The 57,232-nt window shown below is 45.4% G+C and carries 57 protein-coding genes and 1 tRNA gene (1 of these 58 cut by a window edge); 33 read left to right on the top strand and 25 right to left on the bottom strand.

The genetic code is table 11. The annotated features are described in order from the left end of the window. Both DQX04_RS09785 and DQX04_RS09780 read left to right on the top strand, forming a co-directional pair. Positions 1–647 carry the 3' portion of an aspartyl/asparaginyl beta-hydroxylase domain-containing protein gene (locus tag DQX04_RS09785; RefSeq protein WP_111915747.1) on the top strand. 331 nt of this gene lie to the left of the window's left edge, so 647 of the gene's 978 nt are visible here — the last part of the coding sequence; its start codon lies off the left edge, out of view; its stop codon occupies positions 645–647. Between the two features lie 73 nt (positions 648–720). Further along, entirely contained in the window at positions 721–1,041 is a 321-nt protein-coding gene (locus DQX04_RS09780; RefSeq protein WP_111915746.1) for a hypothetical protein, read from the top strand. A gap of 60 nt (positions 1,042–1,101) precedes the next feature. On the opposite strand, the gene DQX04_RS09775 is transcribed toward DQX04_RS09780, so the two are convergent. Then, positions 1,102–1,818 (bottom strand): YebC/PmpR family DNA-binding transcriptional regulator, encoded by a 717-nt coding sequence (locus tag DQX04_RS09775; RefSeq protein ID WP_111915745.1) that lies wholly within the window; start codon positions 1,816–1,818, stop codon positions 1,102–1,104. Positions 1,819–2,071: 253 nt separating this feature from the next. On the opposite strand from DQX04_RS09775, the gene DQX04_RS09770 reads away from it, so the two are divergent. Next, positions 2,072–4,075 (top strand): tetratricopeptide repeat-containing diguanylate cyclase, encoded by a 2,004-nt coding sequence (locus DQX04_RS09770; protein ID WP_165831979.1) that lies wholly within the window; start codon positions 2,072–2,074, stop codon positions 4,073–4,075. A 12-nt stretch (positions 4,076–4,087) separates the two neighbouring features. On the opposite strand, the gene DQX04_RS09765 is transcribed toward DQX04_RS09770, so the two are convergent. Beyond that, positions 4,088–6,376 (bottom strand): S9 family peptidase, encoded by a 2,289-nt coding sequence (locus tag DQX04_RS09765; protein ID WP_111915743.1) that lies wholly within the window; start codon positions 6,374–6,376, stop codon positions 4,088–4,090. Between the two features lie 137 nt (positions 6,377–6,513). Between DQX04_RS09765 and prlC the strand changes: the two genes are divergently transcribed. Then, a complete protein-coding gene (gene prlC, locus DQX04_RS09760) occupies positions 6,514–8,583 on the top strand; it encodes an oligopeptidase A (RefSeq protein WP_111915742.1) in 2,070 nt (689 codons plus the stop codon). On the opposite strand, the gene DQX04_RS09755 is transcribed toward prlC, so the two are convergent. Both DQX04_RS09755 and DQX04_RS09750 read right to left on the bottom strand, forming a co-directional pair. Next, positions 8,584–8,793 (bottom strand): DUF2970 domain-containing protein, encoded by a 210-nt coding sequence (locus DQX04_RS09755; RefSeq protein WP_111915741.1) that lies wholly within the window; start codon positions 8,791–8,793, stop codon positions 8,584–8,586. 8 nt (positions 8,794–8,801) lie between these two features. Continuing rightward, positions 8,802–9,104 carry a hypothetical protein gene (locus DQX04_RS09750; protein WP_111915740.1) on the bottom strand — a complete coding sequence of 101 codons (303 nt, stop codon included), beginning with the start codon at positions 9,102–9,104 and terminating at the stop codon, positions 8,802–8,804. Between the two features lie 139 nt (positions 9,105–9,243). Here DQX04_RS09750 and rpe point away from each other — a divergent pair, with 139 nt between their 5' ends. The 10 genes from rpe (at position 9,244) to DQX04_RS12500 (ending at position 21,546) form a co-directional block, all read left to right on the top strand. Continuing rightward, positions 9,244–9,924: a ribulose-phosphate 3-epimerase gene (gene rpe, locus DQX04_RS09745; protein WP_111915739.1), complete on the top strand. Its 681-nt coding sequence runs from the start codon at positions 9,244–9,246 to the stop codon at positions 9,922–9,924. A 23-nt stretch (positions 9,925–9,947) separates the two neighbouring features. After that, positions 9,948–10,952 carry a tryptophan--tRNA ligase gene (gene trpS, locus DQX04_RS09740; protein ID WP_111915738.1) on the top strand — a complete coding sequence of 335 codons (1,005 nt, stop codon included), beginning with the start codon at positions 9,948–9,950 and terminating at the stop codon, positions 10,950–10,952. Positions 10,953–11,243: 291 nt separating this feature from the next. Continuing rightward, positions 11,244–14,870, top strand: coding sequence for a S8 family serine peptidase (locus tag DQX04_RS09735; protein ID WP_111915737.1), 3,627 nt, complete (start codon positions 11,244–11,246; stop codon positions 14,868–14,870). A gap of 113 nt (positions 14,871–14,983) precedes the next feature. Beyond that, the gene (locus tag DQX04_RS09730; RefSeq protein ID WP_111915736.1) at positions 14,984–15,622 is read left to right on the top strand and encodes an aminodeoxychorismate/anthranilate synthase component II; all 639 of its coding nucleotides are present in this window, start codon (positions 14,984–14,986) and stop codon (positions 15,620–15,622) included. A gap of 46 nt (positions 15,623–15,668) precedes the next feature. After that, the gene (locus DQX04_RS09725) at positions 15,669–16,853 is read left to right on the top strand and encodes an HDOD domain-containing protein (protein ID WP_111915735.1); all 1,185 of its coding nucleotides are present in this window, start codon (positions 15,669–15,671) and stop codon (positions 16,851–16,853) included. 173 nt (positions 16,854–17,026) lie between these two features. Next, positions 17,027–18,238, top strand: a complete 1,212-nt coding sequence (locus DQX04_RS09720; protein ID WP_111915991.1) for an aspartate aminotransferase family protein — start codon at positions 17,027–17,029, stop codon at positions 18,236–18,238. A 4-nt stretch (positions 18,239–18,242) separates the two neighbouring features. Beyond that, positions 18,243–19,262: an arginine N-succinyltransferase gene (gene astA / locus DQX04_RS09715; RefSeq protein WP_111915734.1), complete on the top strand. Its 1,020-nt coding sequence runs from the start codon at positions 18,243–18,245 to the stop codon at positions 19,260–19,262. 28 nt (positions 19,263–19,290) lie between these two features. Beyond that, positions 19,291–20,760: a succinylglutamate-semialdehyde dehydrogenase gene (astD, locus tag DQX04_RS09710; RefSeq protein ID WP_111915990.1), complete on the top strand. Its 1,470-nt coding sequence runs from the start codon at positions 19,291–19,293 to the stop codon at positions 20,758–20,760. 27 nt (positions 20,761–20,787) lie between these two features. After that, positions 20,788–21,132: a DUF3802 family protein gene (locus tag DQX04_RS12505; RefSeq protein ID WP_132327487.1), complete on the top strand. Its 345-nt coding sequence runs from the start codon at positions 20,788–20,790 to the stop codon at positions 21,130–21,132. A gap of 9 nt (positions 21,133–21,141) precedes the next feature. Beyond that, positions 21,142–21,546, top strand: coding sequence for an OsmC family protein (locus DQX04_RS12500; RefSeq protein ID WP_132327488.1), 405 nt, complete (start codon positions 21,142–21,144; stop codon positions 21,544–21,546). On the opposite strand, the gene DQX04_RS09700 is transcribed toward DQX04_RS12500, so the two are convergent. From DQX04_RS09700 to DQX04_RS09690, 3 genes are read right to left on the bottom strand one after another with little or no spacing between them, the layout of a single operon-like run. Next, positions 21,533–22,414, bottom strand: coding sequence for a phosphoribulokinase (locus DQX04_RS09700; protein WP_111915733.1), 882 nt, complete (start codon positions 22,412–22,414; stop codon positions 21,533–21,535). The two genes, DQX04_RS12500 and DQX04_RS09700, sit on opposite strands and share 14 nt — an antisense overlap. 30 nt (positions 22,415–22,444) lie before the next feature. Then, on the bottom strand, positions 22,445–22,681 hold the full coding sequence (locus DQX04_RS09695) for a SlyX family protein (protein WP_111915732.1): 237 nt from the start codon (positions 22,679–22,681) through the stop codon (positions 22,445–22,447). A gap of 1 nt (position 22,682) precedes the next feature. Beyond that, on the bottom strand, positions 22,683–23,684 hold the full coding sequence (locus DQX04_RS09690) for a WD40 repeat domain-containing protein (RefSeq protein ID WP_111915731.1): 1,002 nt from the start codon (positions 23,682–23,684) through the stop codon (positions 22,683–22,685). A 113-nt stretch (positions 23,685–23,797) separates the two neighbouring features. Between DQX04_RS09690 and fkpA the strand changes: the two genes are divergently transcribed. Continuing rightward, entirely contained in the window at positions 23,798–24,556 is a 759-nt protein-coding gene (fkpA, locus tag DQX04_RS09685) for an FKBP-type peptidyl-prolyl cis-trans isomerase (RefSeq protein WP_111915730.1), read from the top strand. A 69-nt stretch (positions 24,557–24,625) separates the two neighbouring features. Here fkpA and rsd read toward each other — a convergent pair whose 3' ends face one another. Further along, positions 24,626–25,111 carry a sigma D regulator gene (gene rsd / locus DQX04_RS09680; protein WP_111915729.1) on the bottom strand — a complete coding sequence of 162 codons (486 nt, stop codon included), beginning with the start codon at positions 25,109–25,111 and terminating at the stop codon, positions 24,626–24,628. A gap of 95 nt (positions 25,112–25,206) precedes the next feature. Between rsd and nudC the strand changes: the two genes are divergently transcribed. The 4 genes from nudC to DQX04_RS09660 all read left to right on the top strand — a co-directional run bounded on the left by nudC (position 25,207) and on the right by DQX04_RS09660 (position 31,469). Next, on the top strand, positions 25,207–26,028 hold the full coding sequence (nudC, locus tag DQX04_RS09675; protein WP_111915728.1) for an NAD(+) diphosphatase: 822 nt from the start codon (positions 25,207–25,209) through the stop codon (positions 26,026–26,028). Positions 26,029–26,086: 58 nt separating this feature from the next. Continuing rightward, on the top strand, positions 26,087–27,157 hold the full coding sequence (hemE, locus tag DQX04_RS09670) for a uroporphyrinogen decarboxylase (protein WP_111915727.1): 1,071 nt from the start codon (positions 26,087–26,089) through the stop codon (positions 27,155–27,157). A 106-nt stretch (positions 27,158–27,263) separates the two neighbouring features. Then, entirely contained in the window at positions 27,264–28,319 is a 1,056-nt protein-coding gene (locus DQX04_RS09665; RefSeq protein ID WP_111915726.1) for an efflux RND transporter periplasmic adaptor subunit, read from the top strand. 3 nt (positions 28,320–28,322) lie between these two features. Continuing rightward, positions 28,323–31,469 (top strand): efflux RND transporter permease subunit, encoded by a 3,147-nt coding sequence (locus DQX04_RS09660; RefSeq protein ID WP_111915725.1) that lies wholly within the window; start codon positions 28,323–28,325, stop codon positions 31,467–31,469. A gap of 6 nt (positions 31,470–31,475) precedes the next feature. Here the strand turns inward: DQX04_RS09660 and DQX04_RS09655 are convergent, their stop codons facing one another. From DQX04_RS09655 to rsgA, 3 genes are read right to left on the bottom strand one after another with little or no spacing between them, the layout of a single operon-like run. Further along, positions 31,476–32,210: a glycerophosphodiester phosphodiesterase gene (locus tag DQX04_RS09655; RefSeq protein ID WP_111915724.1), complete on the bottom strand. Its 735-nt coding sequence runs from the start codon at positions 32,208–32,210 to the stop codon at positions 31,476–31,478. Then, positions 32,211–33,086, bottom strand: coding sequence for an archaetidylserine decarboxylase (gene asd, locus DQX04_RS09650; protein ID WP_111915723.1), 876 nt, complete (start codon positions 33,084–33,086; stop codon positions 32,211–32,213). A 9-nt stretch (positions 33,087–33,095) separates the two neighbouring features. Next, entirely contained in the window at positions 33,096–34,109 is a 1,014-nt protein-coding gene (gene rsgA, locus DQX04_RS09645; RefSeq protein WP_111915989.1) for a small ribosomal subunit biogenesis GTPase RsgA, read from the bottom strand. Positions 34,110–34,212: 103 nt separating this feature from the next. Here rsgA and orn point away from each other — a divergent pair, with 103 nt between their 5' ends. The 4 genes from orn to maoP all read left to right on the top strand — a co-directional run bounded on the left by orn (position 34,213) and on the right by maoP (position 36,108). Beyond that, entirely contained in the window at positions 34,213–34,761 is a 549-nt protein-coding gene (orn, locus tag DQX04_RS09640) for an oligoribonuclease (RefSeq protein WP_111915722.1), read from the top strand. 80 nt (positions 34,762–34,841) lie between these two features. Next, positions 34,842–34,917: transfer RNA gene (locus tag DQX04_RS09635), tRNA-Gly, on the top strand. 133 nt (positions 34,918–35,050) lie between these two features. Beyond that, a complete protein-coding gene (locus DQX04_RS09630; RefSeq protein WP_111915721.1) occupies positions 35,051–35,632 on the top strand; it encodes a glutathione peroxidase in 582 nt (193 codons plus the stop codon). A gap of 104 nt (positions 35,633–35,736) precedes the next feature. Further along, the gene (gene maoP, locus DQX04_RS09625; protein ID WP_111915720.1) at positions 35,737–36,108 is read left to right on the top strand and encodes a DUF413 domain-containing protein; all 372 of its coding nucleotides are present in this window, start codon (positions 35,737–35,739) and stop codon (positions 36,106–36,108) included. A gap of 30 nt (positions 36,109–36,138) precedes the next feature. Here maoP and purD read toward each other — a convergent pair whose 3' ends face one another. The 11 genes from purD to cutA form a co-directional block, all read right to left on the bottom strand. Next, on the bottom strand, positions 36,139–37,431 hold the full coding sequence (gene purD, locus DQX04_RS09620; protein WP_111915719.1) for a phosphoribosylamine--glycine ligase: 1,293 nt from the start codon (positions 37,429–37,431) through the stop codon (positions 36,139–36,141). 7 nt (positions 37,432–37,438) lie between these two features. Further along, entirely contained in the window at positions 37,439–38,278 is an 840-nt protein-coding gene (locus DQX04_RS09615; protein WP_111915718.1) for a class I SAM-dependent methyltransferase, read from the bottom strand. 46 nt (positions 38,279–38,324) lie between these two features. Continuing rightward, positions 38,325–39,890, bottom strand: a complete 1,566-nt coding sequence (purH, locus tag DQX04_RS09610) for a bifunctional phosphoribosylaminoimidazolecarboxamide formyltransferase/IMP cyclohydrolase (RefSeq protein WP_111915717.1) — start codon at positions 39,888–39,890, stop codon at positions 38,325–38,327. A gap of 189 nt (positions 39,891–40,079) precedes the next feature. Further along, a complete protein-coding gene (gene fis, locus DQX04_RS09605; RefSeq protein ID WP_111915716.1) occupies positions 40,080–40,376 on the bottom strand; it encodes a DNA-binding transcriptional regulator Fis in 297 nt (98 codons plus the stop codon). Positions 40,377–40,397: 21 nt separating this feature from the next. Then, the gene (gene dusB, locus DQX04_RS09600; protein ID WP_111915715.1) at positions 40,398–41,357 is read right to left on the bottom strand and encodes a tRNA dihydrouridine synthase DusB; all 960 of its coding nucleotides are present in this window, start codon (positions 41,355–41,357) and stop codon (positions 40,398–40,400) included. A gap of 156 nt (positions 41,358–41,513) precedes the next feature. Next, a complete protein-coding gene (gene prmA / locus DQX04_RS09595; protein ID WP_111915714.1) occupies positions 41,514–42,398 on the bottom strand; it encodes a 50S ribosomal protein L11 methyltransferase in 885 nt (294 codons plus the stop codon). Positions 42,399–42,478: 80 nt separating this feature from the next. After that, positions 42,479–43,822 carry an acetyl-CoA carboxylase biotin carboxylase subunit gene (gene accC, locus DQX04_RS09590; protein ID WP_111915713.1) on the bottom strand — a complete coding sequence of 448 codons (1,344 nt, stop codon included), beginning with the start codon at positions 43,820–43,822 and terminating at the stop codon, positions 42,479–42,481. Positions 43,823–43,843: 21 nt separating this feature from the next. Continuing rightward, a complete protein-coding gene (gene accB / locus DQX04_RS09585) occupies positions 43,844–44,311 on the bottom strand; it encodes an acetyl-CoA carboxylase biotin carboxyl carrier protein (RefSeq protein ID WP_111915712.1) in 468 nt (155 codons plus the stop codon). Between the two features lie 46 nt (positions 44,312–44,357). Next, positions 44,358–44,801, bottom strand: a complete 444-nt coding sequence (gene aroQ, locus DQX04_RS09580) for a type II 3-dehydroquinate dehydratase (protein WP_111915711.1) — start codon at positions 44,799–44,801, stop codon at positions 44,358–44,360. 150 nt (positions 44,802–44,951) lie between these two features. Next, a complete protein-coding gene (locus tag DQX04_RS09575; protein ID WP_111915710.1) occupies positions 44,952–45,536 on the bottom strand; it encodes a protein-disulfide reductase DsbD domain-containing protein in 585 nt (194 codons plus the stop codon). After that, the gene (cutA, locus tag DQX04_RS09570) at positions 45,533–45,850 is read right to left on the bottom strand and encodes a divalent-cation tolerance protein CutA (protein ID WP_111915709.1); all 318 of its coding nucleotides are present in this window, start codon (positions 45,848–45,850) and stop codon (positions 45,533–45,535) included. The genes DQX04_RS09575 and cutA overlap by 4 nt, the downstream gene beginning before the upstream one ends. A gap of 81 nt (positions 45,851–45,931) precedes the next feature. Between cutA and DQX04_RS09565 the strand changes: the two genes are divergently transcribed. The 6 genes from DQX04_RS09565 to DQX04_RS09540 all read left to right on the top strand — a co-directional run bounded on the left by DQX04_RS09565 (position 45,932) and on the right by DQX04_RS09540 (position 50,084). Then, the gene (locus DQX04_RS09565) at positions 45,932–46,441 is read left to right on the top strand and encodes an FxsA family protein (protein ID WP_111915708.1); all 510 of its coding nucleotides are present in this window, start codon (positions 45,932–45,934) and stop codon (positions 46,439–46,441) included. Between the two features lie 124 nt (positions 46,442–46,565). Continuing rightward, on the top strand, positions 46,566–46,856 hold the full coding sequence (locus DQX04_RS09560) for a co-chaperone GroES (RefSeq protein WP_111915707.1): 291 nt from the start codon (positions 46,566–46,568) through the stop codon (positions 46,854–46,856). Positions 46,857–46,904: 48 nt separating this feature from the next. Beyond that, a complete protein-coding gene (groL, locus tag DQX04_RS09555) occupies positions 46,905–48,536 on the top strand; it encodes a chaperonin GroEL (protein ID WP_111915706.1) in 1,632 nt (543 codons plus the stop codon). Positions 48,537–48,695: 159 nt separating this feature from the next. Then, a complete protein-coding gene (locus DQX04_RS09550) occupies positions 48,696–49,199 on the top strand; it encodes a DUF3016 domain-containing protein (RefSeq protein ID WP_111915705.1) in 504 nt (167 codons plus the stop codon). Between the two features lie 86 nt (positions 49,200–49,285). Further along, a complete protein-coding gene (locus DQX04_RS09545) occupies positions 49,286–49,468 on the top strand; it encodes a hypothetical protein (RefSeq protein WP_111915704.1) in 183 nt (60 codons plus the stop codon). A gap of 88 nt (positions 49,469–49,556) precedes the next feature. After that, positions 49,557–50,084, top strand: a complete 528-nt coding sequence (locus tag DQX04_RS09540; RefSeq protein WP_111915703.1) for a DUF3016 domain-containing protein — start codon at positions 49,557–49,559, stop codon at positions 50,082–50,084. Positions 50,085–50,089: 5 nt separating this feature from the next. On the opposite strand, the gene epmB is transcribed toward DQX04_RS09540, so the two are convergent. After that, positions 50,090–51,094, bottom strand: a complete 1,005-nt coding sequence (gene epmB, locus DQX04_RS09535; RefSeq protein ID WP_111915702.1) for an EF-P beta-lysylation protein EpmB — start codon at positions 51,092–51,094, stop codon at positions 50,090–50,092. 101 nt (positions 51,095–51,195) lie between these two features. Between epmB and efp the strand changes: the two genes are divergently transcribed. The 3 genes from efp (at position 51,196) to DQX04_RS09520 (ending at position 53,242) form a co-directional block, all read left to right on the top strand. Continuing rightward, positions 51,196–51,765, top strand: coding sequence for an elongation factor P (efp, locus tag DQX04_RS09530; protein ID WP_111915701.1), 570 nt, complete (start codon positions 51,196–51,198; stop codon positions 51,763–51,765). Beyond that, entirely contained in the window at positions 51,762–52,736 is a 975-nt protein-coding gene (epmA, locus tag DQX04_RS09525) for an EF-P lysine aminoacylase EpmA (RefSeq protein ID WP_111915700.1), read from the top strand. The genes efp and epmA overlap by 4 nt, the downstream gene beginning before the upstream one ends. Positions 52,737–52,804: 68 nt before the next feature. Next, the gene (locus DQX04_RS09520; protein ID WP_111915699.1) at positions 52,805–53,242 is read left to right on the top strand and encodes a MerC domain-containing protein; all 438 of its coding nucleotides are present in this window, start codon (positions 52,805–52,807) and stop codon (positions 53,240–53,242) included. On the opposite strand, the gene trmA is transcribed toward DQX04_RS09520, so the two are convergent. Next, positions 53,243–54,325 (bottom strand): tRNA (uridine(54)-C5)-methyltransferase TrmA, encoded by a 1,083-nt coding sequence (gene trmA / locus DQX04_RS09515; RefSeq protein WP_111915698.1) that lies wholly within the window; start codon positions 54,323–54,325, stop codon positions 53,243–53,245. A gap of 240 nt (positions 54,326–54,565) precedes the next feature. Between trmA and DQX04_RS09510 the strand changes: the two genes are divergently transcribed. Next, complete coding sequence (locus DQX04_RS09510; protein ID WP_111915697.1) at positions 54,566–56,365, top strand: S8 family serine peptidase; 1,800 nt, start codon at positions 54,566–54,568, stop codon at positions 56,363–56,365. Between the two features lie 65 nt (positions 56,366–56,430). On the opposite strand, the gene DQX04_RS09505 is transcribed toward DQX04_RS09510, so the two are convergent. Continuing rightward, complete coding sequence (locus DQX04_RS09505) at positions 56,431–56,904, bottom strand: RNA-binding protein (protein WP_111915696.1); 474 nt, start codon at positions 56,902–56,904, stop codon at positions 56,431–56,433. Between the last annotated feature and the right edge of the window lie 328 nt (positions 56,905–57,232).

Raw genomic sequence — 57,232 nt, 5'->3', positions numbered from 1 at the left:
GTTTCAGAACCTTTTTTAAATACGGATGGAGTAAATTCTACCTTAAGTGGTATGGGTATACGCATGACTCTGCGAAAAGAATGTGTCCTGAAACGGTAAAACTCATTGAACAAATTCCTCAGGTTAAAGGCGCAATGTTTACGTTGTTGCCACCTGGAGGGAAGCTAACACCTCATTCTGACCCATTCGCATGCTCTTTGCGTTACCACCTAGGGTTGGAAACACCGAACGACGACAATTGTTGGATTAACGTCGATAACCAAGAGTACAGCTGGCGTGACGGGGAAGCTCTATTGTTCGACGAGACCTACGTTCACCATGTAGCAAACAACACCGGCAAGCCTCGTCTTATATTGATGCTAGACGTGGAAAGACCTATGGGTGTGGTTGGTAAAGTTGTCAATTTTTTCTATCGTCAGCTCATGCGCATGACCATTGTTCCGAATGATGAGTCAGATAAAAAAGGACTAGCCAATGCTGTGTTTTCCAGCGTTTCACCTTTACTAGCGCGTTCTAAAGAACTGAAAGAGACAAATAAGCCGTTATATAAAACGCTTAAGTTTGTTGTGAATTCGATTCTCGCTATAGTGCTGCTAGGACTTTTGGCACTCATTATTTATATTCCTTATTCGCTTATTAGTGGGTAGAGCATAAATTGCCTGAATTTTAATCAAGTGCTAATCTTTATGTTAGGTGAAATAACATAAGAGGGCGGTTGACATGATTACTGATTCGGCATCATTAACCGTCAGTGCGTTTGGTGACTATCAGCAACAACAGGCTAAACGCACCGCAGAATTAGCTAAGCAGCAAGCAACAAGGCTAGAAGAGCAGGCGGAAGAAAAACGTCAAGAAGCTCAGGAACTAGAGTCTGAGGCTGACCGCTTAAGTAGAGATGCAGACCGGCAAGATAACCGTGCTGAGATTGCACAACGTGCGGTTCGCCAAGAAGAAACGATAAGCACTCTAGACAGGCAAATTAAGACAGTTACGGGAAGTTTACAGAGACAGACCGGAACGCAAATTGATACACAGGTCTGACGAATTAGAAGGAAAAAAGGGCGGTTTTACCGCCCTCTTTTGTTTTTAAAAGCGGGGTTTTTAATAGCTAGCGCTATGATACACCTGCTGCACATCATCACAGTCGTTTAGCATATCCATGAGCTTATCCATAACTTCAATGTCCTCACCAGCTAGCTCGGTAGTGAGTTGTGGGACAAATTGAATTTCATCAGTTTCAAACTCAATATCTGTATTAAAACTTTGCAACGCTTCGCGAGTTTTCGCATATTCAGTGTTTGGCGCGAATACAGTGATGAAACCATCGTTACTCTCAACATCGGTAACATCTACGTCAGCTTCCATTAATGCTTCTAGTACAGCGTCCTCGTCGTCACCCGCAAAGCTGAAAATAGCGCAGTGGTCGAACATATGAGCTACCGAACCTGGCGCACCAATTTTGCATTTTGTTTTGGTGAAGCAGTTACGAACTTCGGTGAAGGTACGATTTGGATTGTCTGTTAAGCATTCCACGATAAGCATACAGTTTGCTGGTCCAAAGCCTTCGTATCTTGCTGCTTCGTAGTTTTCGCCACCACTGCCAGAAGCCTTGTCTAGCGCGTTAGAAATTACGTGAGCAGGAACCTGGTCTTTTCTTGCACGCTCGATCAAGCTTCTTAATGCTAGGTTACCGTCAGGGTCAGTGCCACCTGACTTTGCCACAACATAGATTTCACGCCCGTAGCGGCTATAAACTTTACTTTTAGCTGCAGCTGTTTTTGCTATCGAATCTTTTCTATTTTGGTACGCGCGACCCATATAAATACTCTCGAATTCTCAATATTGACGGCACATATTACTGCTAACGGTTGATGAATTCGAGTGATTTTCTCACCCCGGTGGAAATCGGAGGCCTAGCTTCTTCCGGATAATTTATTATGCTTTGCTTCTGTTTTAACCAAAAATTTGATAAAAACGGGGTATAACTCTCTCATATAACTTTGATGCCATGCACCTAGCCACGCGAATAGCTTTATTTTTAACTTTTGCGCTACTGTGTTGCAGTTTCGGCTTGTTCGCTCAAGACGAGTACAGCTTCCGTGTGCATGAAGATCCTACGATAGAATCTGAGTTAGACGACTACCTTCGCGCTCCTCGCAATCCAGAAGCTGAAAATCCTCATGAGTTAATAGAGAGTATTGTCGCAAAAGTAGACGAGCAAACGCCGATTATGAGCTGGGTTCGCGCTCGCGGTTATTACGCCATTGACCTGTTGGTGGACGAGCAAGATGAGAAAGCTTGGGAAATCACCGAGGATATGGTCACGGTGGCTGAGTTCACAGGGGTGGCAGATGCCATAGTTGAAGCCCGTGCAGTTGAAATTACGCTTCATTACTTTTCAGACCAAACCCAAGACGCGCTAGTAGCAATAGAGCGTGTGCTTCCTTTAATGACAGACATACAGTCACCTCGTGTAAGGTACTTTGCTCACAACTTAGTGGGTCGAGTATTTCATGATGTGGGTGATTACGAGGGGGCGCTTGAGCATTACTTATCTGCATATGAAGCTGTGCGAGAAACTGATGACGAGAGAACAGTTCTACGTCGTCAGTTCCTCAATACCAGCATCGCTTACTTGCAATCAGATTTGAGAGATTATGAGAGTGCGTTAGAAACGAGCCAACGTGCTATCGATACAGCGAAAACTGAAGGTTTTGAACGGGACCTACCCGATCTTTATTTGCTTAAAGGGTATCTAGAGGGGCAAATGGGGCAGTCTGCAGCATCCATTGCCTCCCACGAAGAAGCGATTGTTTGGGCAAGGCAGTTTGATATACCTGAAATTGTGTTGCTGTCGATGAACAATATCGGCTCTTCTTGGTTAGACGAAAAAGAATTTGAGCAGGCTCGGGAAGTCTTTCAGGAAGCTTTGGCTGAGGCAGAAGCCCTTGACGATCAGGCCACGAAAGCCTTGCTTCTGTTTAATTTAGGTTACGTTGAAGTGATGACAGGGAATGCAGAGGTTGGTATTCCCATGATGGAAACTAATGCGGAGATTATGAAAGAAGACTCCACTGATGCCGACCATGCCGATACCTTGAATTCATTGATAGAAGCTTATGTGGAAGCTGGGCTGTTTGAGAATGCTACAAACGCACTCATTGAGCAAAGAGATTTAAATAAAACACTGCACGAAAGAGAAAGAGAAGAAACACTGTCTGAGCTTCAAACGCGTTATGAAGCGAATGAGCAAGCTACGCAAATTGATTTATTGGAACAACGTAATGAGCTACAACAACGAGCTATTGAAAATGCAGAGCTACAAAAGAAACTCTTCATTTTGTTCGCGATAGTTGTTGTTTTAGGGTCGGTACTATTGTTCCAGCTCTACCGCGCAGCAAGACGTGCAAACCGAAAGTTAAAAGACACCAACCGTCAGTTGGAGTATCAGTCGACCCACGACGCGCTTACAGCGTTGTTAAATCGACGTTCGTTCCAGGAAGCAATGAAAAAGCGGGAACGACAAGCGCGCTATTCGGATCAGCATGAGTACCCAGATGCATTACTATTATTGGACGTGGACTTCTTTAAGAAAATTAATGACAACCGAGGTCATATGGCGGGAGATCAGGTTCTAGTCGAACTTGGAAAGCGTTTGAAAAAAGTCTCTCGAGCAACAGACATGGTTGTGCGTTGGGGTGGCGAGGAGTTTTTACTCTACCTCAAAGAGATGAATCCGGAGCGCCTTCCTGAATTTACTCAGCGTGTGTTGCAAGTTATTGGTGAAAAGCCTGTGCAAACGAAGGATGAGGCGATTCAAGTAACAGCTACAGCGGGTTTCATTCCGCTGCCGTTTGGTAATGTTTCAGAGTCTCAGTTGAACTGGGAGAAGTGCTTACAAATAGCAGATATGGCGCTTTACATAGGCAAAGTGCATGGTCGCAATCGTGGACTTGGTGTTATGGGTCTTAATGTGCCTTTCGAGGAAACCAAAGAGGCCTTAGAGAAAGACCTAGCAGGTGCTATTGAGAAAGGATGGGTCCACTCTGTTGATGTGAGCGGACCCGAAGTATAATAACCCGTTGGGTTACGGTGCGCCACTAACCGGCAAGTTCTCTAGGAAGAAGTCGGTTTTCAATTGAAGGTAGTGTAAAACAGTACCTTCTCCCTCACGAATACTATGAGAGCGATTTGGGTAAGCCATAAACTCAAATTGCTTCTGGTGCCTTATGAGTTCGTTGATCAAAGCCTCAGAGCCTTGATAGTGAACATTGTCGTCACCTGTACCGTGAATGAGTAACAATTCACCTTCTAAGTTTGCCGCATGAGTAATGGCTGAAGTAGCTTCGTACTGTTCAGCAGACTCTGGTAACAGTCCCGAGTAACGTTCTTGATAAATGGTATCGTACAAGCGTAAGTCCGGTACTGGTGCAGAGGCGATGCCAGCGTGAAATAGCTCAGGATATCTAAACAATGCGTTAAGCGTTTGCGAACCACCGCCACTGTGACCCCAAATACCCACACGTTCTCCGTCTAACCAAGACCAGCGCTCGAGCATCGCTTGTAAGGCGTCGGCTTGGTCACGCACAGTAACAATACCGAGTTGCTTGTATATCGAGTGGCGCCATTCTCGCCCTCTTGGCGACTTTGTACCACGGTTATCTATTGACGCGACTACATAACCTTGCTGGGTCATGTATTCGTGCCACAGCCAGCGGTTGCCAAGCCACTTGTTGGCAACAGTTTGGCCCCATGGCTCCCCGTACACATACATAATGAGCGGGTAAGATTGAGTTGGGTCGAAGTTACGCGGTTTCATAATGAAACCGTCGAGTACCAAGCCATCTCTTGCTTCTACTTGGAAAAACTCAGTGGTACTGGTAATGCGCTCGTCAATAACTTCTTGCACTGCACTGTTGTCTTCAATCACTTGAATAATTTCGTGGCTCGGTAGCGCAACTAAGTTTGTTTGTGTGGCTACACCTACTTCACTAAAGCTGTGAATAGCGAACTCACCATTCTGAGCGATCTGATAACCATGAGTACCGTCCCACTCTTCAGGAGTCAGGCGAACGGGGTCGCTTTCACCAGAGAGGTCGACACTGAACAAGTAGCGCTCTAAATGGTTTTGTGGAGAAGCAATATAGTAAGCTTTACCTTCGCCTTGTTCGTTTGCCACGATTTCGAGTAGCTGGACAACATCAAAATTGCCTCGCGTAAGCTGTGTTAGCTTATCTCCCTCAGCATCCGCGTCGTAACGATATAAGTGACGAAATCCACTGCGCTCACTTTGCCAAGTGAAGCTCTGACCGTTTCTAAAGAAGCGAACGTCATCTACCTGCTCAACCCAAGCGTTCGACTGTTCGGTAATCAACTGTTCTACATCACCGCTTTCTCGGTCTCCAAGCCAGAAATGCATGGTGTTTTGCGCTCTGTTCATTTGTTGCAGCATGAGCTTGTTATTATTACCAGCCCATTCCATACGAACAATGTAGTGCGCGCGAGGGTCGCCAGGAAGGTTCATCCAAGTGGTTTCGCCGCCGTCTGCCGGAATAACACCAACACGAAGTGAAGAGTTTGTTTCACCCACTTTCGGATAAGGGAATGTAGTAAGCTGCGGATAGTTGTCACTGGTGTTGTCGATCATGGTAAACGACTCAACACCACTGGTGTCCACTTGCCAATAAGCAATAGCATCACCCGACGGAGACCAGCGGAAACCGTCTCTAAGCCCAAACTCTTCCTCGTTTACCCAGTCAAACGTGCCGTTGATAATGGTGTCACTACCGTCGAAGGTAAGCTGTTGCACACCGCCGTTACTAGCTAACGACTCAACGTAGAGGTTGTTGGCTTGTACGTAGGCAACTTGGTTACCCTGAGGGTTAAACTTCGCAAATTGAAGCGTAGACTCTTCTGCGAATTCACCAAGTTGTTTGAGATTATTGGTTGTAAGGTCCAGTACCCAATAGTCACCGAGTGTGTGTGTACGCCATGAACGTACTGTGTTGGTGAAAATAATAACCTTAGAACCGTCTTGCGACCATTGGTAGTCTGCAATTTCCAGCGCCTCTTCTTGACCTTCTGGCGTAATTTGACTGGCACTAACGAGTACTGTGCGCTCCTGTGTGACAGGGTGGTAGCGAACAATGTCTTCACCGCCATTTTCATTACTTTCTAATGTCGTGTAGCCACTTCCGTCGGCTAACCAACGTGTAGCTGGGACATTAGCGAGTTTAAAAATATCCTCGGTTATCGCCTCTTCTAGCGTGAAAGTAGGCGCTTGAGGTTGTGTAACCGCGGTTGCATCACTTTCTGATTGGCAGGCACCAAGTGTCATCATTGCCGTAAGCCCTAACGTTATTGCTCTAATTTTCATTCTTATTCCTATGAATGCCCTAAACGTGGACATAAGGTTACTAAGTTCAGGCTTGAAAACAAGGTTGTTAAGCCACATTTATGTGTTATCTAAAATGAATAAACAAATAAAGCGGCAAATTACGGAGTATTTTATTTATGACCGAGACAACCAACCCGTTACTGGAGTATGCCCACTCGGCATCGAATACATTGCCTAATTTCGACAGTATCGAGCCGCAACATATTGAACCCGCTGTTAAGTTTATTGTTGAACGCAACCAAAAGTTAATCGATGAGTTAGCGCAATTAGAGTCCCCTACTTGGCAAAGCCTTGTCGCACCATTAGAAGAAGCCGACGACGACCTTAGTCGTTTGTGGTCCCCAGTTTCTCATTTAAATGCGGTCGTGAGCAACGATAACCTGCGTGAAGCGCACGACGCATGCTTACCTTTATTGTCAGCCTACGGCACATTCGTAAGCCAGCACGAAGGACTTTATGAAGCCTACAGAAAACTTGCAGAGAGTGATGGCTTTAAAGAGTTGTCTGAACCACAGCAACGAGTGATTAAAGATACGTTGAGAGATTTCAAGCTCGGCGGTGTTGCATTACCTAACGAACAAAAGGGTACTTATGCCAAAATTCAGTCTTCACTGTCTGATTTAAGCTCAAAGTTCAGCAATCAATTACTCGACGCAACTCATGCTTGGTATTTACACCTGGAAAGTGAAGAGGCTCTAGCTGGTGTTCCAGAAAGCGCTTTAGAAGCTGCTTCAGAAGAGGCGAAGAGTAGAGAGTTATCGGGCTACGTTATTACACTCGACATTCCTAGCTACTTACCCATAATGATGTACGCTCATGATAGAGAGCTGCGACAGAAATTGTACACGGCGTTTGTTACACGAGCTTCTGAACAGGGTGCTGAAACCCAATTTGATAACTCAGAAGTGATGGTTAAAACACTGGCTTTGCGAAACGAGTTGGCGCAGCTCTTGGGCTTTAAAAATTACGCTGAACTGTCACTAGAAACTAAAATGGCATCGTCTCCAGAAGAGGTTTTATCGTTTTTGAATGACCTGTCCACAAGAGCATATCCGCAGGCACAGCGTGAATTGGAAGAAATAAAGGAATACGCAAGGAAAAAGGGATGTTCTGACTTGCAGGCGTGGGACATTCCTTATTTTGCAGAACAGCTCAAACAAGAACACTACGCAATTTCTGATGAAATGTTACGCCCGTATTTCCCTGAGCAAAAGGTTACCGACGGTTTGTTTGAGGTGGCTTCACGCTTATTTAATGTCCAATTTAAGGCGCGGAAGGACGTAAGCACCTGGCACCCGGATGTGAAGTATTTTGAGGTCCTTGATGAGGAAGGCAACTTACGAGCAAGTTTTTATTTAGATCTTTATGCTCGAGCGAAAAAACGGGGCGGCGCTTGGATGGCGGACTGTGTAGTGCGCCGTGAAAGAAAAGATGGAAGCTTGCAACTTCCAGTCGCGTTCTTGACTTGTAACTTCAGCCGTCCAGTAGGCGATAAGCCGGCGCTATTTAGCCATGATGAAGTAGTTACTTTGTTTCATGAATTTGGTCATGGCTTACACCATATGCTTACACAAGTGAGTATTGGTTCAATTTCCGGTATTAACGGAGTTCCTTGGGACGCAGTTGAGTTACCGAGTCAGTTCTTGGAAAACTGGTGTTGGGAGAAAGAGGCGCTTCAGTTTATCGCGGGTCATTACGAAACGAATGAAGCATTACCCGACGAACTACTTAACAATATGTTGAAAGCAAGGAACTTCCAAGCTGCCATGCAAATGGTGAGACAGCTTGAGTTCTCGTTATTTGACATGGAAATTCATAGCCGTGGAGACCTTGATTCAGCAGACGCTATTCAGAGTGTCTTGGACAAAGTTAGAGAGAAAGTAGCGGTAGTTATTCCTCCGGCGTTTAATCGCTTCCAGCATAGCTTTGGTCATATTTTTGCGGGTGGTTACGCAGCAGGTTATTACAGCTATAAATGGGCAGAGGTACTGTCGGCAGACGCATACTCAAAGTTTGAAGAAGACGGTATTTTCAATGCGCAAACGGGTCGCTCGTTTTTAAACAACATTTTAGAAGCCGGGGGCAGCGAAGACATCGCTGTATTGTTTGAGCGGTTTAGAGGCAGAAAGCCGGAGCTTGCTGCACTATTAAGACATTCGGGCATTGAAGAGCGACCAGCGGCGTAACTACTGGTTGAGCCTTACAAGTAGGCTCACCAGTCCATAAATGCTAAGTACAAAAAGCACGATAAAAATGACGCCGACAATAATGAAAGCAAGGGGATTGCCTTGGTTAAAGTCGCGCTTTCGGTTGTGTTCTGTTTGTACACCAAACATTGCCGCAAGAACGCTAACAATAACGTTCCATAAAGTTGGGCGTTGGGAGTTCTCGCTCATCTATAATCTTATCGGCGATTTAGAGACTGTTCATCTAAGTTGCCTCGACTAACATTCTGAGGCGGTTCTGAACCAAAAATAAGTTCAACTAAGTCTAAGAAATGAAGCTGTGCTGATTTGCTTTTGAACTGAGCCCATGCAAACCAATTTACTTGCTCTTCACTTTCAGGCTGCGGACAAACTTGGCTTTGGATACCATTAAATACAGCTACACATGCTGTTTCTTGCCTAGTATGGTTTGCATTGAGCAATACCGCAGTAGCGAGTATTGTCGATCCAAAAAGGATCATCGCGATGATCATTCGACGCATGCTCTTCTCCTTGCCTAAAAAGTGAACGACCAATTTAACATTTAATTTAAATAATCACTAGTAATTTTGTTTATCAGGTGATTGAAATTCATGGTACTGATAGAATACGTCGCTTCGTAGGATAACTGTGAGGCTAATCATGTCGGAATTTCTAATCGCCCCGTCTATATTGTCGGCAGACTTCGCTCGACTCGGCGAAGAAGTAGAGTCGGTTATTGCAGCTGGCGCTGATGTTGTTCATTTTGACGTTATGGACAACCACTTTGTTCCTAATCTTACAATTGGTCCTATGGTTTGCGATGCATTGCGTAATTATGGCATTACTGCGCCAATTGACGTGCATTTAATGGTTGAACCGGTTGATAGAATTATCCCCGATTTTGCTAAAGCTGGTGCGTCTATGATTACCTTTCATCCAGAAGCTTCTGTTCACGTAGATCGCACACTACAGTTGATACATGATAATGGTTGTAAAGCTGGCGTGGTACTCAATCCTGCAACACCTCTTCATTACTTAGATTACATTATGGACAAGGTCGACATGATTTTGTTGATGTCTGTAAACCCTGGGTTCGGTGGGCAGAAATTTATACCTACGACACTGCAGAAAATTGCCCAGGTGAAGCAACGAATTAATGAGAGTGGCCGCGATATTCGATTAGAAGTCGACGGTGGAGTAAAAGTTGATAATATTGGTGACATTGCTAAAGCTGGCGCAGACATGTTTGTAGCGGGCAGTGCCATATTTAATGCCCCAGATTATCGTGCAGTTATCGCGCAAATGCGCAAAGAAATAGAAATCGCGACGCAAAGTCGCTGAATGTAAAATAGGAAGTAAGACACATGAGCCAACCCATTGTATTAAGTGGATGCCAGCCTTCGGGTCAACTCACCCTTGGAAACTATATGGGTGCATTGCGCCAATGGGTGACTATGCAGGACGACCGTGACAGCTATTTTATGCTGGTAGACTTACACGCAATTACTGTAAGACAAGATCCTAAAGCGCTTAGAGAAGCTACGCTAGACGGTCTTGCGCTTTATCTTGCTTGCGGCTTGGATCCTGAAAAGAGCACACTGTTTTTACAATCTCATGTCCCAGAGCATTCTCAACTTGCATGGGTTTTGAATTGCTACACGCAAATGGGCGAGCTTAATCGCATGACGCAGTACAAGGACAAATCGCAGAAGCAAGAGTCGAATATGAATGCGGGCTTGTTTACTTATCCTGTGCTTATGGCTGCAGATATTCTGATTTATGGGGCTAATGAAGTTCCTGTAGGAAATGACCAAAAGCAACACCTAGAGTTAGCGCGTGACGTGGCGACTCGCTTTAACAACATTTATGGCGATGTTCTTGTAGTGCCAGAGCCGTTCATTCCAGAACATGGCGCTCGTATTATGAGCTTGCAAGATCCAACCAAGAAAATGTCGAAGTCTGATGAAAACGCAAACAACTTCATTGGGTTACTCGAAGAGCCGAAGAAAATAGCGAAGAAAATTAAACGTGCTGTAACTGACTCAGACGAGCAGGCGCGTATTTACTTCGACCCTGAAGAAAAAGCAGGAGTTTCGAATTTGTTGACGATTCTTTCTGGAGCCACTGGAAAAAGCATTGATCAACTTGTGCCAGAATACGAAGGCAAGATGTATGGTCACTTGAAAGGCGATGTAGCTGACGCTGTTGTTGCATTGCTTGAGCCGATTCAAGAGAAATACAAAGCCTTGCGTGAGGATCGTGCGGTTTTGGACAAGGTTATGAAAACAGGTGCAGAGAAGGCACAGGCGAAAGCACAAAGCACTTTGAGAGCTGTTTACGATGCTGTGGGTTTTGTGACCAAACCTTAAGCGGACTTTACATTCTTAATTTGTAAACAAGTATTACAAGAGAAAGCGCAAGATAGTACAAAAAACGTACTAATCGCGCTTTTTTTATATCTTATGTTATACCCTTATAGCCAAAAGTGTATAGGTTATGTAATTGAGTTATGTATAAGCACATTGGATCGGTGTAGGCTTTGCGATAATCTCGAAGATTACTGCGGTGAGTTGCTGTTTGAGCCCAGCAATGGAAGGCGCAGATGAACGAGTAAACATAAACTCGTACAACAATCGTGAAGTAAAACAGGGAACAAAACTATGTCTATTCCAAGTAAACCGCGTTTACTTGCAACGTCTGTGTCACTAGCACTATGCGTAGCATACGGTGCAGTGGCGAACGATGGCTTGCAAGTAGAGCGCGTAGAGCGAGCGCAAGGAGAGCTAGCCCAGCAAAAAGCCGAGGCGAGAAACCCTCTTCGAGTGCAAGAAACCGAATTTTATATTGTTCAGCTTAAAGATGAGCCTCTTGCTGCATATGCAGGCGCATACACGCAAGTTGGAACAATGGAAAATGGCCGTACAGTGGCACCGCAGTTAAACCTTAACTCTATTCAAGCCCGCGAGCATGAAAGCTTTTTGCATTCACAACAGCGCGCGTTTGTTTCGGACCTGCAACGCCGTATTCCTCGAGCTGAAATGTATCGTCAGTTCGCTACTGTGGTAAACGCAGTTGCTATTGAAGTACCTAAGGGCACTTCAATGCAGGACGTTGCAAACATGCCACAGGTTGAGCGCGTTTACCGTAATGAAATGCGTTACGAGCAAATGGACAGCTCGTTAGACTTGATCAACGTAGCTGATAGTTGGGCAAGTGCTGGCGGACAGGACAACGCTGGTGAAGGTGTTCGCATTGCTATCGTAGACGGTGGTATTAGACCTGAAAATCCGATGTTCGCGGGTACAAATCTTACCCCAGCGACAGATGTACCTACGGATGACTACTGCGCAACGACTGACGCAAGCTTCTGTACTACGAAAATTATTGCTGCGCGTTATTCAAACCCAACGTTCACTGTGAACGATAATGAATATATGAGTCCATTAGACTACGGCGGGCACGGTACTCACGTTGCAGGTACAGCTGCGGGTGAACGCATAGATGCTCCATATCGTGGCAGCGAAATTGAACTTTCAGGTGTAGCTCCTGGTGCATATTTAATGGTGTACAAAGCATTGTTTAGAACACCTACCGGTCAAGGTAGTGGTTCAGACGTAATGCTTGTAGAGGCGCTAGAGCACGCTGTAGAAGATGGTGCAGACGTAATCAACAATTCTTGGGGCGGTGGTCCTGGTTTTGATGGCACAGGTAGTGTTTACGACGATATTTTCACTAATGCTGAAGCTGCTGGCGTCGTTGTTGTAACGGCGGCAGGTAACGATGGTCCTGGCGAGCAAACTATTGGCTGCCCTGGCTGTGTTGAAGCTGGTATTACTGTTGCAGCGTCAAGCACAGGCCGTACGTTTGAAAACAACGTTTACTACGGTGAAGAGAGCTGGAGTGCAATTCCTGGAAATGGAGACTTCCTACTTAGTGAAGACGTCACTGCAACTTTAGTTTTTGCTGAAGATGCGAGTGAAGGTAACACTTTAGGTTGTAATGCTTATCCTGAAGACAGTTTAACGGGCAATATCGTATTAGTTGTTCGTGGAGATTGTTCATTCACACAAAAGGCAAACAATGCAGAAGCCGCAGGTGCTGTCGGAATGATTGTTTCGAACAACACTGAAGGCACAATTTCGATGTCTATGCCGGGTGCGACTCTCGTTTCTGTGTCTCTTACGCAAGACGATGGCGTGGCCTTACGCGATGCCTATGTTGAAGGCGATGAAATTACCATTGGCGCAGTTGAGCGCGTTATTGATGAGAGTGCTGTAAACGACCTAGCCGGCTTCAGCTCTCGTGGTCAAAACGGTAACAACACGATTCTAAAACCAGAAATCACAGCTCCAGGTGTAAGCATTTTAAGTGCAGACTCACCTGACTTAACTGGCGATTTTGGTTTGAAGAGTGGTACCAGTATGGCGTCTCCACACGTTGCAGGTGCAGCGGCGGTTCTTCGCCAATTACGCCCAGAGCTTGACGCTTTTGAAGTGAAGTCGTTGCTAATGGGTACTGCTACGAATAACTCTGTTCGTGACTCAGATGGTTTCTTCGCAACGCCCTTTGGTCAAGGTGCAGGCTTATTGAATGTCGCAGGTGCTGAGAACGCAAACTTTGTCATAGACGCGCCGTCTTTGGTTGATGTTGAATGCCAAAGCAGCTGTTCGTTCGACCGAACGGTAAGCAACTTGTCTGACGAAGAAATCGTTGTTTACGTGGACACTCAACAGTTCAGTAACTCTTATGTAACTGCATCATTTGTAGTTGGAGAAGCTGAAGCCGCTGAGGAATTAGAACTAACAATTCCTGCGGGAGAGTCGGCAACATTCACCATGACAATCGACAGCCGTTTCGCTGACGATGGCTATAACTTTGGTGCGTTGGAAATTTCACAAGGCACGAACGCTTCACTTCAGACGTTCCCAATTGTGTTCTCTTCTGAGCGTGCAGATGACGCTTCTGTATTAAGCACCTCAGTTACAACGGGTGAACCTTCGTGGGGAGAAGTCGTTACGGTTCAAACAAACTTTAGTAGCCCTGTGAAAGGCGAAGAAGTTAGCTTAAGCGTAAACCTTCCAGAAGACTTTGACGCGAGCAACATTCGTGTTGATGAGTTCTACGCTTCAGGAAATTATGACGTAGCTGACGGTGTGTTGACTTGGACAGGCTCGTTCGAGAGCGTAGTCGGTAACTCTGAGCTAACGCTTGCTGAATCTCCTTATGGCACTATCGCAGATTTGGAACCGCAAAGTGTTGGTTGTGCTGAGAGTCAGTGTGATGAAGCTGCAATTCATGTGACTGGCTTAGGTTCATATGATGGCTTTACTTACAACGGCACAAACTACGAGAGTATTACCATTTTCACGAATGGCTTAGTGGCTGCGGGTGATCAGTCTGCAACGACGCAAACCTTCCTAAACGAAGACATGCCGAATGATGCCGCGCCGAACAACCTGATTGCTCCTTTCTGGACAGACTTGGTGTTAGGTGAAGATCTTGGTGGTGAAATTTACTTCACGCTTGTGACTTTGGATGGCACAGATTATGCGGTAGTTGAGTGGTCGGAAGCTAAGTTGTGGACAGAAACTGTGGCGGCGTCAGACCCTAGCTACACTGTTTCAGTCTGGTTGCCATTAGGTGAAGAACAGCAGGACATTATTTTTAACTACATTGAAGTGCCTGCTATGCCTGAGTTTGTAACTATTGGTATGGAAGACGTTTCAGGAACATCTGGTCTTAGCCATTATTACGACGGTGAAGGCACTGCTGTTACTACTGGCGATGCGTTATTAGGTAACTTGTTAGTTGAAGACTCAACGGTAACTGTTGATTACGACCTAGTATTGGATCACGGTAGAGACTTCACGGCCGCAACCGAGTGGAACACAGCGGTGACTGTAGATGTACTAAACGGTGTTGACGTAGTTACCGCTCGTTCGTTGGTTTCTGCTTCTGCTGAGGTTGATGGAGCTACCTATAATGCGCGTGCCCCACTGTTGATCGAGCCACAAAGCGGTTTGTCTGTTGTACTTACGGGCAACGTAGAAGGCGGCGAGGCTACAGTGTCTAATGGTGTAATTACCTTTACGCCAGACGTTACCTTCAAAGGTGAGCAAGTGATTACTTATCGCTTACGTGACGGAATGCAAAATACAAGCTCGGAGTATGAGGTTGTAGTTACTGTTGCACCGCGTGACGCCGATAAGTGGTACGAAGGTAGCCTTGGTTGGTTGTTTATGTGCTTTGTAGGTTTATTTGGATACAGAAGACTGTATCGCAAGTAAGTCAAACAGCACTGAAGACCCTTAAACAAAGCCCGAAGTAATTCGGGCTTTTTGCTTTTGTTAACTAATGTTATAGTTTCCCCCACAAAATAATAAAATTAGAGTTACAAGGCGTGATATTAATCATCGATAATTACGACTCTTTTACTCACAACCTTGCACGTTACTTTGCTGAATTGGGTCAAGCCGTGAAGGTCGTGAGAAACGACGCAATTTCCATTCAAGAGTTACAAAAGTTATCGATAGACGCGTTAGTTATTTCGCCCGGTCCATGTACGCCCGACGAATCAGGAGTTTCACTTCAAGCCATCGAGTACTTTGCCGATAAAGTACCCATATTAGGTGTTTGCCTTGGCCATCAAGCGATAGGCCAGGTATTTGGAGGCAAAGTGACACGAGCCGAGCGGGTAATGCATGGTAAGCGCTCTACTGTTGAGCACAATGGAAGTGGGTTATTTGCAGGTGTTAAGAACCCGCTTGAAGTGGTGCGTTATCACTCATTAGTGATAGACACGAAAAGTTTGCCGACGGTACTCACGCCAACAGCATGGGTAACAGAGGGAAATGGGCAAGAGCAACGCCAAGTCATTATGGCTGTTGAGCATAAAGACTTGCCGATTTGGGGAGTACAGTTTCATCCAGAGTCTGTGCTTAGCCACGGCGGGCATTCGTTATTAGAGAATTTTTGTAAGCTTGCGAATCTGCCGATTACGCAACTGCCGCGAGAAGTGTTACCTGAATTAGTGGGTTAATATTCGTGGGCAATACTGTATTTATAAGTGCTGAAGGTAAGACTAGGTGAACTATCAAAAGTTTAAAGTAGTTTCGGAATCCCCTAAAGAAGGGCAACCCGCTCTAATTGAGAGGTTGTTCACTAGTTTTTTGATCAGCTTAAGTTTTTCGAAAAAATTAGATTCAACGTATACGGTTCTGAAAGAAGAAGAGCTAATTCGTCAGCGTGAGTTGCTGGAAGTAGAACAGCGCCGTCAAGAAGAGCGTGACCGTATAGAGGCTTCTCGTAGGTACCAGCGTGAACAAATGTCCGCTGAACTTCATGAGCGAGTTTTTGAACACCTTCAAGAGACCTTAGATAACCCAGAATACATTCTTTCTCGTGTACTTTATGTAAAAGACAATTCGGTGCAATTATTAGACGCTTTAAATGCTAAAGCGGCGTCTTTGCGGAAATTGGAAAATTACACCGTTGACCTCGATTGGTTACAAGACGGTTTGCTCCGTGTTGTGAATATGCCCCCTTTTGCCGACCCGAAAGACCCCAAGCGTGTGAAAGTGACGAGTATGCGTAATGCTATGAGCTTTGTTGGGTCTGAAGATTTAAGAATACTTATTCCCGCGTTTATTATGCAGCATTGGATTCCAAAGAACATGGAACCCTTCAACTTGTTGCGTAGAAAGCTATGGGAACACTCTCTTGGTACGGCTATTACAGCGCAAGTATTGGCCGAGCTAGACGGCACCGTAGACCCTGTTCATGCTTATGCGTTAGGTATGTTCCATGACATCGGTAAAGCTATATTAGCCCGCTTATATGGTATGTGTTTCGACGATGTGCAACGGGATATGCTTAGAGAGTTGCGGGAAGAAGTACGTTCAGAGCGTTATAACGCTCTGATTGAGTTAGAACCATCAGAGCTTTTCCTTCGCAATATTATGCTGCAGTTTGAAGCCAAGGCTAGTGCTCAGTTCATGGCTGCGCTCGATTTAAAATACCTACCGCTAACTAATCCGTTGGAAAGCTTTGCTGCGTCTTCAGGAGTGAAAGAACTCACTGGATTAGCACGGATTCTATATCAGGCTAATGCGTATTCTGAGTTCAGAATGATGCATGCCGCTAATTTAGTCTCTGCTGAAGACGGCCGCGTTATGTGTAAAGACGCGCAATTAGGTCGGCATGAGCTGGAAGTATTGAGAACCGTGAACTTACGACGTTTGCGCCTAAGCCGTGGTACTGCTGCAGAATAACCCGGAGCCGCATAATTATGCGGCTTTTATGCAAATCTAGATTTTCTTTTATTCCCTTTTATATCAATGGCTTGGCAGCGAGATTTTTATGCTCGAATCTGCCATAATACGTCTTTAATTTTGACCCATGTCGAACTGAATTTTAGCGCAGGAGTATTCTTATGTCGCAACCAATGCAAGTAGGTCGTGCCCTTTTTAACGACGTTATGGTACCTAACTATAACCCTTCTTCAATTATTCCGGTGAAAGGAAAAGGTTCTCGTGTTTGGGACCAAGAAGGTAAAGAGTATGTCGACTTTGCGGGCGGCATCGCAGTGAGTTGTTTAGGGCATTGTCACCCTAATATGGTTGAAGCGCTTCAGGAGCAGTCGCAAAAACTGTGGCACTTAAGTAACGTGATGACTAACGAACCTGCGCTTCGATTAGCTAAGAAGTTAACTCAAGCAACTTTTGCTGAGCGTGTTTATTTCGCAAACTCAGGCGCTGAAGCTAATGAAGCAGCTTTGAAACTTGCGCGTCGCTGGGCGATGGATAAGTTCGACGAAGGGAAAGACCAAATTATTGCTTTCCATAAGGGCTTCCACGGTCGCACCTTCTTCACCGTTACCGTTGGTGGTCAAGCCGCATACTCAGACGGCTTTGGACCAAAACCGGGTGGCGTACAACACGTTACTTTTAACGATCTGTCATCGTTGAAGGAAGTTATGTCAGATCGCACTTGTGCAGTAATGGTTGAGCCAATGCAGGGTGAGGGCGGCGTAGTTCCAGGTGACAAAGAGTTCTTAGCGGGTGTGCGTGAACTTTGTGATGAGCACAATGCGCTACTTATTTTTGACGAAGTTCAGACTGGTTTTGGGCGTACAGGAACATTGTATGCATACGAGCAAACAGGTGTAGTGCCAGATATTCTGACGTCTGCAAAAGCGTTAGGCGGCGGCTTCCCAATTGGTGCCATGTTGACGCGAGCAGACATTGCTGAGCATCTTAAAGTGGGTACGCACGGTTCTACATACGGTGGTAACCCATTAGGTTGCGCGGTAGCTGAAGCAGTAATGGACGTTGTAAACACCGAAGAAGTTCTTTCAGGTGTGAAAGCGCGTGAAGCTATGTTTAGAAAAGAGCTTTCGCGTATCAACGAGAAGCACAACGTTTTTGCTGAAGTTCGCGGCCAAGGTTTACTTCTTGGTGCTGCACTAAACGACCAGTTTAAAGGCAAGGCAAGAGACTTTTTAGTCGCGAGCGGTGAAGAAGGACTCATGGTACTTGTTGCGGGTATGGACGTGGTACGTTTTACACCTTCACTAGTGATTACCGAGCAAGACATTCAAGAGGGAATGGCTCGCTTTGAGCGCGCGGTTGAGCGCGTAGTTGCTGCCCAAAAGTAAATCTATGATTGTCATTAGACCTATACGCGCCTCTGACTACGAGGCGCTTTATCAATGTGCTGTAGAGTCTGGCTACGGATTTACTTCGTTACCTGTTGACGAGTCGCTGTTGCGAAAAAGAATTGCTGGCGCCGAAGATGCGTTCCACAAGCAAGTTGTGGACCGTCCAGGAGAGGAAGGCTACCTTTTTGTCATGGAAGACACAGAGTCACAGCAAATTATGGGCGTAAGTGGTATAGAAGCTGCGGTAGGTTTGAGTGACGCTTTTTGGCATTACCGAATAGGTAAAGAGACACATCACTCAAGTCGTCATGGCGTTCATAAAACGCTTGAAACTCTTACATTAAATAACGATTACACGGGTGTAAGTGAACTATGCACGTTGTTTTTACGCGAACCGTTTCGCGTGAATCGCAATGGGCGAGCTTTGTCGAAATTTAGATTGTTATTTATGGCAGAGTTTAAGTCACGATTCTCTAGCCACGTCATAGCAGAAATGCGAGGCGTGTCTGACGAAGATGGTAACTCGCCATTTTGGAATTGGCTGCAAAAACACTTCTTCGGTATGGACTTTTCTTATGCCGATTACCTCACGGGTATTGGTGACAAAGCATTTATATTTGAGTTGATGCCGCGCCACCCTGTTTATATTAGCTTATTGGATAAAGCGGCTCAGGAAGTTGTGGGCGAGGTGCACGAAAACACCTTACCTGCTTTAAAGCTTCTGAAGTCAGAAGGTTTTAGGTTTAAAGGCTATGTAGATATTTTTGACGCTGGTCCTACTGTTGAAGCCGAAGTTAGCCAACTACGAACGGTTAAGAACAGCGTTGTAGCTCGAGTGGAAATTGGTCAGTTCGCAGACGATGAGTCTGAAACCGTGCTGATGTGTAATCGTGAGCTAGAATCTTTTAGAGCATTGCAAACTAGAGCGGTAACCTCTGAAGGAACTGTACTAATTGACCAAGCTACTGCAGATGCATTGAATGTTTCAGTCGGAGATACCGTGCGGCTGGCACCTTTTTAAGGAGTTGTAAATTATGAGTCAGACAAATATACAAAGTTCTGGTCTATGGATTAATGGTGAGTGGGTAGAAGGGCAAGGCGACTCTTTTCAGTCGATTGATCCCGCCAGAAATGAGCCGGTTTGGGAAGGTAAAACCGCGGTTCCTGAACAAGTAGACATGGCCATGAAAGCAGCCCGAGAAGCTTTTATTTCGTGGTCGCAAACTTCACTAGAGCATCGTTTAAGTATTGCTCGTGCGTTTGCAGAACAACTGAAGGAAAATAAAGAATCATTAGCTAAAGTTATCGCTGAAGAGACTGGAAAACCTCAATGGGAAACGCTGACCGAAGTTGCGGCTATGGTGGGCAAAATTGAGATTTCTGCACGTGCATACGACGAGCGCACCGGAGTTGTTGAAAATGAAATGCCTGGAGCGAAGGCTTTTATTCGTCATAAACCTCACGGTGTAGTCGCAGTTTTCGGACCTTATAACTTCCCAGGGCACTTACCTAATGGCCACATCGTTCCGGCATTGTTAGCAGGAAACACGGTTGTATTTAAACCTAGTGAGTTAACGCCGAAGGTAGCGGAAGAAACCATTAAGTTGTGGCACAAAGCAGGACTGCCTAAAGGCGTGATTAACCTAGTTCAAGGTTTAGTGGAAACAGGTAAAGCTATTGTTTCTCATCCAGAAATGGACGGTCTATTTTTTACCGGTTCTTCGAACACTGGTAAGTTGCTTCACGAACAGCTTGGTGGACGCCCAGATAAAATTCTTGCTTTGGAGATGGGGGGTAACAACCCACTTATCGTGCAAGAAGTTGATGATGTTGACGCTACAGTTCATGCGATAGTGCAGTCTGCTTTTGTAACTAGCGGACAGCGTTGTACCTGCGCACGTCGTTTGTATATTCCACAAACTTCTCAGGGCGATGAAATCTTGCAAAGATTAGTGGAAGTCACTAAAAATATTCAAGTGGGTGACTACGCCGCTGACCCACAACCATTTATGGGCGCGATGATTTCTGCAAAAGCTGCGGCTGGAATGGTTGCGGCACAACAGGAATTAGTGGGTCTTGGTGCGAAAGAGTTACTCAAGTTAGAGCAACTTTCTGCCGACAAAGGATTTGTAACGCCGGGAATTCTAGACGTATCTGCAGTAACTGATATGCCAGACGAAGAGCATTTCGGACCATTGTTGAAAGTGGTTCGTTATAGCGACATTGACCAAGCAATTGCGTCTGCAAACAACACACGCTTTGGCTTGTCTGCTGGTTTGTTGGCGACTAATCGAGAAGACTGGGATTATTTTTACCCAAGAATTCGTGCGGGTATTGTGAACTGGAATAAACCGATTACGGGTGCAAGCAGTGCAGCTCCGTTTGGCGGTATTGGTGACAGCGGAAACCATCGTCCAAGTGCTTATTATGCTGCTGACTATTGTGCTTATCCTGTTGCATCGGTAGAGTCTGATAAATTGGATTTACCAGAAAACTTAAGTCCTGGGTTAAAGTTTTAACGCTTAACTTGAAGAAATGAGGCGTCAATGATTGTAGAAACCGATGGTTATATCGAACTCGTTCAGTACTTGAGCGAGCATCTGCATGTCTTTGCTAAGCCTCCTGAGAGTGACTCAGTAGCTCCCGTATCTGTGCGGGAGCTTTTTGAAACTCAACTGTCCAATCAAATTATGCGTGTGTGCCAGCAGCATGACCTAGACGCTACAACGCGTTTAGATATTGTTCGTGAGGCAGACGCTATTCTTTACGACCTTGAAGAGGTTCTGGCCTCGGTGCTCGATAGGCATCCTAACAAGGAACAACAACAGTTTATTCATGAATTCGTGGGCTTGGTAAAAAACCTAATAGACACCGAGTTGATGAAGCTTTAAGGAAGTTCAGTGAAAGCAAAAGTAGCATGGCTCTCTGATTTACGTTTTGTAGGAACTAGCGGTAGTGGCCATTCAGTAGTTATGGATGGGGACGGTGGACAAACCGCACCAAGCCCTATGGAAATGGTCTTAATGTCTGCGGCAAGTTGTTCTTCTGTTGACGTTGTTTCTATCTTGAAAAAGGCACGCCAAAACGTAGTAAGCTGTGAGGTAGAGCTAGATTCTGAAAGAGCCTCTACAACGCCGGCAGTGTTCACAAAAATCCATATGCATTTTGTTGTGTCGGGTCACGATGTTGCTGACTCTCACGTTGAGCGAGCCGTCAAACTCTCAGCAGACAAGTATTGCTCTGTGTCTATTATGCTGGGTCACAGCGTAGAGGTGACACACAGCTTTGAAGTTAAGCCGGCTTAAGCGCTTTTTTTCGTCTCTCTAATAGCTGTTCGATGAGCGGTGTGAGTATAAGCTCCATCGCTAGTCCCATCTTTCCTCCCGGAACAACTAGCGTATTCATTCTAGACATAAACGAACCGTCGATCATTTGAAGATAATATGGGAAGTCGACACCTTGCACACCGCGGAAACGAATCACCACGAAGCTTTCGTCCATAGTAGGAATGTCTTTCGCGCTGAAAGGGTTCGATGTGTCTACCGTAGGAACGCGCTGGAAGTTGATATGAGTGCGGCTAAACTGCGGTACAATATGGTGAATATAGTCTTCCATACTGCGCACAATACTTTGAGTTACCGCTTCTCGGGAGTGCCCGCGCTCAGACGTGTCTCGTAAGAGCTTTTGAATCCATTCTAAGTTAACAATAGGCACCATGCCGATGAGTAAATCAACGTGTTGACTCACGTCATAGCTTTCACCTTGAACGCCGCCATGCAAACCTTCATAAAATAATACATCTGTGTCAGAGGGCAAAGGCTCCCACGGCGTGAATGTTCCGGGCATCAGGTTGTAGGGCACGGCTTCATCAAAGCTGTGCAAATACCGGCGGTGTTCCCCGTTACCATTTTCACTATAGGTTTGAAAAAGGTTCTCTAACGCATGGAAGTCGTTGGCTTCAGGGCCAAAGTAGCTTATGTGTTTGCCCTGCTCTTGCGCTTTGCGAATGGCGACATCCATTTCGGGCCTTGAGTAGCGGTGGAAGCTGTCGCCTTCGATAAACGCAGCTTGCGCATGCAGGTGTCGAAAAATGTGACGAACGGCTTGCCCTGTAGTGGTTGTGCCTGAGCCTGAAGAGCCAGTAACAGCTATGATTGGATGTTTTTCTGACATATTCTGCGGCCCTTTAATTGAATACTGTAATTAATAGTGAGGTGGTCGCTCGTTGTTGGCATCAAACGGTTCTATACCCGAGCGCTCTACGATAGGTGCAACCTTGGTGGCAACCAGCTCTAAATGTCTTCGTAATAGGTCGATTTCTTTCGCTTGTTTTTCGACCTGTTTATTTAAAGCTTCAATCGTATCTTCTTGAAAAGCCAACTGACTCTCCAAACCGTCAATACGCTGCTCTAAATGATTCTGCTCTTTTGTTTGTGCCATATTAAGGAGTCTCTTGCAATTCGAAGTGCCAAACTTCACCAAAGCCTGCACTGGTTTCTACTCGCGCTCGGTTTCGATCAATAAGATAAGCAGCGAGTACCGCAGCCCGTGGTGGTTGCTCGTCGGAGCCACCATCAACACGCCACATCGCTAGACGTTCACCACTTTCGACCGACCAAATCTCTACTTGTCTGGAGGCTGTTCCAGTAATCAATAAGCTGCCATCATAACTAAATCGAGCGGTACTAAATACTTTTTGCCGTACATTTGTTTGGAGCGTGCTAATAATTTCTCCGGACACTAAATGAATAATTCGAGTTTCAGTAGCTGTAGAAACTAATCCGAACCGACCTTCCATATCTAGCGCTATTCTTAAAACTCTTCCATCGGTTGGTATTTCGTGAATAACCTGTCCTGTGTTTGTAGACCACAATAATGCCTTGTGGTCGTTTCCTCCGGACAATACATACTGGCCGTTAGGGGAAATCGAAACTTGATTTACCCGATCGGTATGACCAAAAAACTCTAGGCGTCGACCTGTGTTGGGTTCGAAGAGAATAACGACATTGTCGTTGCGCCCAAAAACGATGTGCTCTCCTTGGTTAGAAATAGCGATATCGTGAATAATACTCTCGTCGTTACGCCAAGCTCCGATAACATTACCTGTTTGTGTATCCCAGAGCGCAAGCGTCATTCGACTAGCTGCAATAGCAATTTCACTATCTTGGGAAAAGGAAACAGCAATAATTTGGCTTATTCCTTCGTCTTCTTGCTGCCAGTTGTGAACTAGTTCGTCTTGCTCGTTGTCGAACATGCGCAGACCTTGTTCGGTACTGGCAATCAGACTGTACCGACCGTCATAAGAAATCGCTGCGGTTTGAACTCGGCCTTGTGTTCTCTGGGTTTGCGACAATAAATCAGCTTGCTCTGCGCAGCTTATGGTAAAAATGCAGCAAAGTAAGATAACAAGTGTCGATTTTGGGCTAAGAAGCATGAATCTCATTAGTTTTCGTAGTGAATTTATGTTTATTATAGTGGTCTGCTGAAAACATTAAATCAATTTAGGTTTAGAGGCATAAAATATCCCTAAACCGCTATGCAATATTGGAGTATTGAATGAGAACTATGGCAAAAGCTGTACTAGCATCTGCGGTTGCACTAGCAATTGTTGGTTGTGGAGCACCTTCAGAAGAAGAAACGTCTACCCAAGTAGCACTTGAGACAGATGCAGACCGTCAAGCTTATGCTTTAGGTACGGTAATTGGTCGCGAAATGAAGTCGAATATGTCTTATTTGACGGACGCAGGTATCGAGCTTAATACCGAAGTGATGATGATGGCAATTGAAGATGCCATGAACGACAACCAGCAACTTACCGACGAAGAAGTTGACGAACAAATTCAGGCGTTAGTGGAAATCAGCACGCAGCGTGCAGAAGAACAAGCCGCTCAGGAAAGTGAGTCGAATTTAGTTGCAGGGCAAGAATTTGCGGCTGAAAATGCGCAGCGCGAAGGCGTAACAGTTACTGAAAGTGGTCTTCAATACGAAGTAATTACTGAAGGTTCAGGCGCGCAGCCTGGTCCTGAAGACGTAGTGCGTGTGCACTATGCAGGTACACTTATTGACGGTACCGAGTTCGATAGCTCTTACAGCCGTGGTGAGCCATTGGAGTTCCCACTTAACCGTGTAATTCCAGGTTGGTCAGAAGGCGTTCAGTTGATGTCTGAAGGCGCGAAGTACCGTTTTGTTATTCCTTCAGATCTTGCTTATGGATCCGATGCTCGCCCAGGCAGCCCAATTCCTGCAAATTCAACGCTCGTATTTGAAGTTGAGTTATTAGAAGTTGTAGAGGCAGAGCCAGCTACAGAAGAATAAGAAGTTTAGTCATAAAAAACGCGCAAATTCTGTTTGCGCGTTTTTTTATGTTCTTTTGAGCGTCCTAAATTAGGAAGCGTTTTCTTCAATAAGATCTTTATGGCTAAGGAGTTGCAGTAACTTATCTTCAAGTTCCAAACGAGCTTCAACCGCTTCGCCTACAGCGCTCAAGTCCACGTCGAATTGCTTTAAGTTCTTGTCGTCGTCTGTGTCACCGTAAGCGTCATTAAACTTAAGAGCTGCTTCTGTAGTTATAGCGAGCAAAGGATAAACTTGTTCTGCTACCTGCTGTGTATGTGGGTCTTTGGCGTCAGCTTGCTCTAAAATATGGTCGTAAAGCTCAAAGTGACCAGCGGAAACGTAATCCACTAAAGTCTCACAGAAGTCGTGGATATCTTGAAGCGACGGTAGCTGCCCTTTATGCTCTGCATATGGTGGTAAGCCAGCTAGTTTACAATATTGGATAAGTAGAAGCTGGCGCTCTTCTAACCAACGGTCTATAGATTGGTCTTGACCACCCCAACGTTGTTTTGCTTCTTCGTTTCGACGTAACATGGCATCTCCTTGTTATTAAATGCCTAGTTACACTCTACTTTCGAGTTGCACTTCAGATCAACCTTTTCTCGGTGGTCGGATAAGAGAGATGAATTATGATACAACCCGATGTACTTCCTCAGCCGCAAACACCAGTCTTTTGGATTATGGTTGAGGGCAATCAAGTTATCGATACTCTCGATAGAGAAGGCCAATTTTCGCCTCCATTGCTTCCTGCAGAGCAGGTTCCTGAAGCGAATGAGAGGTACACAGCGAGAATCGGCGAATACGAAGGGATTGATGTTTTTCTTTTTGTCCGGGAAGAAAACACACCGATGCTCGAGACTTGGGCCCTTAAACCTCTGCGAGAATGTTTGCTCGCATCGACAGAAGGTTGGTTCAATCTTGCGGCGCGAGGCTGTCAAATCGCAGGCTTTTTAAAAACTCACAAATTCTGTGGGCAGTGCGGCCAAGAAGTTTCGCAGGACCGAGATGAACTTGCTGTTGTCTGCGGATACTGCGGTCTTACTTCTTACCCGCGAATTTCACCAGTTATCATTGTAGGTATATATCGTGGACGAGATATATTGCTTGCAAGAGGAGTAAGACATCCCGAAGGATTATTTTCAGTATTAGCGGGTTTTGTCGAAAGTGGAGAGACTTTAGAAGATACGTTGCATCGGGAAGTTTTTGAAGAGTCAGGTATTACAGTTAAAAATGTAGAGTATATTTCTAGCCAACCGTGGCCTTTTCCTCATTCGCTCATGACTGGATTTATTGCTGAGTATTCTGGAGGAGAATTAACTCTAGAACCGGAGGAACTGGAAGAAGGGGGATGGTTTGATATTGACGACCTCCCTATGACCCCTCCTGAGCGAACGATCGCAGGTCGCTTGATTCGAGAGATACAGTCAAGAATTCATGCCAGAAGTGACTGACACTTGCGTCGTTGCTTGCTAAAATTCGCCCAGATTAAACTTAGAAATTGAGAGTGAAATGAACGCACCTTTAAAAAACGATCGTTACTTGCGAGCACTTGCGCAACAACCTGTAGACAGAACTCCTATTTGGATGATGCGTCAAGCAGGTAGATACTTACCAGAGTATCGTGAACTCAGAAAGCAAGCGGGTGACTTTATGTCGCTTTGTAAAAATGCAGAGCTTGCTTGCGAAGTTACGCTGCAGCCGTTACGTCGTTTTCCGTTAGACGCGGCCATTTTATTCTCTGATATTCTTACTATTCCTGACGCGATGGGCTTAGGACTTTATTTTGAAACGGGCGAAGGCCCACGTTTCGAACGTCCAGTGCGTGACTTTGCGAGTGTCGCTGCATTAGGTATTCCAGATCCAGAAGATGATCTAGGCTATGTGATGAATGCGGTGAAAACTATTCGCAGAGAGCTCAAGGGTGAAGTTCCTCTCATAGGTTTTTCTGGCAGCCCGTGGACACTTGCGACATATATGGTTGAAGGTGGCAGTACTAAAAACTTTTCAGAAGTGAAAAAGCTAGCTTTTGAAGAACCTGAAGTGATGCACATGTTGCTGGATAAGCTCGCTAAGTCGGTAACAGCTTATTTGAATGCGCAAATAGCGAATGGTGCGCAGTCAGTGATGATATTCGATACCTGGGGTGGGGTTCTGTCACCAAGAGACTATCGCGAGTTCTCATTGCTGTATATGCAACAAATCGTAGACGGGTTAACTCGTGAAGCTGATGGTCGCAAAGTTCCTGTTACATTGTTTACTAAAAACGGCGGACAGTGGCTCGACCAAATGGCGGCTACGGGTTGCGATGCGTTAGGCGTAGACTGGACAACAGACTTGTCGACAGCGCGCGCAATGGTCGGTGATAAAGTCGCGCTTCAAGGTAATATGGACCCGAGTATTCTGTATGCGTCACCTGAACGTATACGCCAAGAAGTACAGATTATTTTAGATAGTTATGGCAGTGGTTCGGGTCATGTATTTAACCTTGGGCATGGTATTCACCCAGGGGTTAAACCTGAACACGCCGAGGCCTTTATTAAAGCTGTACACGAGTTTAGTCCCGCCTATCATAGCGAATGATTTGCGACAGGCTCGTCTGAATACGCGTTAAAGCGGCACCTTGCGTGCCGCATTTTACGTAGAATGTCTTAGCTGATTTTCATTGTAAGACGGAGCCCGAGTACGCATGGCCAAAAAAGCATTATTTACGCCTCTTTCCATATTTGCTGTTCTACTCATTGCAGTAATTGTTTGGTTGTACTTGGGTGGCAAAGACTCTGAAACCGGGCAACATGAGATGCCTAAGCCAAACGTGGTTGTGGACTCGCCACAAATGCTCGAATTTCGCGATGTCATTAATGGCTTGGGTACAGCTAAAGCTAGTGAGTCAGTCAACCTTATGGCTCGTGTTACCCAAACAGTTCGTGAAATTTACTTTCAAGACGGTCAAGAAGTAAATAAGGGTGACATGCTTATCGCCCTGAACGATCGTGAAGAGCGTGCCCGTGTGCAGGAGCTTGAGTTTCGTTTAACCGAACAAACCCGCCAGTTGAATAGATTGCGAGAGCTTGCGCGCGGGAATGCTGCGTCGCGCAGCATGCTGGACGAGCAAGAGGTTTTAGTTGAACAAACTTCTGCAGAGTTAGAAGTAGCCAGAAGCCGATTAGCGGAGATGACCATTTATGCTCCGTTTGCCGGACGTGTGGGTTTGCGTGAAGTAAGTATCGGTTCTTTAGTTCGCCCCGGCGATGTGATTACTACTTTAGATGCTCTAGACCCTATTTATGTCGACTTCAGCGTGCCTGAAGTGTATTTGCCGAGCTTATTGCCCGGCCAACGCGTAGGCGCGAAATCTGCCGCTTATGAACAACGCATATTTGAAGGTGAAATAGTTAGCTTGGCGTCTCGTGTAGACCCTGTAACCCGCTCGATTCAAGTGCGCGCGGCGATAGACAATGAAAGCCGTGAATTACGCCCGGGCATGCTTTTACAAGTTGAGCTAGAGCGAAATGTTGAGCAAGTGCTTATGGTACCGGAAAGTGCAGTTGTTCCCGTAAGAGCGAGTCATTACGTATACGCGTTAGATAGCGAGAACCGTGTTGTCATGACCGAGGTTGAAGTGGGCCGTAGGCAGCCAGGTTGGGTTGAAGTGTTAAGTGGTGTAACTACCGACGACATCATTGTAGTTGAGGGTACGGTACGCGTTCGTGACGGTTTACCAGTCAACCCAACGGAGCGCTAAGTTATGTTGTTATCTGATGTCTCCGTAAAGCGTCCCGTTTTTGCGACGGTTATTAATATTCTTTTGATTATATTTGGGGTGGTTGCTTTCACAAGCTTGCCATTGCGCGAATACCCAAATATCGATCCTCCAGTTGTTTCTATCTCGACCAATTACCCTGGTGCAAACGCAGAAATAATAGAAAGCCAGATTACCCAGATCATTGAAGAACGTATTAGTGGTATCGACGGCATTAAAACGATTAACTCTTCGAGCCGCGACGGTCGCTCGCGTATTAGTATTGAGTTTGATCAGCGCAGAGACATAGACTCCGCAGCGAATGATGTTCGCGAGCGCGTGCAACGCGTACTGAATAACCTTCCCGACCAAGTTGAACCGCCAGAAGTAACCAAAGCCAACTCCGACGAGGAGACGGTGATTTGGTACAACTTGCGAAGCGAGAACATGACTACCTTGCAGCTTACGGATTATGCGAACCGGTATATCGTGGATCGTTTAGCAGTTGCTGACGGTGTTGCGCGAGTTAATTTAGGTGGTGAGCGCCGTTACGCCATGAAAATATGGCTAGATAGAAATGCTATGGCTGCGCGGAACATTACCGTAACCGATATCGAGAGCCGTTTGCGTGCTGAAAACGTAGAGCTTCCTGCCGGTGACATCGAGTCGAGAGATCGTGAGTTTACAGTACGTGTGGCTAGAACCTATTTGTCACCGTTAGACTTTGCTAACTTGACCATTGTTTCTGGTGATGACGGTTATCTCGTTCGTCTTGCGGAAATTGCACGAGTTTCATTGGAAGCTGAAGACGACCGAACCGAGTTTAGAGGTAACGGTATCAATATGATTGGTATCGGTATTATTCGTCAGTCAAATGCGAACACGCTGGATGTAGTGGACAATGTTAACCGCGAAGTGGAACGTATGCGCGCTACGTTACCTGCGAGTATGGTTTTAGTGCCGAGTTACGACTCCAGTGTGTTTATTCGTGACTCGATTAGTGAGGTATATCAAACCCTATTCATCGCTATGGCGATGGTTATTTTGGTTATTTATCTGTTCCTCGGAAATGTACGTGTAACGCTAATCCCTGCGTTAACTGTTCCGGTTGCGCTGATGTCTTCATACATCGTGTTGGAGGCCTTGGGCTTCTCTATAAATTTGTTAACCCTTCTTGCCTTGGTTCTTGCAATTGGCTTGGTGGTCGACGACTCCATTGTAGTTTTAGAAAATATTTATCGTCGTGTAGAGCATGGCGATCCACCTTTGTTGGCGGCCTACCGAGGTGCTCGAGAAGTCGGTTTTGCCGTTGTGGCCACAACGTTAGTGTTGATTAGTGTGTTTGTGCCACTCATTTTCATGGAAGGGAATATAGGATTGCTCTTTACCGAGTTTGCTATAGCCCTTGCTGCCGCAGTTGCATTTTCGAGTGTTACAGCGCTTACGCTTTCTCCTATGCTGTGCTCGAAGATTCTTAAAAAGAAAGAACGTAACTCAAAATTTGGTGAAGCCTTAGACAAAGGTTTTAAACGAATTGAAGCCGCTTATGAGCGGTCAGTCAGAAAAACGATAACCATGCCAGTGATTGCTTTTGCGGTGGTTGTATTAGCGGCTGGCGCTTCTTATTTGTTATTAAACAAGTTAGGGCAAGAATTCGTTCCGCCGGAAGACCGTGGCAACTTCTTCGTGATTATGCGCGCGGCGGAAGGTGCGAGCTATGAATCGAATCTTCGCAATATGAACAAGATTGAAGAAATCCTGTTGCCGTATATCGACGAGAATAAGATTGACCGCTTAATTGTGCGTACGCCAGGTTGGGGTAATAGTGCAGGTATCGCCATTATTGGCACAGTGCCTTTTGATGAGCGCGATTGGAGCTCATTCGAACTTATCAATGAGATACGAGCAAAGTTGGAAGATATTCCAGACGTAGTGTCGTACGCGAACATGCGTAGTGGTATTCGTGGAGGCGGTGGTAGCCGCCCAGTAGAGTTCGTTTTGCAAGGTAATAGTTTTGAGAGCCTTTCTCGTTATCGTGACATCGTAATGGAACGTGCAAATGAAAATCCGGGCTTGGTTCAACTCGACAGTGACTACCGTGAAACAGTACCTCAGTTACTCATTCGTATAGACCAGCAAAGAGCTGCAGATTTGGGCGTTTCAGTGGGTGATATTGGCCGAACTTTAGAGAGTATGTTGGGTTCTCGTCGTGTCACGCGCTATCAAGACAATGGTGAAGAATATAATGTCATTCTTGAAGGTGAGCGAGAAGATTACCGTTCACCTACAGCTATCGACAATATCTATGTGCGTTCACAACGCACAGGTGAACTTATTCCAATGGCCAACCTAGTTAACGTGGAAGAAGGTGCTACCGCGTCACAATTGAACCGCTATAACCGTATGCGCTCTATAACTATTACTGCAAACTTGGCTGATGGCTATTCGCTCGGTGAGGCGCTAGCGTTTTTGGAGAACATTGTAGAAACCGAGTTACCAGACGACGTAACTTATGATTACAAAGGCCAGTCGATGTTGTATCAAGAAGGTGGGAACGCAATCATCTTTGTTTTTGCTTTAGCCCTCGCAATTACGTTCTTGGTGCTTGCTGCGCAGTTTGAAAGTTTTGTGCACCCATTCGTCATTATTCTTACGGTTCCGCTTGCCATATTTGGTGCGACTTTTGGTCTCTACGTCACTGACATGACCATCAATATCTATAGCCAAATTGGCATTGTAATGCTTATTGGTCTTGCGGCTAAAAACGGTATTTTGATCGTAGAGTTTGCCAACCAATTACGTGACGCAGGCATGAAATTTGAGGATGCGTTGGCAAGGGCTTCTCGTTTGCGACTTCGCCCTATTGTTATGACTGCATTTACCACGTTAATGAGTGCATTACCGCTAGTGTTAGCCAGCGGGCCGGGTGCCGAGTCCCGTATGGTTATCGGTGTAGTTATCTTCTCTGGTGTGGCTGTGTCTGCATTCTTAACGATATTCTTGGTGCCAGCTCTCTATATGGGGCTCGCGAAGAACACAACGTCTCCGAAAATGCTAGAGCGAGAGTTGAACGAACTCGAGGAAACATATCCGGACCGCCGGGCGGAGGATGAGGCTTTATTGGAAGTGGAAGATATAGAGAAATCTTCTTAGCGCATGTTAAGGCTGAAACCGCCCGAATACCTCATTCCCCGAGGTGGGGCGGTTCTCTAGTACATTACGTGCAAAAAGTGGGTGGTTGGTAAATATGCCATCTACCCCCAATTCTGCTAACCAATGCATATCGTGTGGCTCATCTACGGTGTAAACGAAAACCTTAAGTCCTCGTGCATGCGCATCTTTAACCAACTCGTCGCAAATAAAATTCACGTCTACATGGAAAGAATAAGCGCCTAAGTCCGCAGCGCATTTGGCGTAGTCGACGAGACAATTTGAAGTCAGCGCACCAATTTTGATCTGTGGTGCTTTTGCTTTAACGGAGTTCAACCAATGGTGGTTAAAAGACGATACAATCAGTTGAGCGGGGTCAATATTAAAGTTTTGAATAGCATGCTGAATATTGTCGACGAGTAACGAAGTGTCGACCGTGCCCTTAATCTCTATATTTACGCCACAATGATTGCCTATACATTGGAGAGTTTCAGCGAGTGTAGGAATCGGATGTTGACCAAAAATAGAGAGCTTATTGATTTGTTCTTTTGTGAGATCGACAAATCGCCCTGGTTGTGCGGTCAAGCGCTCTAAATATCGGTCGTGGAATACATAGATTTCCTGACCAACCTGAACAACGTCAAATTCAATAGCGTCGGCTTTGGCTTCTATCGCTTTGTTAAATGCTGCGATAGTGTTTTCAGGAGCAAGAGCACTTGCTCCTCGGTGGGCAATAACCAGCATTTAAGAAGCGTTTTCCCATTCGGCCATAACTTCACCCATACGTGTTGTTTTGCCAGGCTGCAGGTCGTCTAAAAAGTCTACTTGGTCGTCACCAAATAGCATAATTACGGTTGAACCCAATTTAAAACGACCCATTTCATCACCTTGCTCGAAGCGAATGGCGGTATTCCCTTGGGTTGGATAGCTCCACCTTTGCACTTTAGGTCCAGTCGGAGGTGTTACCGTACCCGCCCAAGTCGTCTCGATACTGCCAACGATAGTTGCTCCTACAAGGATCATTGCAAATGGTCCTTGCTCGCTTTCAAATACGGCTATAACACGTTCGTTGCGCGCAAATAAGTTCGGTACATGGCGAGCAGTTAAAGGATTAACAGAAAACAGGCTACCCGGCACATAAATCATTTCTTTAAGCGTCGCCGCACAGGGCATGTGAATACGGTGGTAATCTCTGGGTGCTAAGTAAATCGTGGCAAAGTCGCCTTTTTCAAAGTAGCTATTGAGTTCATGGTCTCCGCCCATAAGATCGTGAACAGAATATTTATGTCCTTTGGCTTGAATGAGCTTACCTTCCTCTATATCACCTGCTTGACTCACTGTTCCATCGACCGGGTGAATAAGTTGCCCCTGTTCTGCCTGAATGGGCCGAGCGCCTTCTTTCAGTGGGCGTGTGAAGAACTCGTTGAAGGTTTTATATTTTTTCGGATTAGGCTCAGCGGCCTCGCTCATATTCACGCTAAAATTCCGAATAAAGGCTTTAATCAGTATTCGGGTCAACCATCCTGCACGAGCACTGGCTAAACGACCCACAACGCGAGTTACTAAGTGTTTAGGAAGTATGTATTGAAGCGTAATTTTTGTTTTATCGATTGCAGACACTGAATGCCCTCACATATTACTAATTGATTCTACTATTCGATGGTAGTTTGCGAGTCTACCTTCGTCCAATTCTCCGTTTGCTACCGCCTCTCGTAGCGAGCAGCCTGGGTCGGTTCCGTGTTTACAATCACGGAATTTACATGTGCCCAAGTAGGGGTGAAAGTCGACAAACCCTTGGGCAATTTGGTCTATGGGCAAATGCCACAAGCCAAACTCTCGGATACCTGGAGAGTCGATAAGTGCTCCACCACCTTCAAGGTCATGCCAACGCGCCACAGTGGTGGTATGCTGGCCTAAACCTGAGTTCTCCGATATTGCTCCCACTTGTAGGTCCACCTCCGGTAAGAGGGCGTTCATCAAACTTGATTTACCCACACCGGACTGACCTACAAACACAGAAATATGATCTGAAAATGCTTGTCGAAGTTTCTCCATACCAGTCTTTTCTTTGGCACTTACTACATAGACCGGGTAGCCAATGTTGCGATATACGGCGAGTCGGTTATCGATATGCTCTCGATCCTCGTCGGTAATCAGGTCGCTTTTATTAAAAACAATAACAGCTTGAATACCGGCCTCGTCACAAGCTACTAAGTAGCGATCAATAATTTGATCGGAGAAAGCAGGTTGAGGGGAAGACACTATAAAGATGCGGTCTACATTAGCCGCTACAGGTTTAAGACCATCGTAGATATCCGGTCTAAGTAATTCAGAATGGCGTTCCTCGACTGCTTCAATAACGCCCTGCATTCCTTGCTCGGACTCAGTAAAACGCCGCCAAACTACGTTGTCACCAGTGACCAGAGATTCTATATTACGACGTAAATTACAGCGCAATACATTGCCTTCATTGTCAATGACGTCGGCGTGCTGACCATAGCGGCTCATTACACGACCGGACTCTCGAGGCCCTAACGCGTCCGAGTTAATTTCGAGTTCGGCACTTTCTTTGTCGAGTCGTTTTGCTTGGTTCGCTTTAACTCGGCGCAGTTGCCCTTTTGTGAGTTTCTTTTTTTTACCCACGCTTTCTCCCACAAGGAATGATGCAAGCAATTTTACGCTGACTATCATACAATAGTTAGTCTTAAATTCAGATTTTACACGACCCAATAAAATAGGTAACAGCATGGCAGAGAATTCAGGCCGGTTAATTTGGATTGATTTGGAAATGACGGGGTTAAGTCCAGAGAACGACGTCATTATTGAAGTTGCAACTATTGTGACAGACGACCAACTCAATGAGATCGCAGTAGGACCGGTAATCGCCGTTCATCAACCCAACGAAGTACTAGATGCAATGGACGACTGGAATACGCGTACGCACACCGCTTCGGGGTTGGTTAAGCGCATCCAAGAAAGCAATATTGATACTGCAGCGGCCGAGCAACAAACCATCGCATTTTTGAAAGAACATCTTGCAGCAAACACTTCGCCGATGTGTGGCAACAGTATTTGCCAAGATCGCCGCTTTTTAGCGCGTTATATGCCTGAGTTAGAAAGCTACTTTCATTACCGAAACCTAGATGTAAGTACGGTTAAGGAATTGGCTAAACGTTGGAAGCCGGGAATTATTTCAGGGTTTAAAAAATCAAACGCTCACGAGGCACTTGCTGACATTCGCGAGTCGATTGAAGAATTAAAATACTATCGTGAGCATTTTTTCAACGAACAGTAAAAATGTGCGCGATAAGGCTTGCATTGCCCCCGAAATTGAGTAAAATGCGCAACGCACTCAAGGCAACACAGCCTTTAAATGCGAGTATAGCTCAGCTGGTAGAGCGCAACCTTGCCAAGGTTGAGGTCACGAGTTCGAACCTCGTTACTCGCTCCAAATTCAAAAAAACGCTACCTTCGGGTGGCGTTTTTTTATGTCTAAACTTTTTATTCCTTTCAGTCTGTCAGTTAATCCTTTCACTCTAGCTGTGCGTAACTATAATAAATGAATAAACGCAACGAGGAATAACATGAAAACATTAATAGGAATTGCGGCCACGACGCTTTTTTTGAGCGCCACGCCGTTTGAGGCTATGGCTCATAACCATGGCGGTGAGAGCAACCACGCCAATATGGAGTGCTCTGGACCCTTGCATGGTGAACAAAGACGGCTACGTTCTGAGGAGGTTTCAGACCTGTGTGAACTCACCTCTGGGAAAGTCACGTTAGTGGTGAATACTGCCAGTCAATGCGGTTACACAGGGCAATTCGAAGGATTAGAAGCACTTTATCAAGAGTATAAAGACCAAGGTTTCACTATTGTGGGGTTTCCGTCGAATAGCTTTCGTCAAGAACACTCAGACGAGGAAGAAGTGGCAGAGGTATGCTTCGCAAACTTCGGCGTAACATTCCCGATGATGGCAACGTCTGACGTTACTGGCCGTCGTGCTAACCCAGTGTTTGCAGAACTTACCCAGCAAGTTGGTCCTCCAGGTTGGAACTTCCACAAATATTTAGTGGGTAAAAACGGTGAAGTGATTACTTCATTTCCAAGTTCTGTAGAGCCTCAAGACGAGCGCGTAACCTCGCAAATTAGAAGTGCATTAAATTAACCAACAAAATTTTCTTGACAAGATTTAAGAACACCTCTATATCGTCATTTGTGTAACCCATGTTTGGGTTACACACTGTTTCATAGTCGGGATAGGTGGACATTATGGCGACTCAAACACGTGAACTTTTGTTAAGAAAACCATTTAATGATTTTCGAAATTATCCATACGGATTCGCAAGATCCGGCGACTTCTCGATACGTGAAAGTGACGCGTTGTTGCACTATGGGTGTTTAATTACAGCACTTCTTGCCGGTGACGTTATGCCGGAAACGCAGGAAGACCAAGCTTTGTTAGCGGTGGCTAAAGGTGAAAAGCCAGCGGAAACCGATGTTGAAAAGGCTTGGGCGAAGTACCAAGGTAGAATCAATCGTCCTAAAGTAGGCAGTATGTACGGTCGTTCTAAAGTTGTCGAAGATGACAGCGACTATGACAGCGCAGGCTCTACGGAAGACGACTTGGTTGTAGAAGATTAAAAAACCCGGCGCTTGCCGGGTTTTTATTGATTAAGACTGAGCTTCGCGTTTAATAGCGCGATGGGCTATGTCTGTTCTGAAATAAACATCGTCCCAGTCGATTCTATTCACAACTTCGTATGCCTTTGCTTGCGCAGCTGTAACTGAATCAGCTAGTGCAGTTGCACATAATACGCGGCCACCACTGGTCACAATGTTGCTATCCTTTTCTTGAGTACCCGCATGAAACACTTTCTCATGCTCGTCCGCACAGGCGTTGTCTAGACCTTTAATAACGTCGCCTTTACGGTAAGACTCTGGATAACCTCCAGCAGCAAGTACAACACCAACTGCTGCGCGTTTATCAAACTCGATAGGGGTGACACCAAGCTGGCCAGCTAAAGCGTCAAAGCACAAAGTAACCAAGTCAGAGTTGAGTCGCATCATGATTGGCTGAGTTTCAGGGTCGCCAAATCGGCAGTTGTACTCAAGAACCTTGGCACTGCCGTCGGGTGCAATCATCAATCCTGCATAGAGAAAACCTACGTAGGTATTACCTTCGCTTCGCATACCGTCGACGGTAGGCTGCATAATGTTTTCCATAACCCAGTCGCTTACTTCATCAGTAAGTACTGGTGCTGGCGAGTACGCCCCCATGCCACCAGTATTAGGTCCTTTGTCGCCATTGTCTCTAGCTTTGTGATCTTGGCTCGAGGCAAAAGGTAAAATTCTGTCGCCGTCGACCATGGCTATAAAGCTGGCTTCTTCACCTACGAGAAACTCTTCAACGACAACGCGGCTGCCTGCGTCTCCAAACTTGTTGCCGGCTAACATATCTTCAATAGCAGCGTCGGCCATTTCTAGCGAGTCAGCTATGATAACGCCTTTACCTGCCGCTAAGCCGTCGGCTTTTATAACGATAGGAAGACTGTTGGCTCGAACATATTGCTTTGCAGGTTCAATTTCAGTGAACGTTTCGTACGCTGCAGTAGGAATATTATGGCGCGCTAGGAAGTCCTTACAAAAAGCTTTTGAACCTTCTAACTGAGACGCTCCTTGAGTTGGACCGAATATCGCAAGACCGTTCGCTTGAAATGTATCTACAATTCCTGCAACTAACGGAGCTTCAGGACCCACAATGGTAAGTTCCACATGCTCGTCTTGGGCAAACTTGAGTAATCCTGCAATGTCTTCTGCCGCTATAGGTACATTGGTCATTCCGACTTCTGTTGCCGTACCGGCATTACCCGGAGCAACGAAAACGTTCTCAACACGAGGAGATTGCGCTGCTTTCCAAGCCAGCGCATGTTCACGGCCGCCGCCACCGACAATTAGTACTTTCATTCGTCGTTTATTCCTCTGGTTTTCTAAACTTCAAAGTAAAGCGGTCGCTTTCTCCGATGCCTATGTATAAATCGCGATTTGTTTCCCCAAGTGCAAGCGTTGGAGGTAGAGTCCAAACTCCTCGCTCGTAATTTGCGCTATCGAGGTCGTTGCTATTCACGTCACTCTCGCCAACGAACTCAAACCCTGCGGCTTCTGCAAATGCGATAGCCCAGCTTGCCTTCATGTAGCCAGAACCTTCCATTTCACTGTCGGCACGGTGTTCTGGCAAGCGGTGGTCAACAATGCCTAAAATTCCGCCTGGCTTAAGTGCGGTATAAAAAGCTTGGAATGCTTGGTTCAAACCTTCTTCGCCACCACCCATATACCAGTTGTGCATATTACGGAAGCTCAATACACGATCAGCTGAACCAGCAGGAGCGATCTCGTAGTCGCTGCCAGGTACGAATGTGCTAATGGTTACATTACTGTAAACATCAGAACCCGCCATTTTTTCTTCAAAGTTCGCACGAGAGTTACTGTAATATTCGCGCTCATGGTTCGGGTCGAAGTGTGCTGCATAAAACTGACCATCATCCTTGAGGTAAGGAGCAAGGATTTCTGTATACCATCCGCCACCTGGCCAGATTTCAACTACGGTCATGTCTGGCTGAATTTCAAAGAATGTTAAGGTTTCTAGAGGGTGACGAGCATTGTCGCGCTCTACATAAGCTTCAGTGCGATGTTCGCTGTTGATTGCTGCACTTAAGGCTTCTTGACTATTGCTCTCGGAAGCATTTTCGCCCCCAGAGCAAGCGCTTAGAAATACTAATGTAGCCGCTGTTGTTAACTTCATACTTGTACGCATGTTGTTATCTCCTTGAAGCCAGTAAAGGCTTAACTATAGCTTTTAATTAATGTCTAAAGTGTCTAATCGATGTAAATACCATGGCAATTCCATGCTCGTCTGCTGCGGCAATAACTTCTTCGTCTCGTATAGAACCGCCCGGCTGAATAATTGCTTTAATGCCAGCTTCAGCTGCCGCATCAATAGTGTCCCGGAAAGGGAAAAACGCGTCTGACGCCATGACCGAGCCTTCAACCACAAGGTTCTCGTCTGCTGCTTTTATTGCCGCAATCTTAGCACTATACACGCGACTCATTTGCCCTGCACCTACACCAATGGTCATACCGTCTTTGGCATACACAATTGCATTCGACTTCACGAACTTCACCACATTCCACGAAAACAATAGATCTTTTAATTGTTCTTCAGTGGGTTGTGTTTTAGTCACTACGTTTAAATCATCTAAACCGATTCGTGCGTCGTCGCTGTCTTGAATAAGAAGTCCGCCTTTGACGCGTTTGTAGTCTAGTTGCGGTGCTGAAGTTTCAATTGCGCCTGTGGTAAGTAAACGTACATTCGGTTTGCTGGCTACTAACGTTTGAGCCTTTTTCGATGCGCCTGGTGCGATGATTACTTCGACAAATTGACGAGAAATAATCGCGTGCGCCGTAGCTTCGTCTAGTTCGCGGTTGAACGCGATAATGCCGCCGAACGCTGACGTTGGATCGGTTTGATATGCACGTTCATAAGCCGCCAAAATATTATCACCTTCAGCTACGCCACAAGGGTTTGCGTGTTTAACAATGACACATGCTGGGGTAGTGAAATGTTTAACGCATTCAAAAGCTGCATCGGTATCGGCAATGTTGTTGTATGAAAGTTCTTTACCTTGCAACTGTGTTGCTGTGGAAATACATGCTTCGCTAACATTGCTCTCGGTATAAAACGCAGCATTTTGATGGCTGTTTTCACCGTAACGTAAGTCTTGCTTCTTCTCGACTTGAATATTGTAAGTACGAGGGAATTGACTCTCTTTACTCTGTACTTTTAAACCTAGGTAATTCGCGATCATGCCGTCGTAGGCTGCGGTGTGTTCGAAAGCAGCAGTAGCTAAGTCTTGGCGAGTTTTAAAAGTCGTTCCGCCTTCTGCTTCAAGCTCTGTAACTACGCGAGAATAGTCTTCTGCGTTAACTACTATTGTGACGTCATTATGGTTTTTTGCTGCCGCTCGAACCATAGTGGGGCCGCCAATGTCGATGTTTTCAATAGCGTCTTCGTAACTACAGTCGGGTCGAGCAACAGTTTGAGCAAATGGGTATAGGTTTACTGCGACAAGATCGATAGGTGCAATGTTTTGTTCAGCCATAACCGTTTGGTCTTTGTCTCTGCGCCCCAAAATACCACCATGAATTTTAGGGTGAAGCGTTTTAACTCGACCATCCATGATTTCGTTCTGGCCGGTATGCTCAGAAACCTCAATTACTGGAATGCCTGCTTCCTGAAGAAGTTTTGCGGTACCACCGGTGGAAAGAATTTCTACGTTGAGCTGGTGCAACTTTTGCGCGAAGTCGACGATGCCGGTTTTATCGGAAACACTCAGCAGTGCGCGCTGAACGGGACGAATCTGACTCATGGTGTACTCACTATTTTGGCGTTGACGGGAATTCAATTTTGGTCGAAGAGGAACGATGGAAAAGACTTTCCAGACCACTTCATATGCGGCTCAGTATTATACGGTATTGTGCGCAAGAAACGAAGTTAGAAAACAAAAAAGCGCCTGTGATGACTCAGCAGGCGCTTTTGAAAAAGTGAGCGATGAATCTTAGTTCATGCCGTATTTTTTCAATTTCTTACGAAGAGTACCGCGGTTGATGCCTAGCATTGTTGCTGCGCGCGTTTGATTACCACGAGTATAAGTCATTACTTCTTCAAGTAATGGAGCTTCAACTTCTGAAAGAACAAGTTCGTAAAGCTCTTCAGGATCTTGGCCATCAAGTTGACCTAGAAAGTTGTTTAGCGCTTGCTTTACAGAATTACGCAATGGCTTAGGATTAGCGTTTGGGGCTTGAGTAATTAAAGGGTGAGTTTCTGTCTCACGGTTTCCATTGTAGTCAAACATAATAGCGCTCTTTTCTCTCTGCTAAATTGACGATAAAAAATTCAAGGCTTCTAGCTGTTCAGATGAAGTCTCAAGTGCATTAAATTTCGCACGAAACTGACCTGGATTACCGAGTCCTTGTACGTACCAACCAATGTGTTTGCGGGCAATCCGAACTCCGGTATGCTCGCCGTAAAATGCATGTAGCTCCTTAAGGTGCTCACCCATAATACGTATAACTTCACTTTTTTCTGGCGGGGGAAGTTTTTCACCCGTCTGAAAGAAATGAGTAATTTCTCTGAATATCCAAGGGTTACCCTGTGCTCCACGGCCAACCATGACTGCGTCAGCTTGCGTGAACTCAAGAACCTCAAGCGCCTTTTCCGGTGACGTGATGTCTCCGTTAGCGATAAGAGGAATTTGAATAGCCTCTCGAATATTCTTAATTGTTTCGTACTCCGCATGCCCTTTGTACATGCATGCACGAGTGCGGCCATGAACAGTAAGAGCTTGTATGCCCTCACGTTCAGCGATTTCCGCTATTTGAACTCCGTTGCGATGCTCTGGAGCCCAACCTGTACGAATTTTAAGTGTGACCGGAACATCTACCGCAGCAACAACTGCACTAATAATGTCCCGAACCAGCTCAGGTTCTTGCAGTAGCGCAGAGCCTGCTAGCTTTTTATTCACTTTTTTTGCGGGGCAGCCCATATTAATGTCAATGATTTGCGCGCCTTCAACAACGTTATGTTGGGCGGCTCTTGCCATTAATTCAGGGTCTGAACCTGCAATTTGAACAGATCGTAATCCTGGCTCCTTATGATGCGCCATGCGATTTTTGGACTTGGCGGTGTCCCACACCTTCGGGTTGCTCGACAGCATCTCCGATACTGCCAACCCGGCACCAAGTTCAACGCACAGGCGACGGAATGGCAAGTCGGTAACACCAGCCATGGGCGCGAGAATAACGTTGTTCTTTAATTCGTAACTGCCAATCCGCATCGTTCAAAAACTGTTCAGCGAAAGGGTGGAGAATTTTAGGGAATTTACAGCCGAAAAAAAAGGCGAATAAGTGAACAAAAAACGATTTTTTTGCAGTTTTTTAGCTTGACTTATTCCGCCTCTAGACCTTTGTTGCGAAGACCTGTTAGGGAATTGTTACGGATTCACGGCAATACCATGAATAAGTGACCAATCACCTTCAAATCGCGCTTCCGCAAATGTAACGCCCTCCGAGTATGCATTCATCACATCCTCTGCTTGGCGATGTAGAATACCTGACATGGCGATCGGAGAGTCTGGCTTTAGGTAACCTTGAATCACGCCGGACAGCTCTTGGAGAGGGCCCGCTAGAATATTGGCAATAACGATATCGGCTTTTATGTCTGGTGCATTTTGGGGTAGATAGACTTCAAATTTGTCGCCCACGCCATTTCTTTTGGCATTATCTTTGGTGGCAATTAGTGCTTGCTGGTCTATATCGGTGCCAATACAGCGCGCGGCGCCAAGCTTTAATGCTGCAATACCTAAAATGCCTGAGCCGCAACCGAAGTCGACGATAGTTTTTCCTTCCAGATTTTGCTCGGTTAACCATGTTAAGCATAACGAGGTGGTAGGGTGGGTGCCGGTACCGAATGCCATCCCCGGGTCGAGTAAAATAAAAGGTTGTTCTGGTTTCGGGGGCTCATGCCAAGAAGGAACGACCCAAAACTTGTCTCCAAAACAAATGGGTTTGAAGTTGTCCATCCATTCTCTTTCCCAATCTTTGTCTTCGAGTGGGTCGGTTTTATATTGCAATGGTTGAGCAAGAAAGCTTACTTTCGCTAAATTACTCAGTATGGGCTGTAACTTTACTTCAGCTGGGTAAAGACCAGTCACTAGGGTTTGCGACCATAGCTGAACTTCACCGGGGCCAGGTTCAAATATAGGTGCGTCCTTTGCGTCTCTATAGGTCACTGCTTGGGCTTGGTTAGCCATAAGAATGTCACCTAGTTGACGCGCGTGCGCCTCGTCGGTAGTTAGCGTTAGTTGAATCCAAGCCATGCTTTACCCTTAATCACAAAAAAAGCTCAGACGACTGTCTGAGCTTTTGTATTTTAGCAATTTAAGAAAGAAACGGGAAACTAAGAGATTCCCAGTTTCTTTTCTAAATAATGGATGTTTGTTCCGCCATGTTGGAAGTTCTCGTCGGCCATGATCTCTTTCTGCAAAGGAACATTCGATTTGATGCCTTCCAAGATAAGCTCACCTAGGGCATTGCGCATTCTTGCAATCGCAACGTCTCTGTTGTCTCCATGGGTAATAAGTTTACCAATCATAGAGTCGTAGTTAGGTGGTACACGGTAATCCGTGTAAATATGAGAATCCCAACGGATGCCTAGCCCACCTGGTGGGTGAAAACGTGTCACCGTGCCTGGAGACGGAATGAAGTTTTTCGGATCTTCAGCGTTTATACGACACTCTACTGCGTGACCCCGAATCACCACGTCTTCTTGACTGATCGACAAAGGTCTGCCCGCCGCAATACGAAGTTGTTCTTTCACTAAGTCGATTCCTGTTACAAGCTCTGTAACCGGGTGTTCAACCTGAATACGTGTATTCATTTCAATGAAGTAGAACTCACCGTTTTCATACAAAAACTCGAACGTTCCCGCGCCGCGATAACCAATTTCGATACAAGCACGAGCACAGCGCTCGCCAATGCTTTTACGCATTTCTGGAGTAATACCTGGCGCTGGCGCTTCTTCCACTACTTTTTGGTGGCGACGTTGCATAGAACAATCGCGTTCTCCTAGGTGGATAGCGTTGCCTTGTCCATCAGCTAATACCTGGATTTCGATATGACGAGGATTCTCTAGAAACTTCTCCATATAGACAATTGGGTTACCAAACGCTGCGTTTGCTTCGGACTGTGTGGCTTGAATTGAGCGAAGTAGATCTTTTTCTTCGCGCACAACACGCATACCTCGACCACCACCACCGCCGGCAGCTTTAATAATAACTGGATAACCAATACGTTTAGCGACTTTTAGGTTCTTCTCGTCGTCGTCACCCAAAGGGCCGCCTGAACCAGGCACACATGGAACGCCTGCTTTTTTCATCGCTTCGATTGCTGAAACTTTGTCACCCATCATGCGAATAACTTCTGGCGTAGGGCCTACGAAAATAAAGCCCGAATTTTCGACCTGCTCTGCGAAATCAGCATTCTCTGACAAGAAACCATACCCCGGATGGATGGCTGCCGCGTCGGTAACTTCCGCCGCGCTTATAATTCGAGGAATATTTAGATAGCTTTCTGCAGCTGAAGGCGCGCCGATACAGATAGACTCGTCAGCTAAAAGAACGTGTTTTAAGTTCTTGTCGACGGTTGAATGTACAGCAACTGTTTTTATACCGAGCTCTTTACACGCGCGTAAAATGCGTAACGCAATTTCACCGCGGTTGGCTATCACTACTTTATCTAGCATGACTATTGCCTTTTTGTTCGGTTATTCAATGATGAATAGCGGTTGATCGAACTCAACAGGTGCTTCGTTTTCAACTAATACTTGCTTCACCACACCCGACACTTCTGCTTCAATTTGGTTCATCATCTTCATAGCTTCAACGATGCACAGGGTGTCGCCCACGTTAACGCGCTGACCGACAGTAACAAATGCTTTCGCCCCTGGAGCTGGAGACTCGTAGTAAGTACCGACCATTGGCGACTTAATCACGTGGCCTGAAACTTCTTCCTTGGCAGGTTCAGCGTTTGCTGCCGGCGCTTCTGCTGCCGGTGCCGCCGCAGGAGCCGGAGCTGGCATGTGCTGAGGAACTTGATATTGCGCCATTGCAGGCATCATGTTCTGATTATTGCGACTAATTCTTACCGCTTCTTCACCTTCGGTAATTTCTAGCTCCGCAATGCCAGACTCTTCAACAAGTTCGATTAATTTCTTAATTTTCCGAATATCCATAAACCGTATCACTCATTATTAGTGTTTAAATTAATGTTTTTTAATTCTATTTGTTCTGTAAATGCTGCAATGCACCTTTCAGTGCAACTTCGTAACCCGTCGCGCCTAATCCACAAATAACCGCCTGTGCACAGTCGGAAAAGTAGGAGTGCCTACGAAATGGTTCGCGAGCATGAACGTTAGACAGGTGAACCTCTATGAAAGGTATGCCTACGCCTACTAGAGCGTCTCGTAAAGCAACACTGGTGTGTGTAAACGCCGCAGGGTTAATAATAATAAAATCTATTTCCCCAGATGCTTGATGTATCGCGTCGATAAGTTCGTGTTCTGCATTCGACTGAACATGGGAAATTCTTGCTTGGTTTGTAGCACTTTGTAGCGACTCGATAATAGAAGCCAAGGTTTGCGTGCCATAAATCTCAGGCTCACGGGTACCGAGTAAATTCAGATTTGGACCATTAATAATAAGAATCTGAGCTTCTTTATGCATTACTTGTAGCCATTTGTCGCTAACTTTCGCGAACCCACAGTTTTGTGATGAGCTCGCTACCTAAATTGTTAATTGGCTTCTATTATAATCAGAAATTTCCAAATCGCAGCAAATTACTGGTCTTATCACCGAAAATGCGACACTTTACTTTCAACTTTGTTGCTTTTTGCGAATGATGAAAAGAGCTAGTAAGCCAACTGCGAGCACTATAATGAGAAAGACCCAGCTGTAATTTCCATTTCCAGGATTGGATGTTTCGGTATTAATGGCGGCTGTCCCATTTACGCCGTTGGTTTGGCGCAGGAAAATAGTCTGCGTAGATGGGGGGTAGCAAAAACCTTCATCGGCACATCCTTGGTAGTGAACCGTCAGAGGTTCATTCCGACGTGCTTGGTTTAGACTTACATTGAACGAAACTTGATCACGATAAATGACAGTTGACCCAAAGAACTGATCTTCATAAGCAATCCCTTCAGGTAACTCTATTTCTCCTGCGACTTTTTCTTCAGGGGTTAAATTGAAGCGTTCTTGATAAAGATAAAAACCTTCCGGTATTTGAAAAGAAACAGTCAGCTCATGGTCAATTTGTTGATAGTCGAGAATAAAGACTTCTTCGGGTGGTGGAAATGAGTTGGCTCCGTTTAAGCTTTGTAAATTTAAGCCGTTCGCTTGTGCGTGGACACAAACTGAAAATAGAACGCCAACAACAATGACGCTAAGACGAATAAAACTCATGAATTTACTTCCTCATTAATCCAACTTAAATACGGGGACAGCCCTCTGTCTATCTTCACGGCGATAATTTCTGGCACATCATAAGGGTGATGTTCTTGAATGTATTGTTCGGTTTTCCCATATGCTGAGTCAGTTGTTTTTATAAATAAGGCATGTTCAGCAGAAGACTCTACTTTGCCTTGCCATCTATAAAAGGACTTGCCTTGAGGTTGAACTTGCACACAGGCGGCAAGGTTATTTTGAATAAGTCCCTCTGCTATTGCTTCTGCGGCAGCTAGGTCGGGTGTTGTAGTTATTATAAGTAAGTGTGACATAACGTTCGATTCAGATGTAGTTACCTTGAAATAAAAGAAGTACGCCCAAATGTGGACATAATAACCGAATGGGAGTTCATCATGCAGTTAGTTTTATTTGTACTTTTTGTGGTCATGCCAATTATTGAAATTTCGGTATTGGTGCAGGTTGGCCAACAAATTGGTGCAGGCCCTACGATTGCCTTGGTTATTTTAACTGCCTTGTTAGGTTCAGGCCTAGTTAAGCAGCAGGGGTTGAATACCTTTGCCAGAGCCCAACAAAAGATGGCTATGGGCGAAATGCCGGGGCAAGAATTAATTGCGGGATTCATGATTCTCGCGGCGGGTATATTTTTAGTCACGCCTGGGTTCGTAACTGATGCATTGGCCCTGCTTATGTTGTTGCCGGTAATTCAAAAGCATGTAGGTATGTGGGCTTTGAAAAAGTTAGCCCATAGTAAAAACGTGCACTTTTCATTTACGGGTGCGTCTTCCCGATCTTCGTCACAATATAAGAGCACTCGTTCAAGCAACGAACACGGGAATACGTTTGAAGGGGAGTATTCAAGACAAGAAGATTTTGAGCAGGTTGAGGATAAAGAAAAAAAGTAAAAAAAATTGCTCTTAGCTCTTGGAATTACTTTGTGTGACCCCATTTAGTTACCAACTTATTTTTTAACAGATGGCTGGAATGGTTCCAGTCATTTTTTCCATCATTGATTATGGGAGTATCTCGATGAAACTTCGTCCTTTACATGATCGTGTGATTGTTAAGCGCTCTGAAGCAGAGAGCAAATCACCGGGCGGTATCGTTCTTACTGGTTCTGCAGCAGAGAAATCTACGCGTGGTGAGGTTATCGCTGTAGGTAATGGTCGCATTTTAGAGAACGGTGAAGTGAAGCCGCTAGACGTAAAAGTTGGTGACACAGTTCTATTCAGCGACGGCTACGGTGTAAAAACTGAGAAGCTGGACGGTGAAGAAGTTCTTATTATGAGCGAGTCAGACATTCTGGCGATTGTTGAGTAATTCTCGACTTTCAGTGTTTCAACCGAATTAGATTGAAGGAAGAAAATCATGTCAGCGAAAGAAGTAAAATTTGGTAACAGCGCGCGTCAGAAAATGCTAAAAGGTGTAAACACCCTAGCGGACGCGGTAAAGGTTACTCTTGGCCCTAAAGGCCGTAATGTAGTTTTAGAGAAGTCATTTGGTGCGCCAACGATCACTAAAGACGGTGTTAGCGTTGCGAAAGAAATCGAGCTTGAAGACAAGTTCGAAAATATGGGCGCGCAAATGGTTAAAGAAGTGGCGTCGAAAGCAAATGACGAAGCGGGCGACGGTACGACAACTGCAACTGTATTAGCGCAGTCGATTGTTACTGAAGGTTTGAAAGCGGTAGCTGCGGGTATGAACCCAATGGACCTTAAGCGCGGTATCGACAAAGCGGTGGTTGCTGCAGTAGAGGAATTGAAGAAGATTTCTCAGCCTTGCTCTGACAGCAAAGCGATTGAGCAAGTGGGTACAATTTCTGCTAACTCAGACAGCACCATTGGTGAAATCATTGCCAAAGCAATGGACAAAGTAGGCCAAGAAGGTGTTATTACCGTTGAAGAAGGTCAAGGCCTGCAAGACGAACTTGAAGTAGTAGAAGGTATGCAGTTTGACCGTGGTTACTTGTCTCCATACTTCATCAACAACCAAGAAACTGGAACTGTTGAGTTAGACAACCCACATATTTTGTTGGTCGACAAGAAAATCAGCAACATTCGCGAATTACTTCCTGTACTAGAAGGTGTAGCGAAGTCTGGTAAGCCTTTATTGTTGATCGCTGAAGATGTAGAAGGTGAAGCGCTAGCAACACTAGTTGTAAACAATATGCGTGGCATCGTGAAAGTTGCAGCAGTTAAAGCTCCTGGTTTCGGTGATCGTCGTAAAGCTATGTTGCAAGACATCGCTACGTTAACTGGCGGTACCGTGATTTCTGAAGAAATCGGGATGGAACTAGAAAAAGCACAACTTGAAGACTTAGGTAGTGCTAAACGTGTTGTGATTAACAAAGACAACACCACTATTGTTGACGGTGCAGGAGACCAAGACGCAATTGAAGGTCGCGTAACGCAAATTCGTCAGCAAATCGAAGAGACTTCTTCAGACTACGACAAAGAGAAGCTTCAAGAGCGCTTAGCAAAACTAGCTGGCGGTGTTGCGGTAATTAAAGTTGGCGCAGCAACTGAAGTAGAAATGAAAGAGAAGAAAGCACGTGTAGAAGACGCACTTCACGCAACTCGCGCAGCAGTTGAAGAAGGTGTAGTACCTGGTGGTGGTGTTGCTCTTGTGCGCGCTGCAAGCAAATTAGCAGAGCTTCGTGGCGACAACGAAGAACAGAACGTAGGTATTAAAGTTGCACTTCGTGCAATGGAATCACCTCTTCGTCAGATCGCATACAACGCGGGCTCAGAAGCTTCTGTAGTTACGAATAAAGTGAAAGAAGGCGAAGGTAACTTTGGTTACAACGCAGGTAACGATACCTACGGTGACATGCTTGAGATGGGTATTCTTGACCCAACAAAAGTGACTCGTTCAGCGTTACAGTTCGCAGCCTCTGTAGCTGGCCTAATGATTACCACTGAAGCAATGATTGCAGAGCTACCAAAAGAAGAAGCTCCTGCGATGCCTGGCGGTGACATGGGTATGGGCGGAATGATGTAATCGGCCCTGTTCGGATGAAAAAGCTGCGCCTTGGCGCAGCTTTTTTCGTTTTAGCGGGTTTACTTTTTTTGACACACTTAAACGCTTTGTGACCACAAATTTGCGAAAGAACGTATATGCTGTAAAAGTAAGCAAGGATTCAGAATTTAGGAGGGTCCTATGAATCGCATAATTGCAGTTTTAATGTTGGGTTTGGCATTCGCAATGCCTGCACAAGCAGGAGAAGCCTCAGTAACGTGGGAAAACCCTGACTCATATCGAGACATTCGAGCTGCGGAAGAATTACAGTCGCGTTTTGAAGAGCGGGTTTTTGCAGAGTTTGAAAGACATTTTGCTGAGTTGGCGGGGAAACTTCCCGACGGTCAAAAGTTACATATCACAGTAACCAATCTTGATTTGGCAGGTGAAGTTTTACCGAATCAATTTGGTGGCTCAATGAATATGGTGCGTGTTGTTCGTAACTCAGACTTTCCCAGCATGGAGTTTAACTATCGCCTAGAAAGTGCTAGTGGAGAGACGTTAGCAAGTGGCCAAGAGCGTCTTAGAGGTCGTGACATGCCTGGTCAAGGAAGTTCTTATATTCAAGGTCGTTCACAACATGAAATGCTTGATTATGAACGAGCTATGCTAGATAGATGGTTTTATTTTAGATTTGAGCAATAAATTTTCTAAAGTTGTGGGTTTTACGGTCGATAGCATGGATGCGGCGTGTTTCGTCGCGCAAATTTAGGCAGTAAAAGGAGGCCAAAATGGAAATTGCATCGCAAGGTCCACAACAGCTCGAGTTGGTTTCGCTTAAGTTGGCGAAGAATCAGCAAAAACAAGAAGGTGCGGCAACGCTTCAACTTCTTGATTCTGCGGCTCAGTCGGCACCAAAGCAGAACTCGACTCCGGGGGCTGCCGTAGGAAACAACATCAACACTACAGCATAAGCTTTAGTTTGGTGGGCGCCCTGCGGAATTCCGCAGGCGCCATATCTTCTCTCCAGTCTCCCGTAAACTTAAACAATGGGAGGTTCTCATGAAATTTCTAAAAGTCACTTTAATTCTTGCGTTAGGTATTGGTATTTCGCCAGTAACGTTTGCAGGTGAGGCTTCTGTTACATGGTCCTCACCAGAAAACTATGAAGACGTTCGTTTAGCGCAAATCGACCCAGACAATGAAGAGTTACAGGTTCGCTTTTCAAGAATTGCTCGCCATATCGACAGGCTTGCAGAAATGCACCTTGCTGATGGTGAAGAATTGAAAATTACTGTAACCGATTACGACATGGCTGGCACCATGCTGGCAAATCAAGGTTTCAATGCAAGGGAGTTCGAGCGCAAAGCTATGATGAATGAGTTTCCTGTGATGACGATAGACTTCGAGCGCGTTTCTGCTGACGGAACTGTTGTATCATCAGAGCAAGGCGTTGAAATTGAAGGGCGGGCAATCCGCACCGAAGGGAGATCTCGATTTCCTCGGATTTCCTCACGTGATGAATACGTGAGTGCAGAACTCAATATGCTAAACCGTTGGTTTGCGCAGCAGTTCTTAAGCCAAGAATAGTCGAACTAAAAGGCGGAGATCGGAGTTTTACTAAGCTCTCCGCCTACTTCCTGCACTAACTTAGGTACAAGAAACCCTGGCAGTTCTACCAAGAGTTGTTGATAAATTTCCTGTGCTTTTTGTACTTCAACATTGAAGTGACTCGCTCCCTCCACTTTATCTAATAAATGCAAGTAGTAGGGTAAAACCTGCCAATCGAATAACTTTTCACTGAGAGCTACGAGTGTTTCAGTGTCGTCATTAATCCCTTTCAACAGAACAGATTGATTGAGCAAGAGAATGCCATGCTCTTGCCAGATCGAGAGGCGTTTCTTGAGTTCTTCGCTTAATTCATTCGGGTGATTGGCGTGAAGAACTAAAATGCTTTTTAAGCGACTTGATTCGAGCACTTTGGCTAAGCTGTTTGTGAGTCGACTTGGAATAACTATAGGTAGTCGCGAGTGGATTCTTATGCGTTTTATGTGGTCAATGGACTCAAGCGCACGAACAAAATCTTCTATTTGTTGATCTGAGGCCATAAGAGGATCGCCGCCACTAAGAATAACCTCGTTGATTTCAACGTTTTTGCGAATATATTCGAGAGATTGCTCTTTTTGCTCTCTGCCGAAATGATTCTCTTCATAGGGAAAGTGACGTCTAAAACAGTATCTACAATTTACTGCACAGCCACCTCTGAAAATAATAAGGACTCTAGATTTGTACTTATGTAACAAGCTTGAGGGGCCTTCAAGTTGCTGTTCAAGTAACGGGTCTCGTACAAAGTCTGGGTGTTGTTGAAACTCGTCGGCTGAAGTCATAACTTGCTTAAGTAGTGGGTCGTTCGGATTGCCTTGACCCATGAGAGCGACAAATGGTTTCGGCACGCGCAAGGGAAATAATGATTTTGCAGGTGCGTTATGGCGAATCCAGGACTCATCTAGATTAAGAACCCGACCTAACTCTTCAGGAGAGGTAATGCTGCTCGCTATTTCTTGTTGCCATTGAGGGCGTACTTGTAATGAAGAAGCCATATTCCGAAAAACTATGCATGGTGCGCGCTATTTTACCTGAAATCTCTTTATATTTGGTTTATTATTAGCGCCAAAATTGCCTAAGGATGAAAGAGGAACATATGGCAAGTTACAGCACAAGTGAATTTAAAGGTGGTCTGAAAATCATGCTCGACGGCGAGCCATGCTCGATCATCGAGAATGAAATGGTCAAGCCAGGTAAAGGCCAAGCATTTAACCGTGTGAAGATTAGAAAACTGTTAAGCGGTAAAGTGGTTGAGAAAACGTTTAAGTCAGGCGATTCAGTTGAAGCCGCGGACGTGATGGAAGTGGAATTAGACTACTTGTATAACGACGGCGAATTCTGGCACTTCATGAATAATGAAACGTTCGAGCAGTTAGCGGCAGACGAAGCGGCTGTAGGTGATAGCGAAAAGTGGTTGGTTGAGCAAGATACTTGTACGCTTATGCTTTGGAACGGTAAGCCAATCACAGTAACACCACCAAACTTTGTAGAACTTGAAATCACGGAAACAGATCCTGGTTTGAAAGGTGATACAGCCGGTACTGGCGGGAAGCCTGCAACGCTATCTACTGGCGCTGTGGTTCGTGTACCTTTGTTCGTGCAAACGGGTGAAGTGATTAAGGTTGATACGCGCACCGGAGAGTATGTTTCTCGCGTTCAGAAATGATCGAATCTAAATCTTGGCAGCCTAGTGCTGCACTCGAAAATATAAAAGCTCGGTCTGCTCTTCAACAGCAGATTCGAGCTTTTTTCTTAGAGCGTGATGTTGTTGAAGTTGAAACGCCGATATTGGCAGCTAGCGGTGTAACTGAACCTCATATCGCCAATATGCAAGTACATGCAGAGTCTGGTCAGTTTAAGGGGCTGCATAAACTTTATTTACAAACTTCTCCTGAATACGCAATGAAGCGATTGCTTTGCGCAGGCATAGGAGACTGCTTTCAAATATCCAAAGTGTTTCGAAATGACGAGATTAGTTCTCGTCATAATGTCGAATTCTCTATGCTGGAGTGGTATCGCCTAGGCTTCACGGATGTGGAACTGATGGCAGAAATAGAGCTCCTTATGCGTGAGATATTTCCCGATGTCGCTTCACAATACTTAACCTACCAAGACGCATTTATCCGTTATGCGCAAGTTGATCCACTGGCTGCTAATGCTCAGGAGCTTGAGGCTTCTTTAATGCAGAAGGGTATTGATTGTGAGGTTGTTAAAGGAGATAGAGCCGCTCTGCTCGATTTACTCATGAGTTGTGTGGTTGAACCTTCACTAGATAGAGAACAACTTACCTTTGTTTATCACTTTCCTGCTGAACAGGCTTCTCTCGCAAAGCGCTGCGAACAAGATGACCGAACAGCGCATCGGTTTGAACTTTTCTATGGTGGGCTAGAGCTCGCGAATGGCTATTGGGAACTGCAAGACCCAATTGAACAACGAGCTAGGTTTGAGAAAGACAACACGCAGCGAGGCTCTATGGGATTACCAGAAGTTCCAATTGATGAGCGATTTTTAGCTGCGTTGGAGTCGGGCTTGCCTGCCTGCGCTGGCGTAGCGATGGGCGTCGACCGCTTACTGATGCTTAAGTTAGGGGCGAAGCATATAAAAGAAGTTCTAACCTTTACAACTGATTCAGCCTAAATATTGTAATCGGGTTAGCCATCCCTCTCTTTGGTATGTTATACTGTAACATTAGTTGAGAGGTTCATATGCAACATAAAACATTCGATAAAGCTGGTATTTGGGTCGCAATCTTGTGTGCGATTCATTGCTTACTCGTACCCGTAATTCTTCCTACCCTTAGTTTAATGGGGCTGGCGTTTATGGGGTTGTTTTGGGTTGAGATGTTGGTCCTTTCTTTGAGCGCAATTATTGGTGGTTCAGCGGTTGTTATGGGACTAAAGCACCATGGTAGTTTTATCCCACTACTTATGTTGATTGCTGGAATAGCCTTATTTATCGCAAAGCACGACCTTCATGCACCATGGGAGCAGATTGTTATTGTTATAGCCTCCTCGCTTTTAATCGGTGCGCATTCATTGAACTTGTATTTATGCCGTGCGAAAAACCACGTGCCGTGTGAAGAGGTTGATGAACAACAAGCCGTAGAGCATGCTGTCGAAAGCCCCGCTAAGGTATCTTCTTAATTAATCCTTTCGAACAAGGTGTACGCCAGACTCCATATGGTGTGTAAACGGGAACTGATCGAATAGAGCTGCGGCTACTACATGATGGGTTTGGCACAGTTTAGATAGGTTCTCTACCAACGTTTCTGGATTACAACTGATGTATATAATGTGTTGGTAGGGTTGAATTTGCTCAAGAGCATCACTGTCTAGCCCTGCTCGTGGAGGATCAACCAGTACGGTTGAAAAGTCATAGGTCTCAAGTTCAAGATCATCTGCTCTTCGAGAGTCTAATTTACCGGCAATTGCTAAAGCAAAATCTTCCGCTGACATTCTCGCTATTTTCACGTTTTCAATTTTATTCAGTGCGATGTTCGTTTGCGCTGATTTTACCGATGTTCTCGAAATCTCTGTTCCTAATACGCGCTTAAAGTTGCTCGCTAGTGGAAGACTGAAATTACCATTGCCGCAATAAAGTTCTAATAAGTCACCTTCTAATCCACTAGTTTCTCTTTGCGCCCATTCCAACATTTTAACGTTGATCGCGGCATTAGGCTGAGTAAAGCTATTTTCTACTTGTTCAAATAAATAGTCTTTTCCGGCGACGGAGAGCTTTTCGATCACTGCGTCTGTATCTAGACAGATTTTCTGCTTACGTGCTCTACCGATAATGTTCACGGCACAAAACTGGCTTAGGTGGCCTTTTAGACCTAGTACTTCGTTCTGCCATGTCTCGTCGAGCTGTCTATGGTAAAGCAAAGAAATAACAGCCTGATTAGAGGTTGTGGTTAAGAAGTCGACCTGAAACAGGCGGTTTCTTAAAATTTCCCTATTTTTTACGTAATCTAATATTTCCGGCATTAAGCTGTTTATAAGCTCCCCTGCAGCAGGAAACTGGTCGACCCTATATTTATCCCGAGTACCGGGGTGGAACATCACGTAATACAAGTCGTCCCCATCATGCCATACTCGAAATTCGGCTCTCATACGGTAGTGTTGCTCGGGGGAGGCAAACACGTCTATTGAAGAGGTATAAAAGGGCGCCAACTTCTCGGTAAAAAGCTGTTTTTTGTTTTCGAGTTGAGTTTGGTAAGACTCAGACATGAATAATTTCCTTGGCGCCGCAAATTTAAAGGCGCGTATTGTAACTCGAAGCTTATTACAAAGCACGGCTGCGTTAAGTTGTTTGTAAAGTGGGTTGAAGTGCTGAAAAAAGTGCGATAGATCTATGCACTTGTTATGACTTGTCAATAAAACATTAATAATTAAGTTATGGCAATGGAAGTGAATCCATACCTTGCATCGGAAGCTACTTAAAATAATAAATCAAGGTAATTCTTATATATGTCTTTTTCAAAACTAACACTGTTACTCACCAGTGGAGCAGCACTTGGCATGTCTATGATGCCTACGGTATCTGCTAATCCAGACCATCAACGTGTCATTGTTAATTTTCAGCCAGGTAGTCACGCAGCAGTGATGCGCTCGGTTGAGCGAGCTGGAGGTCGCCAGGTTGTAGATCTACAGCAGCATCATGCAATGGCAATTGAAGTTCCCGCTCAAGCGTTAAATGGCTTGCGCAATAATCCTAACGTTCTTTTTATTGAGGAAGACGTTAAGAGGGAGCCGATGAGTGAATATGAGCCGGGTGCACCTTATGGTATTAGCTTGGTTCAAGCTGACCAGGTAACTGCGCAATTAGCGAGTGGTCGTAAGGTTTGCATTATCGACTCGGGCTATGACTTAGGTCATCCAGATTTACAAACTAACTTTGTTACGGGTGAATACGACTCGGGGTCTGGAGACTGGTATGTGGATGGTAATGGCCACGGTACACACGTAGCAGGAACCATTGCTGCAGTGTCGAATGGCGAAGGTGTCGTGGGTGTAATTCCCAATGCAGAACTCAATCTTCACATAGTAAAAGTATTTGATGCTAATGGTTGGGCATACTCATCATCACTTATCGCCGCGGCAGACCAGTGCGCTGCCTATGGTGCGAATGTGATTAATATGAGTCTTGGTGGATCAAGAGCGAGTAACACCGAGAGAAACGCGTTTAGCGCACTTAACGACGCGGGCGTTTTGAGTATTGCAGCTGCCGGTAACGACGGCACCACAGCTTATTCTTATCCCGCTTCATACGATGCGGTAATGTCTGTAGCTGCTATTGATAGCAACAAGCAATTAGCAGATTTTTCACAGCGAAATGATCAAGTAGAAATATCTGGACCTGGTGTAGACGTGCTATCTACCGTACCAAGAGGAATGGGCCAGGTATCTACTTTTACCGCAGGGGGCTCAACATTTGCTGCTTTAGGCATGGAAGGTTCAGTTGAAGGTGACGTGACCGGACCTTTAGTTGATTGTGGCTTGGGTACAAGTACTTGTACAAATGCTCAAGATGCAGTGTGTTTGATAGAGCGCGGTGACATTAGCTTTGCTGACAAAGCCCTAGCCTGTGAAGCCGGTGGCGGTGTTGCAGCCGTTATCTATAACAATGTCGCAGGAGCGTTAAGCGGTACATTGGGTACAACTAATGTTTCTATTCCTACTGTGGGAATTAGTGACGTAGACGGAGCAAGTGCTTTAACTTCTTTGGGGCAAAGCGCATCTGTTACTCTTGGTGCGGGTGATTATGCGAGCTTTAATGGCACGTCTATGGCTACTCCACATGTGGTGGGCGTAGCAGCATTAGTTTGGAGTCATTTCCCAGAGTGTACTAATAACGAAATCAGAGATGCATTGAAAGCAACCGCTGAAAACTTAGGTGCCGCCAATAGTTACGGCGCCGGTCTGGTTCAGGCGAAAGATGCATACGACTATCTAACCTTAAATGGCTGTGCTGGTGGTGATACTGGCGGTGGCGATGGCGGAGATAACGGTGGTGACACCGGTGGTGCTTCCATCGAGTTAGCAGGACAAGGTGGTAAGGTTCGTGGTCGCTGGACGGCTGAACTATCTTGGACTGGCACGAGTACTACCCAGGTCGATATTTTCAGAGATGGGGCATTAATCGATACAGTGAATGATTCTGGTGCATATACAGACAGCACAAACATGCGTGGTGGTGGTTCTTTAACTTACCAAGTATGTGAAGCTGGAACGTCTGTTTGTTCTGAGCAGGTTACAGTTCAGTTCTAAGTTAACTCTAGAAAATAAAAAAGGGGTTACCTCTCGCGAAGTAACCCCTTTTCTTTTATATATGTTTATTCAGATTGTTCAGAATGAGCTAAACGAACCTTTAAAGTGCGCCCTTCAAATTCTTTATCATTCAATTTAGAAAGTGCCTTCTCAGCTGCTCCGTCTTCCATTTCAACGAAACCGTAACCTTTCTTACGACCCGTTCTTCTGTCTTTCACTAGCCTTACAGAAAGAACTGCACCATATTTAGCGAACGCATCTTTAACTGCGTTCTCGTCAGTTTTAAAAGGTAGGTTACCCACATATAGGGTAGTACCTTCGCCTGCACTTTGGTCTGAATCAAAGTTAGAGCTTGCCTTGCGGGTTGGAATAATGTTCGCAAGTAATGGCACAAGTGCACCACCTAAAAATGCACCAAGAGCAATAATGCTTATTGTAGTGGAGTCAGAAGATGTTAGGAAAAGTTGGCTAACTAAAGTAAAAACGACAGCGAATAATGCGGCAATAAGAATACGAGTTGCGCTGCTAGCTTGTTCCATGAAAATACCTTTATAAGTCTAATTGTTGAAAAACAATCGCTATCTTAGCGTTTCATTGTGGTGGCGGCAAAGCCTTGAGCATAAAAAATAAAAGCTAATGCTTAAATAAAGACTCACATTGAGCGAAAAGAAACAAAAATAAGATGTTTAGGTCTTTTTTTAACCGATCAAGGTGAAATACATACTTAACTACCCACCTTTTGCTTAAAAATGAACTTCAAACATAGAAAAATGAAAAAAGTTTTCATCAATGAGTTGACATAAAAAAATGGGTGTGTAGAATGCGCACCTCGCTTCGAGCAGAAGCAACGTTCTTTAACAATATATC

Source organism: Aliidiomarina sp. B3213 (genome assembly GCF_003290085.1).
Taxonomy (GTDB): Bacteria; Pseudomonadota; Gammaproteobacteria; order Enterobacterales; family Alteromonadaceae; genus Aliidiomarina.
This window is presented reverse-complemented; position numbering and strand designations above follow the sequence as displayed.

Excerpts from the sequence above, each read along its gene's own strand:
- DQX04_RS09780 (WP_111915746.1), top strand. The coding sequence starts at position 721 with ATGATTACTGATTCGGCATCATTAACCGTCAGTGCGTTTGGTGACTAT.
- DQX04_RS09775 (WP_111915745.1), bottom strand. The coding sequence starts at position 1,818 with ATGGGTCGCGCGTACCAAAATAGAAAAGATTCGATAGCAAAAACAGCT.
- DQX04_RS09765 (WP_111915743.1), bottom strand. The coding sequence starts at position 6,376 with ATGAAAATTAGAGCAATAACGTTAGGGCTTACGGCAATGATGACACTT.
- prlC (WP_111915742.1), top strand. The coding sequence starts at position 6,514 with ATGACCGAGACAACCAACCCGTTACTGGAGTATGCCCACTCGGCATCG.
- DQX04_RS09755 (WP_111915741.1), bottom strand. The coding sequence starts at position 8,793 with ATGAGCGAGAACTCCCAACGCCCAACTTTATGGAACGTTATTGTTAGC.
- DQX04_RS09750 (WP_111915740.1), bottom strand. The coding sequence starts at position 9,104 with ATGCGTCGAATGATCATCGCGATGATCCTTTTTGGATCGACAATACTC.
- rpe (WP_111915739.1), top strand. The coding sequence starts at position 9,244 with ATGTCGGAATTTCTAATCGCCCCGTCTATATTGTCGGCAGACTTCGCT.
- trpS (WP_111915738.1), top strand. The coding sequence starts at position 9,948 with ATGAGCCAACCCATTGTATTAAGTGGATGCCAGCCTTCGGGTCAACTC.
- DQX04_RS09735 (WP_111915737.1), top strand. The coding sequence starts at position 11,244 with ATGTCTATTCCAAGTAAACCGCGTTTACTTGCAACGTCTGTGTCACTA.
- DQX04_RS09720 (WP_111915991.1), top strand. The coding sequence starts at position 17,027 with ATGCAAGTAGGTCGTGCCCTTTTTAACGACGTTATGGTACCTAACTAT.
- astA (WP_111915734.1), top strand. The coding sequence starts at position 18,243 with ATGATTGTCATTAGACCTATACGCGCCTCTGACTACGAGGCGCTTTAT.
- DQX04_RS12505 (WP_132327487.1), top strand. The coding sequence starts at position 20,788 with ATGATTGTAGAAACCGATGGTTATATCGAACTCGTTCAGTACTTGAGC.
- DQX04_RS09700 (WP_111915733.1), bottom strand. The coding sequence starts at position 22,414 with ATGTCAGAAAAACATCCAATCATAGCTGTTACTGGCTCTTCAGGCTCA.
- DQX04_RS09695 (WP_111915732.1), bottom strand. The coding sequence starts at position 22,681 with ATGGCACAAACAAAAGAGCAGAATCATTTAGAGCAGCGTATTGACGGT.
- DQX04_RS09690 (WP_111915731.1), bottom strand. The coding sequence starts at position 23,684 with ATGAGATTCATGCTTCTTAGCCCAAAATCGACACTTGTTATCTTACTT.
- fkpA (WP_111915730.1), top strand. The coding sequence starts at position 23,798 with ATGAGAACTATGGCAAAAGCTGTACTAGCATCTGCGGTTGCACTAGCA.
- rsd (WP_111915729.1), bottom strand. The coding sequence starts at position 25,111 with ATGTTACGTCGAAACGAAGAAGCAAAACAACGTTGGGGTGGTCAAGAC.
- nudC (WP_111915728.1), top strand. The coding sequence starts at position 25,207 with ATGATACAACCCGATGTACTTCCTCAGCCGCAAACACCAGTCTTTTGG.
- hemE (WP_111915727.1), top strand. The coding sequence starts at position 26,087 with ATGAACGCACCTTTAAAAAACGATCGTTACTTGCGAGCACTTGCGCAA.
- DQX04_RS09665 (WP_111915726.1), top strand. The coding sequence starts at position 27,264 with ATGGCCAAAAAAGCATTATTTACGCCTCTTTCCATATTTGCTGTTCTA.
- DQX04_RS09660 (WP_111915725.1), top strand. The coding sequence starts at position 28,323 with ATGTTGTTATCTGATGTCTCCGTAAAGCGTCCCGTTTTTGCGACGGTT.
- DQX04_RS09655 (WP_111915724.1), bottom strand. The coding sequence starts at position 32,210 with ATGCTGGTTATTGCCCACCGAGGAGCAAGTGCTCTTGCTCCTGAAAAC.
- orn (WP_111915722.1), top strand. The coding sequence starts at position 34,213 with ATGGCAGAGAATTCAGGCCGGTTAATTTGGATTGATTTGGAAATGACG.
- DQX04_RS09630 (WP_111915721.1), top strand. The coding sequence starts at position 35,051 with ATGAAAACATTAATAGGAATTGCGGCCACGACGCTTTTTTTGAGCGCC.
- maoP (WP_111915720.1), top strand. The coding sequence starts at position 35,737 with ATGGCGACTCAAACACGTGAACTTTTGTTAAGAAAACCATTTAATGAT.
- purD (WP_111915719.1), bottom strand. The coding sequence starts at position 37,431 with ATGAAAGTACTAATTGTCGGTGGCGGCGGCCGTGAACATGCGCTGGCT.
- DQX04_RS09615 (WP_111915718.1), bottom strand. The coding sequence starts at position 38,278 with ATGCGTACAAGTATGAAGTTAACAACAGCGGCTACATTAGTATTTCTA.
- purH (WP_111915717.1), bottom strand. The coding sequence starts at position 39,890 with ATGAGTCAGATTCGTCCCGTTCAGCGCGCACTGCTGAGTGTTTCCGAT.
- fis (WP_111915716.1), bottom strand. The coding sequence starts at position 40,376 with ATGTTTGACTACAATGGAAACCGTGAGACAGAAACTCACCCTTTAATT.
- dusB (WP_111915715.1), bottom strand. The coding sequence starts at position 41,357 with ATGCGGATTGGCAGTTACGAATTAAAGAACAACGTTATTCTCGCGCCC.
- prmA (WP_111915714.1), bottom strand. The coding sequence starts at position 42,398 with ATGGCTTGGATTCAACTAACGCTAACTACCGACGAGGCGCACGCGCGT.
- accC (WP_111915713.1), bottom strand. The coding sequence starts at position 43,822 with ATGCTAGATAAAGTAGTGATAGCCAACCGCGGTGAAATTGCGTTACGC.
- accB (WP_111915712.1), bottom strand. The coding sequence starts at position 44,311 with ATGGATATTCGGAAAATTAAGAAATTAATCGAACTTGTTGAAGAGTCT.
- aroQ (WP_111915711.1), bottom strand. The coding sequence starts at position 44,801 with ATGCATAAAGAAGCTCAGATTCTTATTATTAATGGTCCAAATCTGAAT.
- DQX04_RS09575 (WP_111915710.1), bottom strand. The coding sequence starts at position 45,536 with ATGAGTTTTATTCGTCTTAGCGTCATTGTTGTTGGCGTTCTATTTTCA.
- cutA (WP_111915709.1), bottom strand. The coding sequence starts at position 45,850 with ATGTCACACTTACTTATAATAACTACAACACCCGACCTAGCTGCCGCA.
- DQX04_RS09565 (WP_111915708.1), top strand. The coding sequence starts at position 45,932 with ATGCAGTTAGTTTTATTTGTACTTTTTGTGGTCATGCCAATTATTGAA.
- DQX04_RS09560 (WP_111915707.1), top strand. The coding sequence starts at position 46,566 with ATGAAACTTCGTCCTTTACATGATCGTGTGATTGTTAAGCGCTCTGAA.
- groL (WP_111915706.1), top strand. The coding sequence starts at position 46,905 with ATGTCAGCGAAAGAAGTAAAATTTGGTAACAGCGCGCGTCAGAAAATG.
- DQX04_RS09550 (WP_111915705.1), top strand. The coding sequence starts at position 48,696 with ATGAATCGCATAATTGCAGTTTTAATGTTGGGTTTGGCATTCGCAATG.
- DQX04_RS09545 (WP_111915704.1), top strand. The coding sequence starts at position 49,286 with ATGGAAATTGCATCGCAAGGTCCACAACAGCTCGAGTTGGTTTCGCTT.
- DQX04_RS09540 (WP_111915703.1), top strand. The coding sequence starts at position 49,557 with ATGAAATTTCTAAAAGTCACTTTAATTCTTGCGTTAGGTATTGGTATT.
- epmB (WP_111915702.1), bottom strand. The coding sequence starts at position 51,094 with ATGGCTTCTTCATTACAAGTACGCCCTCAATGGCAACAAGAAATAGCG.
- efp (WP_111915701.1), top strand. The coding sequence starts at position 51,196 with ATGGCAAGTTACAGCACAAGTGAATTTAAAGGTGGTCTGAAAATCATG.
- epmA (WP_111915700.1), top strand. The coding sequence starts at position 51,762 with ATGATCGAATCTAAATCTTGGCAGCCTAGTGCTGCACTCGAAAATATA.
- DQX04_RS09520 (WP_111915699.1), top strand. The coding sequence starts at position 52,805 with ATGCAACATAAAACATTCGATAAAGCTGGTATTTGGGTCGCAATCTTG.
- trmA (WP_111915698.1), bottom strand. The coding sequence starts at position 54,325 with ATGTCTGAGTCTTACCAAACTCAACTCGAAAACAAAAAACAGCTTTTT.
- DQX04_RS09510 (WP_111915697.1), top strand. The coding sequence starts at position 54,566 with ATGTCTTTTTCAAAACTAACACTGTTACTCACCAGTGGAGCAGCACTT.
- DQX04_RS09505 (WP_111915696.1), bottom strand. The coding sequence starts at position 56,904 with ATGGAACAAGCTAGCAGCGCAACTCGTATTCTTATTGCCGCATTATTC.